This window comes from Elusimicrobium sp. An273 (assembly GCF_002159705.1).
In the GTDB taxonomy this organism is placed as follows: Bacteria; Elusimicrobiota; Elusimicrobia; order Elusimicrobiales; family Elusimicrobiaceae; genus Avelusimicrobium; species Avelusimicrobium gallicola.
This window is the reverse complement of record NZ_NFJD01000005.1, coordinates 1-44960: the sequence shown is the minus strand read 5'-3', so window position 1 is coordinate 44960 and position 44960 is coordinate 1. Positions and strand designations below refer to the sequence as shown.

General features: G+C 51.6%; 35 protein-coding genes, 3 tRNA genes, 3 rRNA genes and 1 pseudogene. 15 read left to right on the top strand and 27 right to left on the bottom strand.

Features of this window, described 5'->3' with window-relative positions:
• From B5F75_RS07220 to B5F75_RS07145, 15 genes are all read right to left on the bottom strand, one after another.
• Nucleotides 1-109 (bottom strand): GTP-binding protein (locus tag B5F75_RS07220; protein ID WP_143351232.1); only part of this gene is annotated, 109 nt, incomplete at its 3' end.
• 63 nt (nt 110-172) lie between these two features.
• A complete protein-coding gene (fusA, locus tag B5F75_RS07215; RefSeq protein WP_087289440.1) occupies nt 173-2275 on the bottom strand; it encodes an elongation factor G in 2103 nt (700 codons plus the stop codon).
• Nucleotides 2276-2289: 14 nt separating this feature from the next.
• The gene (rpsG, locus tag B5F75_RS07210) at nt 2290-2769 is read right to left on the bottom strand and encodes a 30S ribosomal protein S7 (protein ID WP_087289438.1); all 480 of its coding nucleotides are present in this window, start codon (nt 2767-2769) and stop codon (nt 2290-2292) included.
• A 23-nt stretch (nt 2770-2792) separates the two neighbouring features.
• On the bottom strand, nt 2793-3173 hold the full coding sequence (rpsL, locus tag B5F75_RS07205; RefSeq protein ID WP_087289435.1) for a 30S ribosomal protein S12: 381 nt from the start codon (nt 3171-3173) through the stop codon (nt 2793-2795).
• Nucleotides 3174-3175: 2 nt separating this feature from the next.
• The gene (gene rpoC / locus B5F75_RS07200) at nt 3176-7354 is read right to left on the bottom strand and encodes a DNA-directed RNA polymerase subunit beta' (protein ID WP_087289433.1); all 4179 of its coding nucleotides are present in this window, start codon (nt 7352-7354) and stop codon (nt 3176-3178) included.
• 16 nt (nt 7355-7370) lie between these two features.
• Nucleotides 7371-11234 carry a DNA-directed RNA polymerase subunit beta gene (gene rpoB / locus B5F75_RS07195; RefSeq protein WP_087289431.1) on the bottom strand — a complete coding sequence of 1288 codons (3864 nt, stop codon included), beginning with the start codon at nt 11232-11234 and terminating at the stop codon, nt 7371-7373.
• Nucleotides 11235-11388: 154 nt separating this feature from the next.
• Nucleotides 11389-11772, bottom strand: coding sequence for a 50S ribosomal protein L7/L12 (gene rplL / locus B5F75_RS07190; protein ID WP_239406359.1), 384 nt, complete (start codon nt 11770-11772; stop codon nt 11389-11391).
• 219 nt (nt 11773-11991) lie between these two features.
• Complete coding sequence (rplJ, locus tag B5F75_RS07185; RefSeq protein WP_087289430.1) at nt 11992-12519, bottom strand: 50S ribosomal protein L10; 528 nt, start codon at nt 12517-12519, stop codon at nt 11992-11994.
• A 262-nt stretch (nt 12520-12781) separates the two neighbouring features.
• Nucleotides 12782-13399 carry a hypothetical protein gene (locus B5F75_RS07180; RefSeq protein ID WP_087289428.1) on the bottom strand — a complete coding sequence of 206 codons (618 nt, stop codon included), beginning with the start codon at nt 13397-13399 and terminating at the stop codon, nt 12782-12784.
• A 264-nt stretch (nt 13400-13663) separates the two neighbouring features.
• Nucleotides 13664-14665, bottom strand: coding sequence for a DUF3089 domain-containing protein (locus B5F75_RS07175; protein WP_158093811.1), 1002 nt, complete (start codon nt 14663-14665; stop codon nt 13664-13666).
• A 346-nt stretch (nt 14666-15011) separates the two neighbouring features.
• Nucleotides 15012-15130, bottom strand: a 5S ribosomal RNA gene (gene rrf / locus B5F75_RS07165).
• 186 nt (nt 15131-15316) lie between these two features.
• Nucleotides 15317-18352: ribosomal RNA gene (locus tag B5F75_RS07160) — 23S ribosomal RNA — on the bottom strand.
• A gap of 332 nt (nt 18353-18684) precedes the next feature.
• Nucleotides 18685-18757, bottom strand: a tRNA-Ala gene (locus tag B5F75_RS07155).
• A 15-nt stretch (nt 18758-18772) separates the two neighbouring features.
• A tRNA-Ile gene (locus tag B5F75_RS07150) sits at nt 18773-18846 on the bottom strand.
• A 137-nt stretch (nt 18847-18983) separates the two neighbouring features.
• Nucleotides 18984-20495 (bottom strand): 16S ribosomal RNA (locus tag B5F75_RS07145).
• The 16S, 23S and 5S rRNA genes sit together here with 2 tRNA genes alongside, the layout of an rRNA operon.
• A gap of 1368 nt (nt 20496-21863) precedes the next feature.
• Here B5F75_RS07145 and B5F75_RS07135 point away from each other — a divergent pair.
• Together B5F75_RS07135 and B5F75_RS07130 are read left to right on the top strand one after the other, a co-directional pair.
• Entirely contained in the window at nt 21864-22868 is a 1005-nt protein-coding gene (locus B5F75_RS07135; protein WP_143351276.1) for a phytoene/squalene synthase family protein, read from the top strand.
• Between the two features lie 95 nt (nt 22869-22963).
• Entirely contained in the window at nt 22964-24364 is a 1401-nt protein-coding gene (locus tag B5F75_RS07130; RefSeq protein WP_087289417.1) for an alanine/glycine:cation symporter family protein, read from the top strand.
• Nucleotides 24365-24693: 329 nt separating this feature from the next.
• On the opposite strand, the gene B5F75_RS07125 is transcribed toward B5F75_RS07130, so the two are convergent.
• Entirely contained in the window at nt 24694-25080 is a 387-nt protein-coding gene (locus B5F75_RS07125) for a MazG family protein (protein ID WP_087289415.1), read from the bottom strand.
• Between the two features lie 36 nt (nt 25081-25116).
• On the opposite strand from B5F75_RS07125, the gene B5F75_RS07120 reads away from it, so the two are divergent.
• From B5F75_RS07120 to ybeY, 5 genes are all read left to right on the top strand, one after another.
• On the top strand, nt 25117-26436 hold the full coding sequence (locus B5F75_RS07120) for a hypothetical protein (RefSeq protein WP_087289413.1): 1320 nt from the start codon (nt 25117-25119) through the stop codon (nt 26434-26436).
• Nucleotides 26437-26513: 77 nt separating this feature from the next.
• The gene (gene thyX, locus B5F75_RS07115) at nt 26514-27143 is read left to right on the top strand and encodes an FAD-dependent thymidylate synthase (RefSeq protein ID WP_425130004.1); all 630 of its coding nucleotides are present in this window, start codon (nt 26514-26516) and stop codon (nt 27141-27143) included.
• 23 nt (nt 27144-27166) lie between these two features.
• The gene (gene glgC / locus B5F75_RS07110; RefSeq protein WP_087289411.1) at nt 27167-28375 is read left to right on the top strand and encodes a glucose-1-phosphate adenylyltransferase; all 1209 of its coding nucleotides are present in this window, start codon (nt 27167-27169) and stop codon (nt 28373-28375) included.
• Between the two features lie 37 nt (nt 28376-28412).
• Complete coding sequence (locus B5F75_RS07105; RefSeq protein WP_087289409.1) at nt 28413-29357, top strand: PhoH family protein; 945 nt, start codon at nt 28413-28415, stop codon at nt 29355-29357.
• Nucleotides 29354-29794: an rRNA maturation RNase YbeY gene (ybeY, locus tag B5F75_RS07100; RefSeq protein WP_158093810.1), complete on the top strand. Its 441-nt coding sequence runs from the start codon at nt 29354-29356 to the stop codon at nt 29792-29794. The genes B5F75_RS07105 and ybeY overlap by 4 nt, the downstream gene beginning before the upstream one ends.
• 66 nt (nt 29795-29860) lie before the next feature.
• Here the strand turns inward: ybeY and B5F75_RS07095 are convergent, their stop codons facing one another.
• Complete coding sequence (locus tag B5F75_RS07095; protein ID WP_087289404.1) at nt 29861-30652, bottom strand: metallophosphoesterase; 792 nt, start codon at nt 30650-30652, stop codon at nt 29861-29863.
• A gap of 75 nt (nt 30653-30727) precedes the next feature.
• Here B5F75_RS07095 and B5F75_RS07090 point away from each other — a divergent pair, with 75 nt between their 5' ends.
• From B5F75_RS07090 to mnmA, 4 genes are all read left to right on the top strand, one after another.
• Nucleotides 30728-32722, top strand: a complete 1995-nt coding sequence (locus B5F75_RS07090; RefSeq protein ID WP_087289402.1) for an FAD-binding oxidoreductase — start codon at nt 30728-30730, stop codon at nt 32720-32722.
• A complete protein-coding gene (locus B5F75_RS07085) occupies nt 32715-34019 on the top strand; it encodes a 4Fe-4S dicluster domain-containing protein (RefSeq protein ID WP_087289400.1) in 1305 nt (434 codons plus the stop codon). Before B5F75_RS07090 ends, B5F75_RS07085 begins: the two co-directional genes overlap by 8 nt.
• Nucleotides 34020-34023: 4 nt before the next feature.
• Nucleotides 34024-35220 (top strand): HD domain-containing phosphohydrolase, encoded by a 1197-nt coding sequence (locus tag B5F75_RS07080; protein ID WP_087289398.1) that lies wholly within the window; start codon nt 34024-34026, stop codon nt 35218-35220.
• 118 nt (nt 35221-35338) lie between these two features.
• Nucleotides 35339-36421, top strand: coding sequence for a tRNA 2-thiouridine(34) synthase MnmA (gene mnmA, locus B5F75_RS07075; RefSeq protein ID WP_087289396.1), 1083 nt, complete (start codon nt 35339-35341; stop codon nt 36419-36421).
• Between the two features lie 63 nt (nt 36422-36484).
• On the opposite strand, the gene dnaJ is transcribed toward mnmA, so the two are convergent.
• Nucleotides 36485-37597: a molecular chaperone DnaJ gene (gene dnaJ, locus B5F75_RS07070; RefSeq protein ID WP_204201218.1), complete on the bottom strand. Its 1113-nt coding sequence runs from the start codon at nt 37595-37597 to the stop codon at nt 36485-36487.
• 233 nt (nt 37598-37830) lie between these two features.
• On the opposite strand from dnaJ, the gene rplU reads away from it, so the two are divergent.
• The 4 genes and pseudogenes from rplU to obgE all read left to right on the top strand — a co-directional run bounded on the left by rplU (nt 37831) and on the right by obgE (nt 40212).
• Nucleotides 37831-38142, top strand: a complete 312-nt coding sequence (gene rplU, locus B5F75_RS07065; protein WP_087289442.1) for a 50S ribosomal protein L21 — start codon at nt 37831-37833, stop codon at nt 38140-38142.
• Nucleotides 38143-38158: 16 nt separating this feature from the next.
• Nucleotides 38159-38416 (top strand): annotated as a pseudogene (gene rpmA / locus B5F75_RS07060) (50S ribosomal protein L27); the annotation flags it as partial.
• Between the two features lie 215 nt (nt 38417-38631).
• Complete coding sequence (locus tag B5F75_RS07405; protein WP_158093809.1) at nt 38632-38790, top strand: hypothetical protein; 159 nt, start codon at nt 38632-38634, stop codon at nt 38788-38790.
• A 42-nt stretch (nt 38791-38832) separates the two neighbouring features.
• Entirely contained in the window at nt 38833-40212 is a 1380-nt protein-coding gene (gene obgE, locus B5F75_RS07055; protein WP_087289390.1) for a GTPase ObgE, read from the top strand.
• 41 nt (nt 40213-40253) lie between these two features.
• Here the strand turns inward: obgE and B5F75_RS07050 are convergent, their stop codons facing one another.
• The 9 genes from B5F75_RS07050 to B5F75_RS07010 all read right to left on the bottom strand — a co-directional run.
• A complete protein-coding gene (locus B5F75_RS07050) occupies nt 40254-41252 on the bottom strand; it encodes a trypsin-like serine protease (protein WP_087289388.1) in 999 nt (332 codons plus the stop codon).
• 34 nt (nt 41253-41286) lie between these two features.
• Nucleotides 41287-42405 carry a hypothetical protein gene (locus B5F75_RS07045; protein WP_087289387.1) on the bottom strand — a complete coding sequence of 373 codons (1119 nt, stop codon included), beginning with the start codon at nt 42403-42405 and terminating at the stop codon, nt 41287-41289.
• A gap of 138 nt (nt 42406-42543) precedes the next feature.
• Nucleotides 42544-43218 carry a 50S ribosomal protein L1 gene (gene rplA / locus B5F75_RS07040; RefSeq protein WP_087289385.1) on the bottom strand — a complete coding sequence of 225 codons (675 nt, stop codon included), beginning with the start codon at nt 43216-43218 and terminating at the stop codon, nt 42544-42546.
• A 53-nt stretch (nt 43219-43271) separates the two neighbouring features.
• Nucleotides 43272-43706 carry a 50S ribosomal protein L11 gene (rplK, locus tag B5F75_RS07035; protein WP_087289383.1) on the bottom strand — a complete coding sequence of 145 codons (435 nt, stop codon included), beginning with the start codon at nt 43704-43706 and terminating at the stop codon, nt 43272-43274.
• 44 nt (nt 43707-43750) lie between these two features.
• Nucleotides 43751-44284, bottom strand: a complete 534-nt coding sequence (gene nusG, locus B5F75_RS07030; protein ID WP_087289381.1) for a transcription termination/antitermination protein NusG — start codon at nt 44282-44284, stop codon at nt 43751-43753.
• Nucleotides 44284-44472: a preprotein translocase subunit SecE gene (gene secE, locus B5F75_RS07025; protein WP_087289379.1), complete on the bottom strand. Its 189-nt coding sequence runs from the start codon at nt 44470-44472 to the stop codon at nt 44284-44286. Before secE ends, nusG begins: the two co-directional genes overlap by 1 nt.
• A gap of 30 nt (nt 44473-44502) precedes the next feature.
• A tRNA-Trp gene (locus B5F75_RS07020) sits at nt 44503-44577 on the bottom strand.
• A 9-nt stretch (nt 44578-44586) separates the two neighbouring features.
• Nucleotides 44587-44745, bottom strand: a complete 159-nt coding sequence (gene rpmG, locus B5F75_RS07015) for a 50S ribosomal protein L33 (RefSeq protein ID WP_087289377.1) — start codon at nt 44743-44745, stop codon at nt 44587-44589.
• Between the two features lie 107 nt (nt 44746-44852).
• Nucleotides 44853-44960: EF-Tu C-terminal domain-related protein (locus tag B5F75_RS07010; protein ID WP_204201219.1), on the bottom strand; the 108-nt coding region annotated here is incomplete at its 5' end.

Genomic DNA, 44960 nt, shown 5'->3' with positions numbered 1-44960 from the left:
CCAATACCTTCGTGATCGCCGTCGTTAACGTCGTCTTACCATGGTCCACGTGCCCGATCGTTCCCACGTTCACGTGCGGTTTGCTGCGGGAAAATTTTTCCTTTGCCATTTTTATACTCCTTATTCTCTAATGCAACCTTGCGCCCGCACAGGCGGGCGCAAGGGTAAAGTGTTAAGCAGCCACTTTTGCGGCGGTGCGTTTTTCAATAATCGCTTTCGCGACGTTGGCCGGCACCTCGGCATAGTGGCTCGGTTCCATCGTAAACGACGCACGGCCCTGAGAGAGCGAGCGGACGTTGGTGGCATAACCGAACATTTCAGCCAGCGGCACTTCGGCGCGGACATAGCGCACGTTGCCTCTGACGCCCATTTCGCCAATCTGGCCGCGGCGGGAGCTCAAGTCGCCAATAATATCACCCAAGTTGGATTCCGGAGCCACTACTTCTACCTTCATAATAGGTTCCAGAATAATCGGGTTAGCTTTCTTGGCGCCGTCTTTCAAGGCCATAGAAGCGGCGATTTTAAAGGCCATTTCGGAAGAGTCTACTTCGTGGAACGAACCGTCAAACACGGCCACTCTGATATCCACCAAGGGGTATCCGGCAATCGCACCGGAATCCAACGCTTCGCGGCAGCCTTTTTCAATGGCAGGGATGTATTCTTTCGGAATGCGGCCCTGCGTAATTTCGTTGACAAATTCAAAGCCTTTGCCTTTCTCCAGCGGTTCCAGGCGCAGGAATACGTGACCGTACTGACCGCGGCCACCGGACTGGCGGACGAACTTGGTTTCCTGTTCCACCGTCTTGGTGATGGTTTCGCGGTAAGCTACCTGCGGGGCACCCACGTTGGCCTGCACGTTGAATTCGCGTTTCATGCGGTCTACAATAATATCCAAGTGCAGTTCACCCATACCGGAAATAACGGTCTGGCCGGTTTCTTCATCGGTGCGGACGCGGAAGGTCTGGTCTTCTTCGGCCAGGCGGGCCAAAGCGTTGGACATTTTTTCTTCGTCCGCTTTGGATTTCGGTTCCACCGCGATAGAGATTACCGGTTCGGGGAAGGTGATGCTTTCCAGCACGATCGGCGCTTCAGGCGCGCAAATCGTCTGACCCACGCGGGAGTTTTTAATGGCCACCGTAGCGGCAATTTCGCCGGCGCCGAGTTCTTTTACTTCTTCGCGTTTATCGGCCATCATACGCATCATACGGCCGATGCGTTCCGTGGCGTTTTTGCCCGGGAAGAAAACCGCATCCCCGGCTTTTAACGTACCGGAATAAATGCGGAAGAAGCTCAGTTTACCGACGAAAGGATCGGTCTGTACTTTAAAAATAAGTCCGCAGAACGGTTCAGAGTTGGAGGCTTTGCGGTAAATCGTATCGCCCGTATTGGGATCCGTCCCTTTGACCGGCGGAACGTCTACAGGAGAGGGTAGATAATCGTTCACGCAGTCCAAAAGCGGCTGCACGCCTTTGTTTTTATAGGAAGAACCGCAGATAACGGGGAAGAATTTGCCCGTAAGCGTTCCTTTGCGGATGGCTTTTTTGATTTCTTCAACCGTAAAGTCCGTTTCGCCGTTTAAGTAGCGTTCCATGATGGTTTCGTCAAAATCGGCGAGTTTTTCAATCATTTCCGTGCGCGCTTTCTGGGCAGCTTCTACGAGGTCGGCCGGGATGTCCACTTCGTTAAAGGTGGCACCGTTGTGGTCGCCGTCCCAGATAATGCCTTTCATCTTCACCAAGTCTACCACGCCGACAAATTTGTCTTCGGCGCCAATCGGCAGCTGGATCGGGCAGGCATTTCCACCCAGTTTTTCTTTAATGGAGTTGGCGGAGCGGATGAAGTCCGCACCAATGCGGTCCATTTTGTTGATGTACGCGATGCGGGGTACATGGTATTTATCGGCCTGGCGCCATACGGTTTCAGACTGAGGTTCCACCCCTTGCACGCCGTCAAAGCAGCAGACGGCGCCGTCCAGCACACGCAAAGAACGTTCCACTTCGGCCGTAAAGTCCACGTGGCCGGGAGTGTCAATAATGTTAAGCTGGCAGTCTTTCCACACGCAGTAAATGGCGGCGGAAGTGATGGTGATGCCTCTTTCTCTTTCCTGTTCCATCCAGTCCGTTACGGAAGCGCCGTCGTGCGTTTCGCCGATTTTGTGCACTTTGCCCGTATAGTACAGGATGCGTTCGGAAGTGGTGGTTTTACCAGCGTCGATGTGCGCGATAATACCAATGTTTCTGATTTTTTCCAACGGATAGGTTTTGAATTCAGCCATATCTTATTTCCCAATTACCATTTAAAATGAGCGAAAGCGCGGTTGGCTTCAGCCATTTTATGCACGTCTTCGCGTTTCTTAAAGGCAGTGCCTTCTTTCTTAGCGCCCAACATAATTTCTTCGGCCAGTTTTTCAGCCATCGGGCGGCCTTTGCGGCTTTGCGCGGCACCGATCAGCCAGCGCATCGCCAGCGAAGTGCTGCGAAGCGGCTTGACTTCGGTCGGAACCTGGTAGTTGGCGCCACCCACGCGGCGGGCTTTTACTTCCACCAGCGGGCGGACGTTTTCAATGCACTTGGTAAATACGTCCAAGGCATTTTCTTTGGTTTTTTCGGCAATGATCGCCATCGCATCGTCCAGGATGCGTTCGGCGGTAGAGGTTTTGCCTTCAAAATTTAATTTGTTAATGAACCGGGCCACGAGCACGGAATTGTATTTATAATCCGGCGCGGGCTGCGGTCTTCTGTCTCTGGGTCTTAAACCTTTTCTCGGCATATATCTTTTTCAACTCCTAAAAATTATTTACCGGCTTTCGGTCTCTTTACACCGTAAAGAGAGCGGCCTTGTTTTCTGTTTTCAACGCCGGACGCGTCCAACGCGCCGCGGATGATGTGGTAGCGCACACCCGGCAAGTCCTTCACACGGCCGCCGCGCACCAGCACGATGGAGTGTTCCTGAAGGTTGTGTCCCACGCCGGGAATATAAGCGGTTACTTCCACTTTGGAAGTCAGCTTCACACGGGCCACCTTTCTCAAAGCAGAGTTCGGTTTTTTAGGGGTCGTGGTATAAACACGGGTGCAGACGCCGCGTCTTTGCGGGCAAGCCTGCAACGCCGGGGATTTCGTCCGGTTGGACTCTTTCGCCCGTCCGTATTTTACTAATTGGTTTACTGTTGGCATTATTACTTCTCTCCTGTTTCTTTGCGTTTTTGGTTAAACTCTTCGGCAATTTTCCGGGCGGAAATACCTGTACCCGCCGGGATTAAATGGCCTACGATTACGTTTTCTTTCAGGCCTCGCAATTCGTCCACCTGGCCCGTGATGGCGGCGTCCGTAAGGACTTTGGTCGTTTCTTGGAACGACGCCGCGGAAATAAACGATTCGGAAGCGAGGGACGCTTTACTGATACCCAAAAGGATGGTTTCGGCGTCGGCTAAGCGTTTGCCTTCGGCCTTCATCTTTGCGTTCTCTCTGAGCCAGCTTGCGCGGCTTAAGATTTCGCCTTTCAGGAAATGCGTGTCTCCCGCATCCAGAATTTTTACGTTCCCCAACATCTGACGGACAATAACCTCAATATGTCTGTCGTTAATTGTAACGCCCTGCAAGCGGTACACTTCTTGGATGGCGTTTAACAGGAACTCTTGCGCTTCTTTTTCGCCCTTCACGCGCAGCACGTCGTGGGGGTCGATGGCGCCGTCGGTTAAGGCTTCGCCTACGCCAACGTGGTCGCCTTCATAAACTACAAGGTGTTTGCCCTGCGGAATGCTGTACTGCTTGACCTGGTTGGTCTCTTCGTTCCGCACGACAACCTCAATCAAACCTTTGGGCGACGTTTCCAAGCTGACGATCCCTTCAAACTCGGAAATAATTGCCGGGTTGCGGGGCCGTCTGGCTTCGAACAATTCCGCAATTCTGGGCAGACCGCCGGTGATGTCTTTGGTGCCGCCCGCTTCGCGCCCGATTTTGGCAAGCACGTCGCCGGGTTCCACTTCTTCACCGTTTTCCACCATCAGAATCGTATCAATAGGCAAAGGCAGGCTGACTTTTTTGTCTTTGCCTTCAATGCTGATGCGCGGGTTTTTCTTACCCATGCGGCTCGCGGTAATTTTGCGTTCAATTACGCCCGTAACTTTGTTGCGCTCTTCCTGCAGGGTGATACCTTCAATTACGTCAGTCAGTCTCACCGTGCCCGGCGCTTCGGCCAGCACAGGAATAGAGTGCGGGTCCCACTCCGCGAGCAGGGTTCCCTTTTTGACGGTCGCTTTATCCGCGGTGTACACGGAAGCGCCGTACTGAATCTTGTATTCTTTTATTGTACCATTTCCAGCCTCTACAAAGATAGAGCCGTTTCTGGAAATACAAATTTTATTATCGTAGCGGTTGGTGATAATCTTGACGTCTTTGAACGTTACTTTGCCGTCAATTTCCGCCACCGCCTGGCTGCGAGACAACACGCGCGAAGCCGTACCACCGATGTGGAAGGTACGTAACGTCAGCTGCGTACCCGGTTCACCGATGGACTGCGCGGCGATAATACCTACCGCATCGCCCGGGTTGCTCTTGGACGAAGTCGCCAAAGACAAACCATAGCACTTGGCGCACACGCCGTAAGGAGCTTCGCAGGTAAGCACGGAGCGGATGCGTACGGATTCCACGCCGTATTTCTTGACCAGTTTGCTCTGTTCCAGCGTAATCAAATCGCCTTCTTTGATAATGGTCTTTTCTTCCTCGGTGCCGTCGGCTTTTTTCACTTTCACCACGACATCTTCCAAGCTGGTGCGGCCCAAAATGCGTTCTTCAATGGGTTCCACCATTTCTTCGCCGCTCATCAGGGATTTGACCACGATTCCGTTATGGGTGCCGCAGTCTTCTTCCGTAATTACGACGTTGTGAGCGACGTCCACCAGACGGCGGGTTAAGTACCCGGCGTCGGCCGTTTTCAAAGCCGTATCGGACAAACCTTTACGACCGCCGTGCGTGGAAATGAAGTATTCCAAAACGGACAGCCCTTCGCGGAAGTTGGCGGTAATAGGCGATTCAATAATTTCGCCCTGGCCGCCGGTCAGTTTCTTCTGCGGTTTGGCCATCAATCCGCGCATACCCGCCAGCTGGCGTACCTGCTGGCGCGAACCGCGGGCGCCGGAATCCGCCATCAAATAGACGGAGTTAAAGCGCTGGCCGCTGTGTTCTTTGTTGGTCGGGTCATATTTGGATTCTTCAAATTTTTTCATTTCTTTGAAGAGTTCGTTGGCCACGTCGTCCGTGACGCGCGTCCAAATATCGATGACTTTGTTATAACGTTCGCCTTCCGTGATGATACCGGCTTCGGCCTGCGCCTGAATTTCTTTGACTTTCTTTTTGGCGTCGTCAATATATTTCTGCTTGGCCGACGGGATCGTCATATCCGCGATGGAAATGGACAGACCGGACAGGGTGGCATAGTGGTACCCCATCTTCATGATCTTATCCAAGAGCTGTACGGCTTCGTAGCGGCCGTATTTTTTGCTCTTATAGCATTCGTCCACCAACGCGGCCAGCTCTTTCTTGCCGACCGTCTTGTTGATGTATTCCCAACCTTTCGGCAACGCCTGGTTGAAAATAATGCGGCCCACGGAAGTAAAATCTTTCCATTTGGACGGATCTTTTTCTTCTTTGCCGTCCAAACCGGGTTCCACAATGGCGTTAATGCCGCGCACTTTGATTTTGGCGTGATACGAAAGCTTGCCGTATTCCAACGCCACCAAAGCTTCTTCCTTGCTGCCGAAAATGGAACCTTCACCGATATCACCGTCTTTGATTTTGGTCAAAAAGCTCACGCCCAACACCATATCGTGGGACGGAGAGGCAATCGGCTTGCCGGACGCAGGCGACAAAATGTTGTTGGAGGCCAACATCAGGGTGCGGGCTTCCATCTGCGCTTCCAGCGAAAGCGGCACGTGCACGGCCATCTGGTCACCGTCGAAGTCTGCGTTGAAAGCGGCGCAGGTTAAGGGGTGCAGCTGGATAGCTTTCCCTTCAATCAGCACCGGTTCAAACGCCTGAATACCCAAGCGGTGCAAGGTCGGAGCACGGTTGAGCAGCACCGGGTGGTTCTTGGTTACTTTTTCCAAAATATCCCAAATTTCCGGGCGGACTCTTTCCAGCATTTTCTTGGCGGATTTCAGCGTTACGCCTTCTTTCTTCATCAATTCGCCAATGATAAACGGTTTAAACAGTTCCAACGCCATCAGTTTGGGCAAACCGCACTGGTGCAGTTTCAAGTTCGGGCCGACCACAATAACGGAACGGCCGGAATAGTCCACGCGTTTCCCCAGCAGGTTCTGGCGGAAGCGGCCGTGTTTGCCTTTGATGCTGTCCGACAGGGATTTAAGCGGTCTGCCGCCGGGCCCAATGAAGAATTTGCCGCGGGCGCCGTTTTCAATCAAGGCGTCCACCGCTTCCTGCAAGAGGCGTTTTTCGTTGTAAATCATCACTTCCGGCGCGCGCAGGGATTCAATATGTTTCAAGCGGTTGTTGCGGTTGATGATTCTGCGGTACAAATCGTTGAGGTCGGACGCCGCAAACCGGCCGCCGTCGAGCGGAACGAGCGGACGCAAATCCGGCGGGATGACGGGCAGTACGCTTAAAATCATCCATTCCGGGCGGTTGCCGCTTTCTTTAAACTCTTCCATCGTTTTAATGCGGCGGATGAGTTTGGTGCGTTCCATTTCGCTTTGCGTATTTTTAAGCTGTTCGTGCAAAGCCGGAATTTCTTTGTCAAAATCAATGCCTTCCAGCAACGTTTTAATGGCCGGCGCGCCGATGCCCACTTTCAAGCGGGCCCCGTGTTTTTTGCGGGCTTCGCGCACTTGTACGTCGGAAAGGAGCGTGCCTTTCTTAAAGTCCACGCGGCCGGTTACGCTGTCTACGCAGTCTTCCAGCACCACATACGCGGCATAATACACCACGCGTTCCAAATCGCTCGTGCGCATATCCAGCATAATCCCGATGCGGGACGGATTTTTGCGCAGGAACCACACATGCGCCACCGGGACGGCCAGTTCAATGTGGCCCATGCGTTCGCGGCGCACTTTGCTTTCCGTAATTTCCACGCCGCAGCGGTCGCACTTAATGCCTTTGAATTTTACCCAGCGGTATTTGCCGCAGGCGCATTCGTAGTCCTTGGTCGGGCCGAAAATGCGTTCGCAGAATAAGCCGTCGCGCTCCGGTTTAAGGGTGCGGTAGTTAATGGTTTCCGGCTTTTTTACTTCGCCGTAAGACCACGCCAGAATTTGCTCCGGACTGGCGATGCCCAGTTTAATGGCATCAAAATCGAAGAAGTTGAGTTCGTTCAATTTTTTAACTTTTTTCGTTTGTTGCATTGTTCAAATCCCCGGCTTATTTAGCAGCGGCTCCCGTTTCTTCGGGCGCTTCGGTTTTGGCCTCGGCCTTTTTCTCGGCGGAGGCGGACGGCGTTTGACCGCCGTCCTCAACCTTCTTCAGCAAATCTACGCTCAGACCCAAGGCCTGGAGTTCTTTAATAAGTACCTTAAAGGATTCCGGCACACCGGGCTGGGCAGGCGCTTCGCCTTTGACGATGGATTCATACATCTTGGTGCGGCCGACGAAATCGTCGGACTTCACGGTCAGGAATTCCTGCAGCGTGTACGTGGCGCCGTAACCTTCCATGGCCCACACTTCCATTTCACCAAAACGCTGTCCGCCAAACTGCGCTTTACCGCCCAACGGCTGGCGCGTAATCAAGCTGTACGGGCCCGTGGAGCGGGAGTGCACTTTGTCTTCCACCAAGTGGATCAGCTTCATCATATACATGTAGCCGATGGTGACTTTTTCTTCAAAAGGCTCGCCGGTTCTGCCGTCATAGAGCGTAATGCGGCAGTAATCGTCCGGCAGGTATTTGGCGGCGTATTCTTCGCGCGCTTTGCCGGTAAGGCCTTTGTCGTCCAAAATCTTCTCTTTGGCTTTACGCACCTGTTCCACTACTTCGGCTTCGCTCGGCCCGTCAAAGACCGGGGTGGCGGCGTTGTAGTGCAGGTAGTGCGCGGCCCAGCCGAGCATCGTTTCCAGCAGCTGGCCCACGTTCATACGGGAAGGAATACCCAACGGGGAAAGCACAATGTCCAGCGGCGTGCCGTCCGGCAAGAAAGGCATATCTTCTTCCGGCAGGATGCGCGCCACCACGCCTTTGTTCCCGTGGCGGCCGGACATTTTGTCCCCTACGTGCAGTTTGCGTTTGGAAGCGATGTACACTTTGACGGATTTATTAACCGTTACCGCGAGTTCGTCCCCTTGTTTAGAGAATTCCATCTCGCGTTCGTAATGTTCCACAGTTTTCTTTTCCATCAATTTGTACAACGCATTGATGCGGGCTTCTTCTTTCTTCAAATCAGCTTCTTTCTTAATAGAAGCTTTGGCATTGGCCAACGCGCGTTTGCGCTGTTCTTTCAAGAGTTCCAGCGTGGAATCTTTTTCGTTTTCCAGCGCCGTCAAGCGGGCTTTTTCTTCGGCTTTGGTCAATTTTTCTTTGCGCACGAATACGCGGGTGCCCAAAATTTTGCCGCTGGTGCCGGGCGGAACGCGCAAGGAGGCGTCCACCACGTCGTCGGCTTTTTTACCGAAGATCACTTTGAGCAGCCGTTCTTCCGGCGTAAGCTGCTGTTCGCCTTTCGGCGTTACTTTGCCCACCAGAATGTCGCCGGGTTCCACCACCGTAGCGGGGAGGACGATCCCGTCGTTATCCAAGTGCGACAAGGCTTCCGCACCGATGTTGGGAATATCGCGGGTGATTTCTTCCGCGCCCAGTTTGGTGTTGCGGGCATCCACCGTAAATTCGTGCAGGTGGATAGAGGTAAATACGTCGTCTTTCACCAAGCGGGAAGACACCAAAATAGCGTCTTCGTAGTTATACCCTTCCCAGCACATAAAGCCGACCAGCATGTTGCGGCCCAAGGCCAGGTAGCCGTTGTCCATAGACGGGCCGTCGGCAATGACTTGGCGGGCTTTTACGTTGTCGCCCGTTTTGACGATCGGGTGCTGGTTGATGCAGGTGTCTTGGTTGGAACGTTTGTATTTCAAAAGTTCATACACATCGTAGGTGCCGTCTTTGGCTTCTACGATGATTTTGGAGGCATCCGCGAATTGGACGCGGCCGTCGCGGCGGGCTACTACGGAAGTACCGGAGTCGCGCGCGACTTCGTGCTCAATCCCGGTGCCCACATACGGCGCTTCCGGCATTAAAAGCGGCACGCCCTGGCGCTGCATGTTACAACCCATCAACGCGCGGTTGGCGTCGTCGTGTTCCAAGAACGGAATGAGCGCCGCGGACACGCTGATTACCTGCAGCGGGGAGACATCCATATAATCTACCGCTTTGGGCGAAACCAACGGATAGTCCGAGCGGACGCGGCAGGCTACGAGGTCGGTGTCAATTTTGCCGTCTTTGGTGGTAGGCGTATTGGCCTGCGCCACGAGCTTGTCGTCTTCGGCGTCGGCGGTCAATTCTTCCACCTGGTCGGTTACTTTGCCGTTGACCACTTTGCGGTACGGCGTTTCAATCAAACCGTATTTGTTGACCTTGGAATAGCACGCCAACGAGGTGATTAACCCGATGTTCGGGCCTTCCGGGGTTTCAATCGGGCAGACGCGGCCATAGTGCGTGTAGTGTACGTCGCGCACTTCGAATCCGGCGCGTTTGCGGTTTAAGCCGCCGGGCCCCAAGGCCGAAAGTCTGCGTTTGTGGGTCAGTTCGCCCAAGGGGTTGATCTGATCCATAAACTGGGAAAGCTGCGAAGTACCGAAGAACTTGCGAACAATCGCCTGCACCGGCTGCGCATTGACGAGCGCACGCGGAGTGGGATTGGTCAGCTCGCGGTTCATGCGGTCGCGGGCGGTTTTGGCCATTTGCGACAAGCCTACGCGAATCTGGTTTTCCAACAATTCCCCGATTCCGCGCACGCGGCGGTTGCCCAAGTGGTCAATATCGTCTACTTTAAAGGTAAATCCGTCTCCATACATCTTTTGCGCATCTTCGCCGGCGTTCAAGGCCAAGAGGTATTTGACCGTAACGATGATGTCTTCCGGCGCCAAGGTGCGGCGTTTTTCGGACGGAGTCGTAAATTTTTTGAATTTGAATTTGCTGATTAAATCAAACATGTTCGCAAATTTTTTGTTGATTTTATAGCGGCCGACAAAGCTTAAATCATATCTGCGGATGTTGTCGAAAATCAGGTTGTTGAGGAAGGTTTCCGCCTGTTCTTTTACGACGAAGTCCTGCCCTCTCATCTTTTTGTAAATTTCGGCCTGGGCCTCGGCGGCGGTGCGGATGGAATCCTTGCGGTGTTCCAAGGTCGCCAAAATACCGGGGTCGTCCTGGCGCGGTTTGCCGGAAATTACTTTGATGGTTTTTACTTTCTTTTCAATTAAGGTTTTGAAAAGTTTATCGTCAATCGGCAGGGCGGCTTTTTCGTCCAGGTTCCACAGCACTTCGCCGGTGGCCGGATCGTAAATATCGTCCGCCGCGTAGCGGCCGATGACGCCGTCAATGTTGGACGGCTTCACTTCAATATCTTCGCATTTGTAGAAGGTTTGGATAATCTGTGCGTTGGTTTCCAAACCGCAGGCGCGCAGGAACGTAGAGGCCAACACTTTTTTCTTGCGGTCAATGCGCACCCACAGCGCGTTCATCAAGTCAAACGAGAATTCAATCCACGCCCCGCGGTACGGAATGATGCGCGCCACATACAGGCGTTTACCGAAAGTGGACTGTTTTTTCTCTTCGTCTTCTTCAAAAATAATGCCCGGAGAGCGGTGCATCTGGCTGACGACCACGCGTTCGGCGCCGTTAAACACAAAGCAGCCGGCATCGGTCATCAACGGCAGATCACACAGGGTTACGTCCTGTTCGGACGCTTCTTTCATCTTCCCGTTTTTCTGTTTTACTTGCAAGCGCAAAAGGGCTTTTAAGGGCGCGGAATAGGTGCTGTCGCGCACGGCAGCTTCGGCCGGGGTGGCGTAGCGGGGGGCGCCCAGTTCATATTTCAAAAATTCAAGTTTCATACTCCCGTCGGGAGCTTCAATAGGGAAAACGTCTTCAAAAGCGGCTTGCAGGCCTTTTAGTTCCCGCTTGGCGGGAGGGACATCCAGCTGCAAAAAGTCTACGAACGACTGTTTTTGCATGTCCAGCAAATCGGGTAAGGGAAGTTTCGTGGAAATTTTGCCGAAATTTGTTTGTTTTTCAATCATTTCTGTTCTTCCTGCTGTTTAGCAGCGGACTGCCCAACCGGACGCAACGCACTACGCCGGAGGCGGCAGGCCCGCCGTTATACCCTGTCCTTAAGGGTACGTAATCCCAACCCCCGCAAACGCGGGGGATGGGATTAATAATTCGTTGGTTGAACTATTTGAGTTCGACGGTGCCGCCGGCTTCGGTGATTTTCTTTTTGAGTTCTTCAGCTTCGGCTTTGGCAACGTTTTCTTTCACGGCTTTCGGGGCACCTTCCACCAAGTCTTTGGCTTCTTTCAAGCCCAAGCCGGTGATTTCGCGCACGACTTTGATGACGCTGATTTTCTTGGCGGCATCAACAGCGGTCAACACAACGTTGAATTCGTCTTTTTCTTCAGCGGCAGCGGCAGCCGGAGCAGCAGCGGCGGCAACGGCCACGGCCGGGGCGGCGGCTTTCACGCCGAATTTTTCTTCAATAGCTTTCACGAGTTCGGAAAGTTCCAGAACGGTGAGTTCAGCAATAGCGTTTACTAATTCTTCTTTGGTCAATTTAGCCATTTTATTTTTTTCCTTGTTTTATAGAGTAGCTGCCTTCTGCCTAAACCGTGTTTAGGCCCGTGCATTTATCCTTTCGGGCTACTACCGCTCTTGGCGGGTTTAGATTTTGTCTGTCTTCTGTCTTTGGACGGGCCCTAGGCTCTTGCTAAGCACCCGCCCAAAAGAACATTGCTCCGTAAACCGAAGCCGATGACCGGACGAAACATCCGTCCGCCGTTATTATTTGCCGTTTTGTTTGTCTTCCACGGCTTTGATAACGTAGGCAAAATCCCGTATCGGAGCTTGCAGCACTTGCGCGGACTGCGCCACCGCGTTGTACAACGCGCCGGCCAGCTTGGAGAGGTTCTCTTCCTTGGTACCGATGGTAGCCAATTGTTTCACCTGTTCTTCGCTGTACCAAACACCGTCCGAATAGCAAGCACGAAGCTTCAAAGCCGCAAACTTTTTCTGAAAGTCCACCAACGCTTTGGCAACGGCGGCAATGTCGCCGCCTACCGCGATGGCCGTCGGCCCTTGAAAGAGCTTTTCATCAGCGCCTTCAATTTTGGCCTGGCGGATGGCGTGATCTACGATCGCGTTGCGTTCCACACGGAATTTCGCTCCCGTGGGCGCCAACTGCGCGCGCAGCTCGGCCATATCCACGAACTTCAAGCCTTGATAGGCCGTGAAGAACAGGGTGCCGCTAGCGGTAATTTCAGAAGCCAAGTCTTGCGACTTTTGTTTCTTTTGGTCTTTTGTCAGGTTCATTTTCTTGCCTGTTTACTAACGAAAACGGCTGCGTTTTTTGCTTAAATTTTTGATTTTTTAAGCAGAGAAAACGACAGCCACAAACTCCCTTCCCTTCGTTTTACCGTCGGAGGAGTTATGGTTCTCGTTAAAAATCGGGTTAATTACTTCTATTATATTTTATCAATAAAAGCCGCCTATTGCAATCCTTTTTGCAAACGTTTTATCCGCGGCTCTTATATTTATTATACTAAAATCCGCCGGCTAAGCCAAGCGGATTTCTTTATTTTTTAACCAGATTCTTTTTTTTATTTTTTGTTTTGGCCGGGGCTTTGGCAGGCTTTTGGGCACTCGGCTGGATGGCCGGAACCGGCATGGAAAGCATTTCATTTTCCCACGCGGTTGCGTTTTTTTGGATGGTTTGCACCATTTTTTGCCGCACTTGGTCTTCGTTTTTGGCGTTCGGATATTCCCGGTACACAAATTGCAAGGCCACCGGATGCCCTTGGTGCGTGGTAAAGCGGAAAAAGTTAAATTCAAAAATCCCCGGTTTAGTTGCAATAAAAGACAAGCCGGCATCGCTTCCTTTCCCCGGGAAAAAGCTGTATTCGGTACCGGGATAGTGTTGTTGTAAATTATAAATAACGCTGGAAGCCACTTCCTGCGGCGTATTTTGCAGTGCATCATAAGAACGGACGGTAAACATCGTGGAATAGGAAGAAAAATCCTCGCCGGCCGGCAAATACTCATTCAGCCGTTCCTGCGCATTTCCCACGCTGTATTGCAGGGTGTATTGCGTGCCGGCAAAACGGATAGTATCCGCCTTGTCTTTTGCAAAACTCACGCCCGTCATCCCTACCATGAAAGCCACCAAAATACCGATTAGTTGAATCCGACGCATAAAAAATCTCCTTTTTTCAGCTCTTTTGTAAAAGATATCATATTCCCGCCCGCCTACACAATCCACGGGCCAATGCTTCCAAAAATTACGACCGTTACCCAACCGAACACCCGATTGTGGGCAACGCGGGAAATCCCCCACTTTTGATTCAGCCCTCCAGACAGGCCAAATACGCGGCGGCCCGGCCGGGCAATATGCTCATTTGCACAATAACCAGCCAAAGGACAAACAACCGGCTCTCCCGCACGAAACATGTCCTGCGGACTATTTGCTTGGGTGCTGTTCCTGGGCGGCCTTATACGCCGCGATGCGTTTTTGTACGTTTTCTTTCAGATTATTATAGAAAAACATATAGTCATACATATGCATCACGCCCGGTGGGAACACCGCTTGGCTGGCATTGTATTTGGCGGCATCGGCATGCACGGCCAGGGCACCGGTCTTTTCTTCCAGCCAGACGTCTGAAAAGTGTGGAATTTCTGCTTGCTTTTCGCCCGTTACAATATCAAAGATAACCGCTCCTTTATGCAAAGCGGCCGGAGCGACGGAAGAGTCCGCCTTCCAGCTTACCGGATTGATTCCCTTGGCGCCTTTTTTTAATACATAGGAATATCCATACCCCGGCAGCTGCGTGTTATACGACACGATGACCCCCGTATCCGTTTCTCCCTGCGCCATTTTTAGCCAGGGGTAACGCTCCAAATCATCCTCGGTAACCGAGTAGCCAATCAGATACGCCGCCACAAATTGCTTTTGCCATTGGGGGTTGTCAAACTTCTTTTCCATTAAGTTTAATAAAGCCATAGAGCCCTGGCTAAATCCCGCCAAAATAAACGGACGCCCCTGATTGAAATGCTCCATATAGTATTTAAATGCCCGGGCCACATCTCGGTATCCGTCTTTCAGCAAGTCTTCCGCTTCCCGCTCCTTCATCCAAACGACTTCTATAGAGGCTTGACGATAATACGGGGCAAACAGGTTGGCCTCGTCTGTAAAGACGCCGGCATTAATGCCAATTTGCACGTCTGCTTTTGCCCGCAGCTGCGGATCCGAAATGTCCATTTGTTCGGGGCCCGCTCCGCCAAAAATAGTGGGATATACATAAAAAACGTCTACGGGCTTATCTGCTAGCCCGGTGGGCAGGGAAGCCCAGTTTTCTGCTTGGGCATAATCGGGAACCGCAGGTTGCGGCACCGGCGAGGAGCCCAAACAGCCGCAGAGCCCCACGGGTAAAATAAGGAAAAAGAAATAAAGTAATTTGCGCATTAGATTTCCCCCTTGCTTCCTTACAATATAGCGGATTTGTGACGTATTGTAAATGAAAGTATTGGGTCTTAAAATAAAAAAGAAGAAATATAGGGCCCGCGGCATGCAAAAACTCTTTTCGGCCTTTTTTAAAAGCAAGCGCGTGAAAAAAGATTTGATTACGCCCGGCCTAACCAAAGCACAAACGGAGGGTGAACTCCATTTTTTCAACCCCGCAAGAAAGGAAAGGACGGTCTGTGTGTTTCGCAGGAAGAATTGCAAAAACAACCAGCCCGCCACTTATTTATACAACAAAAAACCCCGCGGTTAAGCGGGGTTTAAATCTTAAAGTAAAAGGCTGGGATGAGACCGACAACGATCTACTCTCTCAGCGCCGAATTGGGCGCCAATACCATCGACCCTGACGAGCTTAACTGCCGTGTTCGGAATGGGAACGGGTGTGGCCTCGTCGGAATTATTATCAGTCTCATTCCAGCCTCTTAGTAAAAGAACAAATTTGAAAAGGAACTCGTTTTACAACATGTTCCTTTATACGTTAGAATCCTTCTCTCCGCTGATCAGGCGGGTCATCGATTCCTCCTAACGTCTAGATAACTTAGAAAAGCGCAAGTGTTTTCACTTACTATTCTTTATCTATCTGGATTAAAGAATATGGCCAAGCCTCACGACCTATTAGTACAGATTAGCTGAACACATTGCTGTGCTTACACACTCTGCCTATCAACCCGGTAGTCTTCCGGGGGTCTTCTGGGTAGTTAATCTACCAGGGAAACCTTATCTTGAGGCGGGTTTCACGCTTATATGCTTTCAGCGTTTATCCCTACCGAACACCGCTAATCAGCTATGCTTCTGTAGAAACAACTGATATACAGGAGGTTCGTTCATCCAGGCCCTCTCGTACTATGGACAACTCCTCTCAAGTTTCCTGCGCATACAACAGATAGAGACCGTACTGTCTCACGACGTACTGAACCCAGCTCACGTACCACTTTAATGGGCGAACAGCCCAACCCTTCCCACCTGCTTCAGCGGGAGGATGTGATGAGCCGACATCGAGGTGCCAAACCGAGCCGTCGATGTGAACTCTTGGGCCCGATCAGCCTGTTATCCCCAGGGTAGCTTTTGTCCGTTGAGCGATGGCCCTCCCACGAGGGACCACCGGATCACTAAGTCCTGCTTTCGCACCTGTTCGGACCGTCGTCCTCACAGTCAAGCTCCTTTCTACCTTTGCGCTCAATGGCCGATTTCTATACGGCCTGAAGGAACCTTAGAACGCCTCCGTTACTCTTTAGGAGGCGACCGCCCCAGTCAAACTGCCCACCTGCCACTGTCCCCAACCCGGATTCACGGGTAATAGGTTAGAATCACAATCCACAAAAGCTGGTATTTCACCGTTGTCTCCACGCCCCCCTCAAGGAACGTTTCAAAGACTCCCAGCTATCCTACGTAATGTAAACCGTAATCCAATAACAAGCTACAGTAAAGCTCCATAGGGTCTTTTCGTCTTGTTGCATGCATCAAGCGTCTTCACTTGAACCACAATTTCGCCGAGCCCACCGTCGAGACAGCGGCTTCTTTGTTATGCCATTCGTGCAGGTCGGAACTTACCCGACAAGGAATTTCGCTACCTTAGGACGGTTATAGTTACCGCCGCCGTTTACCGGGGCTTAAGTTCGCAGCTTCGCCTTGCGGCTAACCACTCCCCTTGACCTTCCGGCACCGGGCAGGCATCAGGCCCTATACATCATCTTGAGATTTCAGCAGAGCCCTAAGTTTTTGTTAAACAGTCACGAAGCCCAATTCACTGCGACCCTTTCCCAATACATTGCTGCACCAGTACTCGGGCACTCCTTCTTCCGAAGTTACGGAGCTAGTTTGCCTAGTTCCTTGACGATGGTTATCTCGCGCGCCTTAGGATTTTCACCCCATCCACCTGTGTCGGTTTACGGTACGGTTATAGTAAGAACTCCCTACGAAGTTTTTCTAGGCAGCGTGATTGGACCACTTCGCGATCTTGCGATCACTCGTACTCGGTTTTCGACTTAGCCTCCGGACGGATTTGCCTATCCGAAGATGCCTACGGCCTTGAACTGGCATATAGCCAGATGGTTTACTCTCCTGCGTCCCTCCCTAGGTTATGACGCGCTTACTATAGTTCAGGAATATTAACCTGATGTCCTTCGCCTACGCCTTTCGGCCTGAGCTTAGGCCCGACTGACCCTGAGCCGACGAACGTTGCTCAAGGAAACCTTAGATTTTCGGCGGGAAGGATTCTCACCTTCCTTGTCGCTACTCATTCCAGCATTCTCACTTATTAGCGCTCCAGCACTCCTTACGGTATACCTTCGCAGCAGCTAATAACGCTCCCCTACCACTGTACAAAGACGAATCAATGTACAATCCGTAATTTCGGTAGTATGCTTAGCCCCGAGTCATCTTCGGCGCAGATTCACTCGACTAGTGAGCTATTACGCACTCTTCAAAGGGTGGCTGCTTCTAAGCCAACCTCCTAGCTGTTTAAGTAAATCCACATCCTTTACCACTTAGCATACATTTTGGGACCTAAATTGACGGTCTGGGCTGTTTCCCTCTCGCACGTGAAGCTTATCCCTCACGAACTGACTGCTGAAATATTCGCCGAGGTATTCAGAGTTTGACAGACATCGGAAGGAGGGTCGCTCCCCCTAAATCTACCAGTGCTTTACCCCCTCGGGTTAAATTTCAACGCTAGCCCTAAAGCTATTTCGGGGAGAACCAGCTATCACCAAGTTCGATTGGCCTTTCACCCCTAACCCCACCTCATGTAGAAACTTTTCAACGTTTAACACTCCGGACCTCCATTCTCTGTTACGAGAACTTCATCCTGGACAGGGTTAGATCACTTGGCTTCGGGTCTAATATGACGAACTAATCGCCCTGTTCGGGCTCGCTTTCACTACGGCTGCGGAGCTCTTCACCCCTTAACCTTGCTCGGCACATTAACTCGCTGGATCATTCTTCAACAGGCACGCCGTCGCACATTATACACCGAAGTGTATCATAGTGCTACGACAGCTTGTAGATGTACGGTTTCAGGTTCTATTTCACTCCCCTCTCGGGGTTCTTTTCGCCTTTCCCTCGCGGTACTGGTTCACTATCGGTTGCCAGAGAGTATTTAGCCTTGGAGAGTGGTCTCCCCGGATTCCCACCGGATTGCACGTGACCAGTGGTACTTAGGTACTTGCTAAGAGACAACTAGGTTTTCGTTTAAGGGACTGTCACCCTCTATGGTCGGACTTTCCAGACCGTTCAACTAACCTGTTGCTTGGTAACTCTTTGTGTCTAACACGAGCAAGCCCTGCAACCCCAACCCACGCACTCTATGCACCACACTGATGCATACAGTGCGGGGGCTGGTTTAGGCTATTCCCGTTTCGCTCGCCACTACTCAGGGAATCTCTTTGATTTCTTTTCCTGTAGGTACTGAGATGTTTCACTTCCCTACGTTGTCTTCTATCACCCTACCTCCGAGTCCGAAGACTCGGTCTTTAAGTGATGATCTGCAAGCTCTCACCTGCAGGGGTTCCCCCATTCAGAAATCCGCGGATCACAGGATATTTGCTCCTACCCGCGGCTTATCGCAGCTTATCACGTCTTTCATCGACTTCTGGCACCAAGGCATTCACCATACACCCTTGTAGCTTGACCATATTCTTTAATCCGACAGATTTTCATCTATCTAAATTGGTCATTTCAAATGCTAGATATTGCTATCTATATTTTTAGTATGATAACCATTAACTTTTCAGTTAATTGCGTTCTCATTGCTTAATTGTGTAAGTGTAAGTATATTCATATCACATTTAGAATATACAAACGCTTGGCTTTTCTAAAATATACTTTCATTCCCTTCGCTGCCCGTTAACCATTTTTATGATTTAAATGTTTAACTTCTGGAGTCTTACAAGAGAAGATTTAGTATAAGTTATCTAATTTTCAAAGAACTACAAATCTGACGCAACATGTTCACTAGGTTATATTGGAGCTGATCGGGATCGAACCGACGACCTCCTGCTTGCAAAGCAGGCGCTCTCCCAACTGAGCTACAGCCCCTTTAATAAGTTGCTGTGGGCCCGGAAGGAATTGAACCTTCGACCTCACGCTTATCAAGCGTGCGCTCTAACCAGCTGAGCTACGAGCCCAAGCTATTTTTAAAACCTTTCAAAAGAGCCTAAGCTCTATAACCTTCTATGTGCGAGTGGCCGACCTGAAACAGATAGCGCTTTCGCGCACCAGTTTAGAACTACCGACCTATTCTAAATTCCAAAGAAAATAGAATAAAGGAGGTGATCCAGCCGCACCTTCCGGTACGGCTACCTTGTTACGACTTCACCCCAATCACCAATCACAACTTAGGACCCAGACGACCTGGATACTTCTGTTGCAATTGACTTTCGTGGTGTGACGGGCGGTGTGTACAAGACCCGGGAACGTATTCACCGCAGCGTGCTGATCTGCGATTACTAGAGATTCCGGCTTCATGTGGGCGAATTGCAGCCCACAATCTGAACTGGGGCATAGTTTAGGGATTGGCTCCACCTTACGGTATTGCTGCCCTCTGTCTATACCATTGTAGTACGTGTGTAGCCCTGGACATAAAGGCCATGATGATTTGACGTCATCCCCACCTTCCTCCACGTTATCCGCGGCGGTCTCCTGAGAGATCCTATTGCTAGGCAACACAGGATAGGGGTTGCGCTCGTTGCGGGACTTAACCCAACATCTCACGACACGAGCTGACGACAACCATGCAGCACCTCGGCTGGCTCCCTTGCGGGTCGCACCTACTTTCATAAGTGCTACCACCAGTCGTTCGAGCCCAGGTAAGGTTTTTCGCGTAGCGTCGAATTAAACCACATACTCCACCTCTTGTGCGGGTCCCCGTCAATTCCTTTGAGTTTTAACCTTGCGGCCGTACTCCCCAGGCGGATAACTTAATGCGTTAGCGGCGGCACGGAAGGGGTCGATACCTCCCACACCTAGTTATCATCGTTTACGGCTAGGACTACCGGGGTATCTAATCCCGTTTGCTCCCCTAGCTTTCGCACTTTAGCGTCAGTAAAGGCCCAGAAATCCGCCTTCGCCACCGGTGTTCCTCCTAATATCTACGCATTTCACTGCTACACTAGGAATTCCGATTTCCTCTGCCTCACTCAAGAACGCCAGTTTCCGTTGCAGTTTCTGGGTTGAGCCCAGAGATTACACAACAGACTTAACATCCCGCCTACGCGCGCTTTACGCCTAGTAATTCCGAGTAACGCTTGCCACCTACGTCTTACCGCGGCTGCTGGCACGTAGTTAGCCGTGGCTTATTCGAGAGGTACCGTCATTTTTTTCTTCCCTCTCAAAAGGAGTTTACAATCCGAGAACCTTCATCCTCCACGCATCGTTGCTGGATCAGGCTTTCGCCCATTGTCCAAAATTCCCCACTGCTGCCTCCCGTAGGAGTAGGGCCCGTGTCTCAGTGCCCTTGTGGCCGGTCGCCCTTTCAGGCCGGCTATCCGTCGTCGCCTTGGTAGGCCGTTACCCCACCAACAAGCTGATAGAATATAAGACCGTCTCCAAGCGATAAATCTTTGATCTTTAAACGATGCCGCTTAAAGATGTTATGGGGTATTAGCAATCCTTTCGGACTGTTATTCCCCACTCGGAGGTGGGTTTCTTATACATTACTCACCCGTCTGCCACTAAACTTCACTCTGTATTGCTACAAAATGAAGTCCCGTTCGACTTGCATGTGTTATGCACGATGCCAGCGTTAACTCTGAGCCAGGATCAAACTCTCCATTAGAATTAATTACCTTTAAACCGCAAGCGGTTCAAAGGCGATCAATCGCTAACAGCGAGCTGTTGACTTTTGACTCTACTTATTTGAATTAACTTGGTGTCATACTATAGTATATGACTTACTGTAATGAGCTCTGAACTGTCAAATCCGAAGATCTGTCCGTTTCAGATCGCCCATTCGCACATTGCTGTCAAATTTTCAGAGAACGAAACTTCCTCGTTGCTTTTTTCCTGCTTGAAAAAAGCAATAGGAAATTTATTTTTAACTTCTTTATCAGCTTTTCTCGCTGTAAAGATATTATAACAAAATTTATTTCTGTTTGTCAAGCTTTTTTTGAAATTTTATTTTCAACCGCCTGACTTTTCTTACTACTCTTTTATTAAAGCATATTTTTTAAAGTTTGTCAAGCTTTTTTAAAACATCCAAACAAGCAGCCTGCTTCAGAGGCTCTTTTAGGTACTGCGATAAGTCTTTTATGCACTTCTTGATTATTCAAGGAAGTCATGGCCGCTTGGGGCCGAAGGGATAAGACTTATTATTAAGTGTTTTTATAAGGTGTTCTGCAAAACTAACTTGATCAGCTCGGCTCAGTCCATCGGCTGCCTTTTCTAATATAAGGTGATGTTTCGCTGCCGAAAAGTTTTCTGTTTGCAAAACGGTTTATAAAAACGAGTAAGAAGTTTTTGTTATTACATTTACAAAGATCAATTTCGACTACTCATATAGTCTAACAAAAAAAGACAGAAATGTCAAGACCCATTTTTCTAATTTTTCAAAAACTGAAAAAGGGTTCTTGAAAACTTCCGTGGAAACAAACCTTTTTGTTTCCTGATAAATCTAGTATAGCTAATTTTGCGGGGATTGTCAACTCTTTTTTCTCCGTCGAGAAAAGCGTTTTTGCAATCCTTGTCCCGGCGTTTTGGTTATTTGAGGCCGGGGGCAAACGCTATATTTTGATCTGTGTTTATATTAGCAAATTATTTCCCTTCCGGCAACTTTTTCTTTCCGTTTTGCGGTTTATCGTACGCGCGCGCACGCGCGCTCATAAAACAAAGAAGGATGCGCCGAAGCGCAACCCTTCTTCATTTTTTGTTGTACCCGTTTTTTTGTTTTTTCGTTGCCGGCTGTACCGGCAAGAAATCTGTTCTAAAAAAATAACCCCGCTTTTTTATTCAGCGGGGTTTTAAATAAATAATAAATGGAACTAACTGTCAAACGCCCGCGCCAACCGAAATCTCCTTTAGACCTTCCATCGGTTTAAAGGATTCGTGATTGACGTTAATAATTACGTTTAACAATTTCATAGTTATATTATGCGTTATTGCGCGGGGGAGTGTCAATTATTTTTTTAAATTTGCTATTCTTATATATATGGATACGCAAACGTTTTTAAAAAACACCTCGCGCAGTCTTTATTTAAGCGTACAGGCGCTGCCGTCCGCGATGCGCCCGACTTTTGGCATTGCGTATTTATTATGCCGCTACGCCGACACGATTGCCGATACGCCCATTCTCCCCTCCTCCCGCCGGCTCTATTGGGTGGAACGTTTTCCTCATTTAATCCAAACGCAAGACCCGCAGGAAATTGCGCAGCTGACTTCTGAAATTTCCGGCGGTTCGGAAAATCCGTACGAAGAAGCGCTGATAGAACACCTGCCGCAATGCTTGGCCTGCCTCAACCGTATCCCGCCCCATTTGCAAGAGCTGATTATGGATGTGGTGTACGCCGTATGCGACGGGATGCAAACGGACTTAAGTTTCTTTCCGCACGAAAAAGCCCCGTTGCCCAAAGCGTTTGACGCGCCTGCCGACTTGGAACGCTATTGCCGGCTGATGGGCGGAAAACCGGGATTGTTTTGGAGCCGCCTGATTTGCCGCACGATGCCCATTGCAATGCCGGAAGAAGAATTTTTTGAACTGGGGCAACATATTGGCGACGCGCTGCAAATCGTCAACATTCTGCGGGATTTGCCGAAAGACCTGCGGATCGGGCGGTGTTATTTCCCCAGCACGGACTTGCAGCAAGCCGGCCTAAGCGCGCCGGACTTGCTAAACCCCGCCAACTCCCCCCGCTTTGAGCCCGTTAAACGCAAATGGATTGCATGGGGCATTGCCAATTTAAAAAGCGCCAAAGCGTACTTTGAACAGCTGCCCAAAACGCAGCCGGGCCTGCGCGCAGCCGTGGCATGGCCTATTTTGTGGACGGCGGACACCTTGTTTAAAGTATATCAGGAACCGCAGCTGTTAAACCCAAAGCGGCGCGTCAAAATTTCCCGCGGGGTCATCTACCGCACGATGGCTGCCTCGCCGGCGTTTTTACTCAGCAATGCCGTATTTGCCAAATGGCTTGATTTTAAATTACGCAAATTCCGCTAAATTCCCGCCAATAAAAAAGCTATACTATAAAATGTGTTTTTTAAAAACTTCTCGTTTTGTGTTTGTACCCAACATACCCATACGCAGGAGTCCTCATGAGTGATATCTTAACGCAAGCCATCACCCTGCTCAACGACCGTTTTTTGGGCTACGTGCTGATGGCCGCCCTGTTATTTGCAGGCCTTTATTTTACCATTGCCACCCGGTTCGTCCAGTTCGTGCGGCCCAAAGAAATGCTGCGGCTGATGCTGGGGCAGACGGGCAACCCTAAAGAAAAGGGGCACATTTCGTCTTTCCAAGCCTTTTCCATCAGCACTGCCTCGCGCGTAGGCACGGGCAACATTGCCGGCGTGGCGATTGCCATTACGGTGGGCGGCCCGGGAGCCGTGTTCTGGATGTGGCTTATTGCCGTCATCGGTGCGGCGTCCGCCTTTGCCGAAAGCACGCTGGCGCAGGTATATAAGGTAAAAAGCGGCGCGCATTTTCGCGGCGGGCCGGCCTATTATATGCAAAACGCCTTGGGCAGCCGCAAAATGGGGCTGGCGTTTTCCATTATCATCACGCTGACGTTTGCGTTTGTGTTTAACTCGGTACAATCCAACACCATTGCCCAGTCTTTGCAGACCACTTTTTCCCTGGATCCTTTTTTAACGGGGATTATCTTGGCCGGGCTGACGGCCGTCATCATCTTTGGCGGCTTAAAACGCATTGCCAAGTTTTCGGCGGTTATCGTGCCCATTTTTGCTCTGGGCTACATCGCCATTACGGCCTTAGTGGTACTGTTTAACCTAGAAAAACTGCCGGGCGTGCTGGCGCTTATCGTGTCGGACGCGTTCAGCCTGCGCAATGTAGCCGGCGGGGCGCTGGGCGCCACCATTATGACGGGCGCCCGCCGCGGGCTTTTTTCCAACGAAGCCGGCATGGGCAGCGCTCCCAACGCAGCCGCCACCGCAAACATTTCGCACCCCGTCAAACAAGGCTACGTACAGGCGTTCAGCGTGTTTGTAGATACCTTAGTTATCTGCAGCTGCACGGCGTTTATCGTTATGCTGGCCGATTACCAATCGTTCCCGGGGCTTGAAGGCATCGCGCTAACGCAAAAGGCCCTCACACAGGAACTGGGGCCGGTGGGCAATTACTTTATATCCGCCAGCGTACTGCTTTTTGCATTTACGTCCATTATCGGCAATTATTATTACGGGCAGGCCAACGTGGAATTTTTAACCCGCCGCCGCTGGGTGATGGCGTTTTTCCGAACGGGCGTAAGCGTGATGGTGCTGTTGGGGGCCATTTTACAGTTAAAACTGGTGTGGAATATGGCGGACTTGTTTATGACGGTAATGGCGCTGATGAACATTTATGCCATTTTGCGTCTGCGCCGCCAGGTAATAGACGTGCTGGCCGACTACCGCCGGCAAAAACAAGCCGGCAAAGACCCGCAGTTTAACCCGGAAAACGTCCCTTCCGTGCATCATGCGGACGCTTGGACTCGCTGATTTTCCCTTTCAACAAGCGGAGCTCCGACGGGGAGTTCCGCTGTTGGGGGCCCAGAAAAATTGGGCCTTGAAAAAAGACACAATCCCACTATAGTAATAGTACTAAGTACTTGGGAACAGCCCGATAGTCCTTGGTTGCAGTTGTGAAAGCACGGCGTGTTTTCCTATTGCGTGAAGACCCGGATACGGAGCCTCCCTTGGAAAGAGGAACATAGGTCATGATAATGACATTAATGAGCTAAACCCCCGAAATAATACGCGGGGGTTTATTTTTGGGCAAAATTTGCGTTTATCCATTAAAAAAGCGGCCTTGAAAGCCGCTTTTAAATTTATTTTCCTTCCCGTTCCTTCTTTTTCATTTCTTTCCATAAGGCCAGCGCCTCTTCGGGGGTGGCGGCGCGGGCATGATCGCCGAATACATGCGGGTGGCGGCGGTGGAGTTTGTCGTACAAGCCCTGGATAACGTCGTCAATCGTAAATTTGCCTTCTTCGGCGGCAATCTGGCTGTGCATGAGCACTTGCAGCAAGACATCCCCCAGTTCTTCTTTCATATTTTCGTCATCTTTTTTTTCGATGGCGTCCACCAATTCCTGCGTTTCGCTGCGCAGGCATTTAATCAAGGTTTCGTGCGTCTGTTTCTTGTCCCACGGGCAGCCGTTGGGGCCGCGCAGTACGGCAAACGTTTGAACCAAATCGTTAAAGTTGTTTTTTGTCATTGTTCCCACCTGGTAAAAATGCTATACATTTATTATATGAAAAATAATATCTTCCGCCTGAGTTTATTAGCCGTTTTTTTATGTTTTTCCGCGCTGGCCGGCGCGCAGATAACCGTGGTGCGCGTAGACGGTTCCAGCATTTATTTAGATACTTCTTCCGCCGCCAAAGCCCCGTACAAAGGGCAGTCTTTTAAAGTAATTGTATCCACCGAAAAATTAACCAACCCCCAAACGGGCAAAGACCTGGGCGACATTTACCACTATTCCCCCGTCGGGAAAATCACCGAAGTCCAGCCGCTCTACGCCGTGGGTGAAATGGCAAATCCCGCCGGCATTGCCGTAGGCCAGCAGGCCCTGCTGGAAGAATCAGCCGACCCCGCACCGGCCGCCGCACCCCAGCCGCAGGCGCTGCAAATCCCGGGCGAAGTGCGCAAAAAAATTATTTACGCGCCCATCGCGCAGGAAATCATCAGCGTAACCGAGGCGGACGTCTCCGCCCCCGGCGCCCAAAACCTGGTTACCCTTTCTTCCGACCGGCAGGTTACCGTCTGGAGCCGCGGGGAAAATAATACGTTAAAAGAGGTCTTTTCCTATTTCCTTCCTTCGTCTGCCCAACCTATCACAATTTCGGCAGTACCCGTCAAAAAAGGCAACGCCCAAATTTTTGTAACGGTCTATACGCCGGCCCGCAAAAAGGTGTCCGCTTTTGTGCTGGAAAATAAAAACGGCTCGCTGGAAAAAACAGCCGAACTTCCCTTTTTCGTCAAAGAACAGGGCTGCGGCGCGGAAAAAACCGTCTGGGCGCAAACGCCTTTTGTGTCGGAAGAATATCCCGGCAACGCCCGGCAAGTGGTGTATGAAGACGGCAAATTTAAGGCTTCCAAAAAATCGTTTGCCACGCTTCGCAATTGGCTGACGGGCGTGGCCCGCTACGGAGTAGAAAAAGAAGGGGCGGACAACCTGATTTACACCTCTTCCACCGGCACCTTGCGGATGGTTTTGCAAAACGGCAAACGCACCGAAAGCAAGGATTTGTTCGCATCGTCTCCAAATCGTGTAAAATATAAGCAGGAGATTTTGGAATTTTATCCTTCCGTGCAAGTATTCGGCCCGCAGGGCGACGCTACCATTGCCGCTGTGGAAAATGACGCAAAAATCGGGCTGCTGGCCCAAATGTTCGGCCAATACCAAAACGGGAAAATACATTTTCTGACGTATGAAAACGGGCAGCTGACCGTGCAGGACACCACCCCCTTGGACGGCGTCGTGTACGATACCGCCTGCTCGCAGCGCGCGGTGCTGGCCGCCGAAGTATTGCCCAACGGCAACAGCCGCATTGTAGAAATTTTTAAATAATTTAGGAGAGCATTGTGCCACAGTCTAACGAAAAAATCAACGTGCTGGACAAAGGCTTTGTACGCCTGGTAGATTTTATGGGGGGCGACGACCGCGCCGTGCAGGCGGCCCGCGTATCCTTCGGAGCGGTTTCCAAAGGGCCGGAGCAGGACAAACGCTTAATCAAATACTTAATGGAACACGCCCACCATACGCCGTTTGAACATTGCTATTTTCAGTTTCACATTTGCTGCCCGATTTATGTGGCGCGCCAGTGGATGCGCCACCGCTGGGGTTCTTACAACGAAGTAAGCGCCCGCTACACGGAAGTGAAAGACGAATTTTACATCCCGTCCGAGTTCCGCAAACAGGACACCAAAAACAAACAAGGCTCCGTAGCCGACAGCGCGCTGGACAACGCCGCCCTGCGCAAAATCTACGAAGACAGCGTGGAAGCTTCCTACGCGGCCTATCACAAACTGCTGGAGGCCGGCGTCGCGCGGGAAATGGCGCGCGGCGTGCTGCCGGTTTGCCAATATACTCAATTTTACTGGAGCGTGAACGCACGCAGTCTGTTCAACTTTTTATGCCTGCGCACCGACAAGCACGCGCAAAAAGAAATCCGCGTCTATGCAGACGAAATCGCCAAAATCGTAGCGGAAAAAATGCCGTGGTCGTGGGAGGCGTTTGAAGCGCTGAACAAACAGCTGCCGTTAGGCTCCGAATAAAGTCTTATCTTAAGGGGACACATATGAGAATACTCGGCATGATTATGGCCGGGGGAAAAGGGGAACGTCTTTACCCGCTGACCAAAGACCGCTCCAAACCCTCCGTGCCGTTTGGAGGCAAATACAGAATCGTGGATTTTGTATTGTCCAACTTCGTCAACTCCGGCATTTTCTCTTCCTACGTTTTGGTGCAGTATCTTTCGCAAAGCTTAATTGAATACTTGCGCACCACCTGGCGTTCGGAAGGTATTATTTCGGATCATTTCTTAACCTGCGTACCGCCGCAAATGCGCCTGGGGGAAATCTGGTACCGCGGCACGGCCGATTCGGTACGGCAAAACATCAACCTGGTAAAAGATTTTGCGCCGGACTTGGTGGCCATTTTCGGGGCGGATCATATTTACCGCATGGACGTGCGGCAAATGATTGATTTCCACCTTAAAAACAAGGCGGACGTAACCGTCGCCGCCAACACGGTGCCGCTGGCGGAGGCTTCCGCCTTTGGCGTCTTGGGTACGGACGAAACCGGCCGCATCATCCAATTTGACGAAAAACCCGCCCAACCCAAATGCATTCCGGGCAACCCCAAAGCGGCGTACGCCTCCATGGGCAACTATATTTTTAACACGGATGTATTGCTGCAGGTGCTGCAAAAACGCTTCTGCGATGTGCCGGCCCTGGATTTTGGCAAACACATCCTTCCCAAAATCTTGACCGACCACCGCACGTTTGCCTATAACTTTCAAAGCCAAACGCTCCCCGGCGCCAAGCCCTATGAGGAGCAAGGCTACTGGCGCGACGTGGGAACGATTGAATCCTTCTGGCAAACCAATATGGATCTTTTAGGCCCCAAGCCCAAACTGGATTTAAACAATCCCCAATGGCCCATCAGCACCACGCTCAACCGCGTTCCGCCCACCAAATATATGGGCGGCACAGTAACCAACTCCATCATCGGGGACGGGTGCATCATCCACCCGAAGGCCAAAATCAAAAACTGCGTCATCAGCGACAGCGTCATCATTGGCGAAGGCGCCGAACTGGAAGGCTGCGTGATTATGGACAACTGCGAAATTAAACCGGGCGCCAAGCTTAAAAAAGTGATTATGGACCGTTTTAACACCATCGCCTCCAAGCAAACCATCGGGCACAATATGGAGGCCGACTCGCAGAAATACTACATTGACCCGTCGGGCATTGTGGTCATTCCGCGCGGCAAGAGCAAATTCTAACCCAAAGCGCGGCCCAAACGCCGCGCTTTTTTTGGATATGATTAAAACGCTAAAACTAAAAAATCAGGAAGAAATTTTAATTGCGCTGGGCATTCAAGACCGCAAACTGCGCGCTTTGGAAAAAAACTTTAAAGTAACGGTCTTCGTCAAATATGACGAAGACGGCGACGGGGCCTTGCTGTCCGTTAAAGGCACCAACTCCCGCGTGGACAAGGCCCTGGCCAAACTGCAAAAAGACCTGGCCCTAAACGCCGAAAAACGCCCGCTGGATTTGGTAAAAGACACCGTTCCGTTTGCCAACAACGTCGTCTTCCGCCCGGAGCACGCCCGCCCCGTGGAAGCCCGCAGCGAAAACCAAAAAAAATATATTGAAGCCGTCTTCGCCAACGACTTGGTTATTTCGTCCGGCCCGGCCGGAACGGGCAAAACGTTTCTGGCCTGTGCGTGCGCGCTGCGCGCGCTGGAGCTGGGGCTGACGGAACGCATCGTGGTCACCCGCCCCATCGTGGAGGCCGGCGAAAAGCTGGGGTTCCTGCCCGGCGATATAGAAGAAAAAGTGGATCCGTATCTGCGGCCGATTTACGACGCGTTTTACGCCATGCTGGGCATGGAGCGTTTTAATTCCCTCAAGTACAATAACATTCTGGAAATCGTGCCGCTGGCGTACATGCGCGGACGCACGCTGGAAAAAGCTTTTATTATTTTGGACGAAGCCCAAAACACCCTGCCCGCACAGATGAAAATGTTTTTAACGCGTATGGGCATCGGCTCCAAAATGATTGTAAACGGCGACTTGTCCCAGATTGATTTGCCCAATAAAAAAGAAAGCGGCCTGCTGCAAGCCAGTGAAGTGCTGGGAAAGCTAAAGAACGTAGCGTTTATCCAATTTACCGGGGAAGACGTCGTGCGCCACCCGTTAGTCAAAGACATTGTAGCCGCCTACGACAAATGGGAGAAAAAACATACGGGGAAAACCAAATGATTGCTCATATTTTTTATAAAACCGATGTTCCAAAGTACCTGCGCCGCACGGGTTTATTTAAAGCCGCCCTGCAGAAAGGGCTCAAGCATTTTGCCCGCCAAAACATTGAAGTAAATGTGATTTTTGTAGACGAGAAAGAAATCCGCCGCGTAAATGTGGAATTTTTAGACCACCATTACGTCACCGACGTCATTTCTTTTAACAACGAAAAGCCCCCCTTTGATACGGGCGAGCCGTGGGGGTTTGGCGATATTTTCGTCTGCTATCCGGTCGCGCGCAAAAACGCCAAGCTGTTCGGCCACACCATTTTGCAGGAAATGCTGATGTACGTTACGCACGGGGCGCTGCATTTGTCCGGCATGGACGATCACGACCCCAAAGACCGTGCGGAAATGGACAGGCAGGCGGAAAAAATCATCGCTTCCGTACTGGATTAACAAAACTTCATTTATAAAAAAGGAACGCCTGATGCGTTCCTTTTTTTATTCAAATGGTTCGCTAGCTTATTTATCTTCCGGCACGTCTATAATATGCGGAGCGCCTTCTTCATCCACAATCAAATACTGCAGTTTGCGGTGCATGCCCACATCCACGGGAATAATGTTGGCGGTCTTGTCCAAAATAATGCGGCTCACCTGCGTATGCCCCACCACCTGCACCAACGGGCTTTTGGGGTATGAAGAAGCCAAGTCTTCCAAATCTTCCCAGAAAATACCGCCGAAACGGTCGGCCCCTTTGCGGCTGATGCTGATGTTAAAAATGGGGTGTTTGTAAAATTCGTGTTTAATGGATTCGCGGAAAATCAAGTTAATCATCGCGGCGATGTTGGCGGCGTTGGGGTCGTCTAACTGCATTTGGAAAATTTTGTATAACTTGCGCGTAACGCCGGCGTGCGTAAACAAAATGCCTTTATAGGCATAGGCGGCTTTCAATTCGCCGTTTAAAACTTGGCGCGTCAGCTTGTCGTGAATCAGTTTGGCTTCTTCTTTGCTAAAGCCGGAAATGACAAAGTTGGAAAGAAGCGGCTCCAGCTCGTGGTTCCCCACCAGGCGGATTACTTCGCCTTGCGTTTGTGCCGCCTGCTTTTGAATCCGGTCCAGCAAATCATCCACCTTGCGCGAAGCCGGCCCCCGGTCAAAAATATCCCCCATCTGCACCAAGCGGTTGTGCCCGCCGCTCCAGTTTAGCTGGTCATCCACCAGCCCGGCATGGCGCAGCAGTTTTACAAACGGATCAAACTGCCCGTGCACATCTCCCATCACAATTACTTGCTTTGGAGTCTTTTGGGTTTCCATTGGTGTAGCGCCTTCTACAAATAATATAATAATAGTATACAAAAAACGTACGCGGGCAACGCACCCGTTCTGCTTATGAAAATACCACCCACCGCGCTTAAACGGCTGAGGCACATTGCCGGAGCTGAAAATGTGTTGACGGATGAACTGTCTCTCTCGCTCTACGCGTACGACTGTTCCCTTTCGCGCACCCGGCCGGACGCGGTCATCCACATTACCCGGGAAGAAATGGTTTCCCCCGTTTTAAAAACGCTGTATCAATATAAGATTCCGTTTGTCCCCCGCGCCAGCGCCACCAACCACGCCGGCAGCTGCACGGCTTTAAACGGCGGGGTCATTTTAAATTTAACGGCGCTTAAGCATATTCTGCAAATCAACACCCGGGAAGGCTGGGCGTGGGTACAGCCGGGCGTAATTACCGGGGATCTGCAAGACCGCTTGGCGCCGCTGGGCTATTTCTACGCGCCCGATCCCGCCAGTGAACGCGTCTGCACCGTGGGCGGCAATTTGGCCCAAAACGCAAGCGGGGCGCGCTGTATGAAATACGGCGGCACGATTGACCATGTGCTGGCCGCGGAAGTGGTGCTTGCGGACGGAACGCCCGTGTCGGTTTCCCGCAGGCAAGGCGGGCCGGATTGGATTGGCCTCTTGGCCGGAAGCGAAGGCACTTTGGGCGTTATTACCCGGCTACAAGTGCGCATTTTGCCGGCCGCCAAACACATCAAAACTTTTTTGGTTACGTTCCCCTCACTGGCAGACAGTGTGCAAACCGTCAGCGATTTAGTGGCACGGGGGATTATCCCGCGCTGCGTGGAAGCCATGGATCAAATCACCACCCGCGCGGTGGAAGAATTTGCCCATGCCGGCTACCCGCTGGACGCGCAGGCCCTGCTTATTTTGGAGCTGGACGGCAAACCGGCTCAAATTGAAAAAGAAGAAAAAGAGCTGGAAGAAATTTGCCTAAAGAACAAAGCCCAGCATTTTATCCCGGCCCGCACCGAAGCCGAACGCCAAAAACTGTGGTTTGGCCGCCGGGCGGCTTACGCGGCGATGGCGCGGCTGGCGCCCAACGTGATGGTGGGAGACGGAACCGTCCCCCGCAGCGAACTGCCGCGCGCATTAAAAAAAGTGCGGCAAATTCTAGACGACAACCACATTGTGGCCAGTTTGCTCTTCCACGCCGGAGACGGCAATTTTCACCCGCAAATCGTGTTTGACGAGCGCAACAAGCCCGAAACTGTGCACGTTACCCGCGCGCTGAAAGAAATTCTGCAGGCGTGCGTGGACTGCGGCGGAACCGTGTCCGGGGAGCATGGCGTGGGCGTAGAAAAACGGGCCGTGATGGCTTATCAGTACGATAAGCCCACCCTGGATTTGTTCCGGCAAATCAAGCAAGCGCTGGATCCGCGCCAACTGGCAAACCCCCTTAAATTAATTCCGGTAAACTACGCCGAAAAGGCCCGCCCCGCGGCGGCGCCCGACGCACGCATGGCCGCGCTGGCCTCCGCCGTTTTGCGCCGCAAAGAGGCCCAGGCGCCCTGCATCCCGATCGGGCAAAACACCCGTTTGCAAACAACCGCCCAAAATACGCTCAGTACCCAAACGCTTGCCCGCGTGATAGAAATTGATAAAACCAACTACACGGCTACCGCCGAGGCGGGCGTGCCGCTTGCGGCACTTGTGCAGACCTTGCAGCAGGAACAGGTTTTTTGCGCGCTTCCCGCCGGCAAAGGCTCGCTGGGGGGCGCGTTTTGCTCCGGATGCATGCCGGATTTTTATTCCCATGTGTTGGGGCTGGAAGCCCTGCTGCCGGACGGCTCTTTCGTGCGCTACGGCGGCAAACTCATGAAAAACGCCGCCGGCTACCACTTGACCCGTTTGTTTGCAGGCTCGCAGGGCACGCTGGGCATCGTGACTCGGCTTACTTTTAAAATTTTTGCCCAGCCGGTTGCTTCCGTGCCCGTGCTTCCGTTTGTGCAGGCGCCGGCCAACGCGCTGTGGCGGGCGATTAAAAAACAGCTGGATCCGAATGATTTGTTCCCCGCGTTAAAAGGAGAAGAAAATGACTGATTTTTTCGTTCCTCAATTAGATCCGAACGCCCCTAAAAAACATCTTTCTTCCCTGCAAACCCCTTTTGGCGAGCGCAGCGTGTACGATTCCGTTTCCTTTTGCAACCGCTGCGGCAGCTGCCAGCAGGCTTGCCCTACGTATCTGCTAAGCGCGCAGGAAACGTTTTCCCCGCGTGGGCGAAACCAAGCGGTGCGCCTGCTGATGGAGCGCAAAATAACTGTGGCTCAAAACCGCGCCTTGCTTCAAGAACTGGCCGCCAGCTGCCTGCTTTGCGGCCGCTGTACGCAAGCCTGCGCCGGCAAAATTCCGACGGCACAACATATGCTGGAACTGCGCCGTGCATTAGGCGGCCGCTGGTTGCCGGGCGGACTGCACTTTTTACTCTCCTGCCGCGCACGCAGGCCCCGATTATTTGCGTTTCTCGTGCAAACGGCGCGCGTGCTTCGGCGCATGGGCGCGGTGCGCCTAATGCGCATGAGCGGGCTTTTAGCGCTGCCGCCTCTGTCCTGGATTCGCCACGCGGACGATATTCTGCCCCGCGCCTTGCACGAAAAAGAACGCAAACAACTTTTGCAACAGACGCTTTCCCCCGTCCAAAACCCTACGCTTATTTACCTGCCTTCTTTGGAAGCCCAATGGCTGATGCCCGATTTGGGCGCCTCGGTGCTGGCGCAAGCCGCCCAAAAACATTCGGTTTTAGTTTGGAACGCCCCCAGCGGCCTGTTTGAATATGTGTATGGCGACCTGCGCCAAAGCCGCCGCTTGCTGCGCCGGCTGATCCGCCGCCACCAACACACCGCCGGCGGCCGCCTGCCCGTACTGACGGACAGCATTGACGTGTACCTGTTTTTCCGCAGCGCCCCGCAATTATTTGACCGCTGGCCCTCCTTGCAAAAGCAAGCCCGGCGGTTTGCGGCGTGCGTGTGTTTTGTAACCGACATTTTAAAACCGCGCCCGCAAAAAGCGGAACAAAAAAACGTGCGGCTGGATTATTCCGCCTTGTTTTCCCGAGAGGGAGAAGTGTTTGACCGGGCGCAAAAAATATTAAAGACACAATTTAAGAAAAATTTTGTAGAGTGTTGGTATAAGGACGCGGACACGCCCGCGTTCGGTTATAGTTTCGTGCGGCCTGATTGGGCGGAGCCCATTTGTATGCAGGCCGTGCGGAGCATCGCCCGAACACAGACAGGGACTGTGTTTACTTTGTCAGGGCTGTCTGCCTTGGAGCTGGGGTTTTATTTAAAACGTTTTTACCCGCACGCCCAGGCAGACCACTTAGTACGCTTAAACGGGTGAGGCTATGCAATCTTTCAAGCCGGAAAACAGCAAGCTTTCTGCCGAAGAAAAGCTAAACTTGCTGGTAGAGTTTGGGGCGCGTATTTCGTGTGAATTGCGCTTGGATAAATTGCTAGACATTATCGGCCAACAAATTACCAAAATGCTGGATGTCGGCCGGTGCACCATTTATTTAAAAGACGTAGAAAAAAACGAACTCTGGTCTAAAATTGCCCAAGGCCGCGGCTTGGAACATACCGAAATCCGCGTGCCGCTTAACGGCAACGGCGTAATTTCGCTGGTGGCCCGCACGGGCGAAACCATCAACCTCCCCAACGCCTACGAAGACCCCCGCTTTTCCATGGACGTGGATATGGTTACGGATTTCCGCACCCATTCCATGCTGGCTATTCCGCTTAAAAACAATTCCGGCAAAGTGTTGGGCGTTTTCCAAGTGGCTAATAAATCAGACGGCACCGCCTTTGACAAAAAAGACGAAGGCATTTTGCTTTTGCTGGCCACATTTGCCGGCAGCGCCATTGAAATTGCCAAGCTTTACCAAGACGTACACGTTGCCCAGCTGGAAACGATTTACCGCCTGGCCGTTACGGCCGAATACCGCGACCAGCAAGACACCCGCGCCCATTTAAAAAACATCAGCATTATTTCCTACTTGCTGGCCTTGGCGCTGGGCATGAGCAAAAAAGATTCCGAACTTATTAAAAACGCCAGCCCGTTGCACGATATCGGCAAAGTGGCGCTGGCGGACAACATCCTGCTTAAACCGGGCAAGCTGACGCCGGAAGAATTTGAAATTATGAAATCCCACACCATTTACGGCGGACGCATTTTGGAAGGGGCGCATTCTAAAGTATTAAAAATCGCGCACAAAATGGCCTGCTACCACCACGAAAAATGGAACGGCTCCGGCTACCCCAAAGGGCTTAAAGGAGAAGAAATTCCGATAGAGGCGCGCATCATTACGGTGGCGGACGTGTTTGACGCGCTGTGCGTCTTCCGCGTGTACAAAAAAGCCTGGCCCACGGACGAAGCCTACGCCTATATTTTAGGCGAGTCCGGCAAATCGTTTGACCCGCACGTCGTGGCGGCGTTTAAAAAGATTTATCCTTCCGTGCGCAAGCTCTACGCCAACATTTCGGTCAACCAGCCTAAGCCGCAAACGGCCGATGTGCCAGCCGGCGAAAAAAAGAAATTATTTTAATGCCCCGCACGCTGCAGCGGGGTTTTTTCTGCCGTTCCGCTCCGCTGCCGAAAATACTACAATATAGTGTCCTTTTGGCTTTCAACCTTAAGTACAATTTTCTTTTACGAGGTTTCTGATGGAAAAAGAGACAATACTCATCGGCCTTTCGGGCGGGGTGGACTCCGCCGCCGCGGCCGTACTGCTTAAACAACAAGGCTACCGCGTCATCGGCGCGACCATGCTGATTTGGGATCCTTCCCTGCCGGTTCCTAACGGGCCTTACCAAAAAAACGCCTGCCTTTCTCCCGAAAAGGAAGACATCAGCGAAATAGAAAATTTGGCCAAAAAGCTGGATATTGAATTTTTAGCGGTGGACTGCCGCCAACAATACCGCCAAACGGTACTGGATAATTTCCGCCAGGAATACGCCTGCGGGCGCACCCCCAATCCGTGCGTGTGGTGCAACAGTTTAATTAAATTCGGCGTACTGCCGGCCGCCGCCAAGGCGCAGGGCATTGCGTTTGATAAATTTGCCACCGGCCATTACGCCCGCGTGGAATACGATCCCGCCGCCGGCAAATACGTGCTTAAAAGAGCCAAAGATTTATCGCGCGACCAAAGCTACTTTCTGCACCGCCTGACGCAGGAGCAACTGTCCCGCGTGTTGTTCCCGCTGGGCGAAAAAACAAAGCCCGAAATCCGCGAAGTGGCCCGCCAAGCGGGGCTGGCCGTGGCCGATAAAGAAGACAGCCAGGATTTTTATTGCGGCAATTACAACGACTTGCTGAACTTCCCCAATAAACCGGGCGACATTGTTACCCTGGACGGCAAAAAAGTGGCCCGCCACAACGGCATTTGGGGCTATACGATCGGCAAGCGAAAAGGATTGGGCGTAAGCGGATTTAAAACGCCCATGTATGTGGTACGCATTGACGCCCCCAAAAACCAAGTGGTCATCGGGCCGAAAGAGGCTTTGTACACAAGCACGCTGCAGGCAGACCACGTCAGCTGGGTGGCGGGGGAAGTGCCGGCGGAAAATTTTTCGTGCGAAATTAAAATCCGCAATTTGCACGTTCCCGCTCGGGCGCGGGTGCACGTGCTGGGGGACGGATCTTTTACGGCGCAATTTGCCGAGCCGCAGCTTTCGGTTACGGCGGGGCAGTCGGCCGTGCTGTATGCCGACGGGGATGTTGTCCTGGGCGGAGGCATTATCAAATAAGCCAAACAGATTCTAAAAAAACGGACGGCTTTTTGCCGTCCGTTTTTTGTGTTGCGCTTTTTACTAAGAAAACAGTTCCTGAAAGAAACTTTTCTTGCCGCCCGTTTCTTTGGCCAGCTCTTCCAAGAGTTCCTTCTGGCGGGGCGTCGGTTTTTTGGGAACTTCAATTTTAATGTTTACCAGCAAGTCCCCAAATCCTTTCTTGCCCAGGCGCGGCATGCCGTTCCCCTGCAGTTTAAGCGTGGAACCGAATTGCGTGCCTTTCGGAATCGTCAATTCCACTTCTTTTCCTTCAATGGTGGGAACCTTAATGCTGCCGCCGAGCACCGCCTGCGGATAGGTGATTTGGGCGTCAATTACCAAATCATCCCCCTGGCGTTTGAAAATTTTGTGCTCTTTGACGTGCACTTCTACATACAAATCGCCAAAGCCGCCGCCGTTGGTGCCGATATCGCCCCCGTTGGAAACGCGCAGCGTAACACCCGAGCGCACCCCGGACGGAATTTTAACGGTAATTTTTTCTTTCACGCGTTTTGTACCGCTTCCGCGGCATTCGGGGCAGGGTTTTTCCACCACAGTTCCTTTGCCGCCGCAGTCGGGGCATACTTGTCGCATGCTGAAAAATCCCTGGGAATAGGTAACCGTTCCCGTTCCGTTGCAGGAGCGGCAGGTTTTGCGCGCACTGCCGGGCGCGGCACCGGTGCCGTCGCACGCGGAGCAATTGTCCATGCGGGTGTAGTCCACCGGCACTTCTTTGCCCATAAACGCTTCTTCCAGCGTAAGCGTAACGTCCAGCTTTAAATCTTCCCCGCGCTGCGGCCGGGGGCTTTGCCGTCTGGCGCCGCCGAAACCACCGCCAAAAATATCGCCGAAAACGGAACCGAAAATATCGTTGATGTCTCCAAATCCGCCGGCGTTAAACCCGCCAAATCCGCCCGCGCCCGAAACGCCTTCGTGCCCGTATTGGTCGTACATCCGTTTTTTCTGCGGGTCGGACAGTACGGAAAAAGCCTCGTTTACTTTTTTAAATTGTTCTTCGGCTTCTTTGTTGCCAGGGTTGCGGTCGGGGTGGTATTTCATCGCCTGCCGGCGGAAAGCGGATTTGATTTCCACTTCCGACGCCGTACGTTCTACACCAAGTATCTGATAATAATCTTCTTTCATTTTAGTAGGCATAATCCTGCAGCTTTGCTGTAAAATCTCTTTTTTATATTTTATTAAATTTACACTCTCCCTGCACGACTGCTCCTTTTGAAACGGCTCCGTTTCCCGTATGCCTGCCGTTTTGCAGCCAAACGGAGCGAATTATGTTATAATATATATACAAATTAAGGGAGAGCAACCCTCTTCCGCCCGGCCCAAAAGGCGAGGGCGTGGGGTGTTGTCTCTTTATTTGGTATAATAAACTTATGTACGCAATTATTGAAACTGGTGGAAAACAGTACTGGGTAAAACCCGGTCAAGATCTGCAGGTTGAAAAACTGGACGCGAAAGCGGGCGAGAGCGTGGAACTCAAAGTGCTCTGGGCCGCCGACGAAGAAGGTACCTCGGCAGATGCCAAAGCCGGTAACACGGCCAAGGTCACCGCTCAAGTGGTCAAACATTTGAGAGGTCCGAAAATCCTCGTTTTTAAGAAAAGACCGAAAAAAGGTTACGAAAGAACCATCGGCCACAGACAGGATTTAACGCAAATTAAAATCACGGATATCCAGTTAGCATAAATTGGGAGACTAAACTATGGCACATACAAAAGCACAAGGTTCTTCCTCCAACGGAAGAGACAGCCACGGCCAGCGTTTAGGTATTAAACGCTACGGCTCCCAGTTTGTAAACGCTGGGGAAATCATCGTGCGCCAACGCGGTACCAAATTCTTGCCCGGTACCAACGTTTCCAGAAGCAGCGATGACAGCCTTTTTGCCCGCGTCGCCGGCATTGTAACCTTTGAATGGGTGAAGAGAGGCAAAAAGCAGATTTCCGTGTACCCGAAAGTTGCGGAAACCAAAGAAGAAGCCAAGGCTCCTGCCAAAAAAGCAGCTGCCAAAACCGCCAAACCGGCTGCCAAAAAACCGGCCGCCAAAAAGGCGCCCGCCAAAGCCAAAAAGGCCGAAGCGGACAAATAAGCTTCACAGTTTAAAAAAGCGGCAGGAACAAATCCTGCCGCTTTTTTTATGGCAGACCGACGCAAAATTTTTATTGTTTGGTACAATTTATGAAGAAAGACGAATTACACGTAAGCCAAGACGAATGGGCTTACCCCTGCGCCAAAACGCCGACCCGCGCCAAAGTAAAACGCGCGCGCCAAAAAGCCAAGCGCACGTTATCCAAAAAGTTATTGGCGCAAGCGCTGATGCAGGACGAAACCATTTAATTTTTATCCGCCGCAACAAATAAGCGCGGCGAAAGAGGAACTATGCAATCGGGAAGTTTTTTAGACCGTGTTAAAATCTACGTTACCGCCGGCAAAGGCGGCGACGGCTGTTTATCTTTCCGCCGCGAAAAATTTATTGAATTCGGCGGCCCCAACGGCGGCTGCGGCGGCAAAGGCGGCGACGTGATCCTGCGCGCCGAACCCAATTTAACCACGCTCCTGGAGCTGGCCTACAACCCGCACATTGAAGCCCAAAACGGCGAAAAGGGCGGCACCTACAACAAAACCGGCCGCGCCGGAGAAGACCGCATTGTGCTTGTTCCCTGCGGGACGATCGTCAAACAGGACGGCCATATCTTAGCCGATCTGACCAAGCCCGGCCAAGAATTTACCGTTGCCAAAGGCGGCATGGGCGGCCGCGGGAACCAATCGTTTAAAACGCGCAACAACACCGCCCCGCACATTGCCGAAAACGGACAGCCCGGCGAAGAAGTAACCCTTATTTTGGAATTAAAAGTATTGGCGGACTTGGGACTGGTCGGCTTCCCCAACGCGGGCAAAAGCACTTTCTTAAGCCGCATTTCCGCCGCGCGCCCGCGCATTGCGGATTATCCGTTCACGACGCTGAACCCCAACCTGGGCATTACGCTTCACAAAAACGTCAGCTTTGCCACGGCCGATATTCCCGGCATTATTGAAGGCGCCAGCGAAGGAAAGGGGTTAGGATACCAATTTTTAAAACACATTGAGCGCACCCGCGTGCTGCTGCACCTGGTGGATCCGGAAGGATTTGACGGAATGAATGCGGAGAAGTCCGTCAAAGTAATTGAAAACGAACTGAAAACGTTTGACAAAAAATTGTTTGAAAAACCGCGCATTATCGTGGTCAACAAAATGGATTTGCCTTCCGCCCAAAAAGCGTATGAAACGCTGAAAAAGAAATTTAAAAAGCACAAAGTAATGCTGATGTCCGCCGCGACGGGCGAAGGCGTAAACGCGGTACTGGACGAAGTGGTAAAAATTTTGGCTTCTACCCCGGTGGAAATGCCGCTGGAGCCAGAACAAACGGCGGCGGTGCACAAGGTGGAACCCATTTTTTCCATCTCCCGCGATGAAGAAGAGGTCATCCACATTACCGGCAAAAAAGTGGTGGAATTTATCGCCATGACCAATTTCAACCAGCCCGAAGCCGTGGCCCGGCTGCGCGGGATTTTTAAGAAAATTGGTCTGGAAAAGGCACTCCTTAAATTTGGCGTGCAAGACGGAGACACCTTGGTCGTAGGCGGGCGGGAATTTGAATGGAACGGGGATTTTGACAACGAAGCCCCCACCGCACCCGAACACGCCGGGTATAAACGGCGCGAAACCAAGCAGGAGCGTCTGGAAAAACGCCGGGCGCGGCGCCAGGCCAAACTGAAATAAAAGCTATTCAAAAAGGCGCTTTTCAAAGCGCCTTTTTTACGTTAACGGGCCCCCGTATGGGTATCCACCCACTCTACGGCCTGTACCACGGGTGAAAAATCCCGCTGGGATTTGCGGACAAAATCAGGAAAGGCATCCTTCCAATCCAATTTATAATAATCGCTGCCCATTACGCTTTCCATAAAAGAAGCAATTTCCGCATTAAACACCGGGAACATAAAATACTCTTCCTTCCGCGCGGCTTTATTGCCCACCCCGCGGACAGAAGTTAAATTGGCCGAAATAATGCCCACCAGCTCCCCGGTGTTGCTCATCACGCCAGACCCGCTCATCCCTTTGCGGATACCGAAATTATGCGTATAGGCAAATCCCAGCGCTTTGACGTAATACACCGGGTAAGGATCGGGCTTGATTTCCCGCTTTCCGCCAAAAATGGAAATGACCGACAGATCCCGGTCAATTACATAATTACCGTCGTCAAACAACACAAGGGGCGGAAACTCCGGGCTTACAATGCGCCGGTATTGGCGCGAAGCCTGCAGGTTTTGCCGCAAAAACGCATCAAACTGCGCCCGGGTAAGGGCAAGGTTGTTTTTTTGTTTTCCGCCGGCGCGGCGGTAATAAGTAATCGGAGCGCGGTCTAAATCCAAGCGGATGAGGGCAAAATCGTTTTTGACTATTTTCTGCGGGGAAAAGTCCGGATGCACAAACACGGCCGGTTTCTTGGCGGAGTGCGTCACGCGGGCCAGGGCCGAAACGGGCTGTTCCAGTAAATCCATTTGAATCAGACACCCGTTTTGGCAGTTCTGCTGTACGCAGTGGGCCGCCGTGGCAAACCAGCGGCGCCCGATGCGGGTGGCTTGGCATTTGCTGACGGAAGCCGCTTTTTCCCCCGTGGGCGTAATATAATACTCAAAGGTATGATAAAAGTCCTCTTTGCGGGTATGTCTATCTTCATCCGTAACCGAAATCACGCTCACCTGCCCCCAAACGGGAGCGGCGCCCAGCAAACAGGTTAAAAGTACAATCGTTTTCCACATAGTTGTTCTTCTGTTTATGATAGTAAATTAAAAGCTATTGCGATACCGGAAAAATAAGCCCCGCGTCAAACCCGCTTAACATGCGATACGGGCTGGCCTGCGGCCAGGAGAGAACGGTAGGATAGCGGGCATCGCCTTCCGTGCGGGCAAAAGGTTCTTTTTGCATAACGGCCCCGAAAGGCAAATCGCGGCCCAGTTCCCCCGCAAAAAATTGAAGAACAAACACCTGTGAAGAAGCCCTCGCCAGCGAGTACGGCGCCCGGTAATGCACGTGCATATTGCCGGTATAGACAAAAAACACGGCCTCCGGCTCCCGGCGGCGTACTTGTTCGATAATTTCGCGCCAATGCTCATTGCGCTGTTTCATGCCATACACCGATTCCACCTGGCGGAAAACGGGCGTAATGAGCCGTTGATGACTGCGGAAATAGCGTTCATCTTCCAGCCCGATGACGTCTATGCCTCGTTTGACAAATTTCTCCAAAAACCGAAAATCCGCACTGACCCGCCGGTATTTAAGCCCCAACAGCGACACCGGTTCCCCCGTTTTTTCAGACAGCGGAAGCGTCCTGTCAAACACAAACTCCGTTAACACAATAATTTTTCGCTCCGGATACATGTGCCGGTAGCCCAGCACCAGTTCTTCAAAAGCTTTGCGAAGCGGCGCAAAGCCGTGTTCTTCCCCCACGGCAATGTACTTGGCTTGGGGCGGAATCAGCGCGGCATACTGCACCGGCTGACGGGGCAAACGCACGTGCAGGGATTTTAAAATATCAGTCTTATAATGCTGCAAAAGCGCGATATCCCGCTCGGTTACGCTTTGCCACACGGCGGCCAACTGGTCGTTTATGTAATTAAAATAAGCATCCGCCTCGCTGGCGGGAAGGATTGAAGGCGAACTTTTGACGGCCATACTGCGCGCCGGCAAGTAGAGATCTGCTTTTAAGGGAAGGGCGTTTTTCCACCGGGTATGGGCCAGCAGTTGGGTTTGAAGGGCTCGTTCCAGTTTGGGCGCGGGCACAACCGCCGTCTGCCGGGCGGCCGTCGGCCCCAGCACCCGCACCAGTTGTTTGCCCCAGGCCGGGCCGCCCGGCTGGGCGGAAACGGCCGAGGCTACACTGAGAAAGAAAAAAAGAAGCCGCCATTTGCGCATAGGGTTCTATCTTTTCATTGTAACAAGAAGCCGGCTGCGCCGCAAGCGGATTTTGTGCACCCAAAACGCGGAAAAGCTGCAGGAAAATACAACAAAAAACCCCGCCGGAAAGCGGGGTTTTTATGCAAAAGAGAACAACTATTTATGGGTAACGAATACACCCGGGCCCATGGTAGAGCTTAACGAAATGCTCTGTACATAGATCCCTTTCGAGGTGCTCGGTTTTACGCGAAGGATAGTGTCCATAACGGCTTTTGCGTTTTCCACCAATTTGGCGGCGTCAAAAGACGCTTTGCCAATAATGGCGTGCACGATACCATAAGCATCGGCTTTGAATTCAATGCGTCCGGCTTTCAAGGCTTTGATGGTGTTGGCCAGGTCAAACGTCACCGTACCGCTTTTCGGGTTCGGCATCAGTCCGCGCGGGCCCAAGATTTTGGCGGCTTTGGCCAGGTCTTTCATCGTATCCGGCGTGGCCACGAGCACGTCAAAGTCAATTTTGCCTTTCAAGACTTCGTCCACAATGTCTTCACAGCCCACTCTGTCGGCACCGGCGGCCTGCGCTTCCTGCACATGCTCGCCTTTGGCGATGACCGCGATGCGTTTGGTTTTACCCGTACCATGCGGCAAAGCCACCGTGGTGCGCACCTGTTGGTCGGCTTTTTTGGTATCAATGCCCAGTTTCACGTGGATTTCAACGGTTTCGTCGAATTTGGCTTTGGCGTTTTCTTTTACGATCTTGGCGCCTTCTTCCAACGTGTAAACTTTGGACTTATCGTAAGCTTTTTGAGCGGCTTGCATTCTTTTTCCCATCTGAAATACTCCTTAGGTTGTAACGGGCGTTGTCGCCCTCCCTCAGTTTAAATTTATTTTACTACGTCCACACCCATGCTGCGGCAGGTGCCTTTTACCATCTCGGCCGCCTGTTTGATGTCTTTCGTGTTCAAATCGGGCAGTTTCTGCGCGGCGATTTTTTCGCACTGGGCTTGGGTGATCTTGCCGACTTTATCTTTGTGCGGAGCACCGGATCCTTTCGCAAGGCCCAGTTCCTTGATAATCAGCACGGCCATAGGCGGCATCTTGGTGATAAAGGTGAAAGAGCGGTCTTCGTAAACGGTAATGATGACCGGGATCTTGATCCCTTTTTCCATTTTCGCCGTCTTGGCGTTGAATTGTTTGCAGAATTCCATGATGTTTACACCATGCTGGCCCAAAGCCGGGCCCACAGGCGGGGCCGGGTTGGCAGCGCCAGCGGGAATCTGCAGCTTGATGTAACCTTTAATTTTTTTCTCTTTTGCCATTTTGTCGTTACTCCATATTTTTTACTGCTTTACTGCGGTAAAATCTAGTTCTTTTCCACTTGCAGGAAGTCCACTTCCACCGGGGTGGCGCGGTCAAAGACCGTTACCATCACCTTCAGTTTGTTCTTCTGCTCGTTGACGTCTTCCACTACACCAATAAAGTGTTTGAACGGGCCTTCGGTAATGCGTACGCTTTCGCCGCGTTCAAACTCCACCACGTGTTTGGGTTTGCCGGAGGTGTTGTCCGTCAGTTCTACGATGCCGGCAATTTCTTCTTCCGGCAGCGGCACCGGGTTGGGATCGCCCAAAAAGCCGGTTACGCCCGTAATGCTTTTAATAAACCAATACGCTTCGCTGGTCATTTTCATCTGCACCAGCACATAGCCAGGGAAAAACTTCCGTTTGCGCAAAATTTTCTTGTTTTGTTTGACTTCAACGACTTCTTCGGTGGGAACCAATACTTGAAAAACACGATCACCGAAATTTTGGATTTCGATGTTAAGCAGAATTTTTTCTCTTACTTTATCCTCGTGCCCCGTTTGGGTATGCACGACGTACCAAGCTTTTTCTTCAGACATTAGCGGCCCCCAACTACGAATCCGAGCACTTTGGTCAGCCCAAAGTCAATGACGCTGACATACGCCGACACCAACGCCACAACAATCGCTACCAAGATGGTGGACTGAACCACTTCCTGCCGGGAGAGCCACGTGGATTTTTTCAGCTCGCCGACAGATTGCTTCAGAAAATCAATTGCTTTGTTCATAGAAATATCCGTTTTCCTTGGTATAAAACCTGGCAGGAGCGGAAGGACTCGAACCTTCAGTCCCGGTTTTGGAGACCGGTGGTTTACCAGTTAACCGACGCTCCCACAAAAATCTTAGGCTTTGCCTTCTTTGTGTTTGGTGCTCTTGCCGCATTTTTTGCAGAACTTGTTGAGCTCCAATTTGTATTCTTTCTTTTTGCCGCGCACTTGATAGTAGTTTTTGTTTTTGCATTCGGTGCAAATCAGCGCGATCGTTAATCTTTCACTTGCCATCTTTCGTATCCTTAAATGGAGGGAAATCCCTCAAAGTTTCGCTCGTTCACGATTATTTGCGGGGGCATGGGTGAGATGCCCCCGCCACAGTGAACTAAACAATTTTACTACTCAATAATTTTGGTTACTACGCCGGCGCCTACCGTATGGCCGCCTTCGCGGATAGCGAAGCGCAACCCTTCTTCCATGGCTACAGGCGTAATCAACTTCACTTC

What these genes read in the sequence shown, in the direction of transcription:
- fusA (WP_087289440.1), bottom strand. Translation starts at nt 2,275, where the DNA reads ATGGCTGAATTCAAAACCTATCCGTTGGAAAAAATCAGAAACATTGGT.
- rpsG (WP_087289438.1), bottom strand. Translation starts at nt 2,769, where the DNA reads ATGCCGAGAAAAGGTTTAAGACCCAGAGACAGAAGACCGCAGCCCGCG.
- rpsL (WP_087289435.1), bottom strand. Translation starts at nt 3,173, where the DNA reads ATGCCAACAGTAAACCAATTAGTAAAATACGGACGGGCGAAAGAGTCC.
- rpoC (WP_087289433.1), bottom strand. Translation starts at nt 7,354, where the DNA reads ATGCAACAAACGAAAAAAGTTAAAAAATTGAACGAACTCAACTTCTTC.
- rpoB (WP_087289431.1), bottom strand. Translation starts at nt 11,234, where the DNA reads ATGATTGAAAAACAAACAAATTTCGGCAAAATTTCCACGAAACTTCCC.
- rplL (WP_239406359.1), bottom strand. Translation starts at nt 11,772, where the DNA reads ATGGCTAAATTGACCAAAGAAGAATTAGTAAACGCTATTGCTGAACTC.
- rplJ (WP_087289430.1), bottom strand. Translation starts at nt 12,519, where the DNA reads ATGAACCTGACAAAAGACCAAAAGAAACAAAAGTCGCAAGACTTGGCT.
- B5F75_RS07180 (WP_087289428.1), bottom strand. Translation starts at nt 13,399, where the DNA reads ATGCGTCGGATTCAACTAATCGGTATTTTGGTGGCTTTCATGGTAGGG.
- B5F75_RS07175 (WP_158093811.1), bottom strand. Translation starts at nt 14,665, where the DNA reads ATGCGCAAATTACTTTATTTCTTTTTCCTTATTTTACCCGTGGGGCTC.
- B5F75_RS07135 (WP_143351276.1), top strand. Translation starts at nt 21,864, where the DNA reads ATGGATACGCAAACGTTTTTAAAAAACACCTCGCGCAGTCTTTATTTA.
- B5F75_RS07130 (WP_087289417.1), top strand. Translation starts at nt 22,964, where the DNA reads ATGAGTGATATCTTAACGCAAGCCATCACCCTGCTCAACGACCGTTTT.
- B5F75_RS07125 (WP_087289415.1), bottom strand. Translation starts at nt 25,080, where the DNA reads ATGACAAAAAACAACTTTAACGATTTGGTTCAAACGTTTGCCGTACTG.
- B5F75_RS07120 (WP_087289413.1), top strand. Translation starts at nt 25,117, where the DNA reads ATGAAAAATAATATCTTCCGCCTGAGTTTATTAGCCGTTTTTTTATGT.
- thyX (WP_425130004.1), top strand. Translation starts at nt 26,514, where the DNA reads ATGGGGGGCGACGACCGCGCCGTGCAGGCGGCCCGCGTATCCTTCGGA.
- glgC (WP_087289411.1), top strand. Translation starts at nt 27,167, where the DNA reads ATGAGAATACTCGGCATGATTATGGCCGGGGGAAAAGGGGAACGTCTT.
- B5F75_RS07105 (WP_087289409.1), top strand. Translation starts at nt 28,413, where the DNA reads ATGATTAAAACGCTAAAACTAAAAAATCAGGAAGAAATTTTAATTGCG.
- ybeY (WP_158093810.1), top strand. Translation starts at nt 29,354, where the DNA reads ATGATTGCTCATATTTTTTATAAAACCGATGTTCCAAAGTACCTGCGC.
- B5F75_RS07095 (WP_087289404.1), bottom strand. Translation starts at nt 30,652, where the DNA reads ATGGAAACCCAAAAGACTCCAAAGCAAGTAATTGTGATGGGAGATGTG.
- B5F75_RS07090 (WP_087289402.1), top strand. Translation starts at nt 30,728, where the DNA reads ATGAAAATACCACCCACCGCGCTTAAACGGCTGAGGCACATTGCCGGA.
- B5F75_RS07085 (WP_087289400.1), top strand. Translation starts at nt 32,715, where the DNA reads ATGACTGATTTTTTCGTTCCTCAATTAGATCCGAACGCCCCTAAAAAA.
- B5F75_RS07080 (WP_087289398.1), top strand. Translation starts at nt 34,024, where the DNA reads ATGCAATCTTTCAAGCCGGAAAACAGCAAGCTTTCTGCCGAAGAAAAG.
- mnmA (WP_087289396.1), top strand. Translation starts at nt 35,339, where the DNA reads ATGGAAAAAGAGACAATACTCATCGGCCTTTCGGGCGGGGTGGACTCC.
- dnaJ (WP_204201218.1), bottom strand. Translation starts at nt 37,597, where the DNA reads ATGCCTACTAAAATGAAAGAAGATTATTATCAGATACTTGGTGTAGAA.
- rplU (WP_087289442.1), top strand. Translation starts at nt 37,831, where the DNA reads ATGTACGCAATTATTGAAACTGGTGGAAAACAGTACTGGGTAAAACCC.
- B5F75_RS07405 (WP_158093809.1), top strand. Translation starts at nt 38,632, where the DNA reads ATGAAGAAAGACGAATTACACGTAAGCCAAGACGAATGGGCTTACCCC.
- obgE (WP_087289390.1), top strand. Translation starts at nt 38,833, where the DNA reads ATGCAATCGGGAAGTTTTTTAGACCGTGTTAAAATCTACGTTACCGCC.
- B5F75_RS07050 (WP_087289388.1), bottom strand. Translation starts at nt 41,252, where the DNA reads ATGTGGAAAACGATTGTACTTTTAACCTGTTTGCTGGGCGCCGCTCCC.
- B5F75_RS07045 (WP_087289387.1), bottom strand. Translation starts at nt 42,405, where the DNA reads ATGCGCAAATGGCGGCTTCTTTTTTTCTTTCTCAGTGTAGCCTCGGCC.
- rplA (WP_087289385.1), bottom strand. Translation starts at nt 43,218, where the DNA reads ATGGGAAAAAGAATGCAAGCCGCTCAAAAAGCTTACGATAAGTCCAAA.
- rplK (WP_087289383.1), bottom strand. Translation starts at nt 43,706, where the DNA reads ATGGCAAAAGAGAAAAAAATTAAAGGTTACATCAAGCTGCAGATTCCC.
- nusG (WP_087289381.1), bottom strand. Translation starts at nt 44,284, where the DNA reads ATGTCTGAAGAAAAAGCTTGGTACGTCGTGCATACCCAAACGGGGCAC.
- secE (WP_087289379.1), bottom strand. Translation starts at nt 44,472, where the DNA reads ATGAACAAAGCAATTGATTTTCTGAAGCAATCTGTCGGCGAGCTGAAA.
- rpmG (WP_087289377.1), bottom strand. Translation starts at nt 44,745, where the DNA reads ATGGCAAGTGAAAGATTAACGATCGCGCTGATTTGCACCGAATGCAAA.